Annotated in this window: 53 protein-coding genes and 1 tRNA gene (2 of these 54 running past the window's edge); 32 read left to right on the forward strand and 22 right to left on the reverse strand. The window is 65.8% G+C overall.

Annotated elements, in window-relative coordinates; genetic code table 11:
* On the forward strand, nt 1–1,156 hold the 3' portion of the coding sequence (locus tag ACZ75I_RS00990; RefSeq protein WP_180868138.1) for a patatin-like phospholipase family protein. Its footprint begins 692 nt before the window's first position; 1,156 of the gene's 1,848 nt are visible here — the last part of the coding sequence; the start codon falls outside the window, past its left edge; its stop codon occupies nt 1,154–1,156.
* Nucleotides 1,157–1,199: 43 nt separating this feature from the next.
* Entirely contained in the window at nt 1,200–1,637 is a 438-nt protein-coding gene (locus tag ACZ75I_RS00995; RefSeq protein ID WP_154350063.1) for a hypothetical protein, read from the forward strand.
* Between the two features lie 427 nt (nt 1,638–2,064).
* Here ACZ75I_RS00995 and ACZ75I_RS01000 read toward each other — a convergent pair whose 3' ends face one another.
* Complete coding sequence (locus ACZ75I_RS01000; RefSeq protein WP_472958585.1) at nt 2,065–3,432, reverse strand: helix-turn-helix domain-containing protein; 1,368 nt, start codon at nt 3,430–3,432, stop codon at nt 2,065–2,067.
* 115 nt (nt 3,433–3,547) lie between these two features.
* Between ACZ75I_RS01000 and ACZ75I_RS01005 the strand changes: the two genes are divergently transcribed.
* The 5 genes from ACZ75I_RS01005 to mmsB are packed head-to-tail and all read left to right on the forward strand — an operon-like array spanning nt 3,548 to nt 9,087.
* Nucleotides 3,548–5,053, forward strand: a complete 1,506-nt coding sequence (locus ACZ75I_RS01005; protein WP_472958586.1) for a CoA-acylating methylmalonate-semialdehyde dehydrogenase — start codon at nt 3,548–3,550, stop codon at nt 5,051–5,053.
* Between the two features lie 14 nt (nt 5,054–5,067).
* Entirely contained in the window at nt 5,068–6,234 is a 1,167-nt protein-coding gene (locus ACZ75I_RS01010; protein ID WP_180868132.1) for an acyl-CoA dehydrogenase family protein, read from the forward strand.
* A complete protein-coding gene (locus ACZ75I_RS01015) occupies nt 6,231–7,028 on the forward strand; it encodes an enoyl-CoA hydratase (RefSeq protein WP_107378945.1) in 798 nt (265 codons plus the stop codon). Before ACZ75I_RS01010 ends, ACZ75I_RS01015 begins: the two co-directional genes overlap by 4 nt.
* Nucleotides 7,025–8,200, forward strand: coding sequence for an enoyl-CoA hydratase/isomerase family protein (locus ACZ75I_RS01020; RefSeq protein WP_472958587.1), 1,176 nt, complete (start codon nt 7,025–7,027; stop codon nt 8,198–8,200). Before ACZ75I_RS01015 ends, ACZ75I_RS01020 begins: the two co-directional genes overlap by 4 nt.
* Nucleotides 8,197–9,087 carry a 3-hydroxyisobutyrate dehydrogenase gene (gene mmsB / locus ACZ75I_RS01025; RefSeq protein WP_054170732.1) on the forward strand — a complete coding sequence of 297 codons (891 nt, stop codon included), beginning with the start codon at nt 8,197–8,199 and terminating at the stop codon, nt 9,085–9,087. The genes ACZ75I_RS01020 and mmsB overlap by 4 nt, the downstream gene beginning before the upstream one ends.
* A 228-nt stretch (nt 9,088–9,315) precedes the next feature.
* Here the strand turns inward: mmsB and ACZ75I_RS01030 are convergent, their stop codons facing one another.
* Entirely contained in the window at nt 9,316–9,741 is a 426-nt protein-coding gene (locus ACZ75I_RS01030; protein WP_061478828.1) for an organic hydroperoxide resistance protein, read from the reverse strand.
* A 111-nt stretch (nt 9,742–9,852) separates the two neighbouring features.
* Nucleotides 9,853–10,833 carry a cation diffusion facilitator family transporter gene (locus ACZ75I_RS01035; protein WP_472958588.1) on the reverse strand — a complete coding sequence of 327 codons (981 nt, stop codon included), beginning with the start codon at nt 10,831–10,833 and terminating at the stop codon, nt 9,853–9,855.
* Between the two features lie 208 nt (nt 10,834–11,041).
* Between ACZ75I_RS01035 and ACZ75I_RS01040 the strand changes: the two genes are divergently transcribed.
* The 7 genes from ACZ75I_RS01040 to ACZ75I_RS01070 all read left to right on the forward strand — a co-directional run bounded on the left by ACZ75I_RS01040 (nt 11,042) and on the right by ACZ75I_RS01070 (nt 20,255).
* Nucleotides 11,042–12,496, forward strand: a complete 1,455-nt coding sequence (locus ACZ75I_RS01040) for a SulP family inorganic anion transporter (RefSeq protein ID WP_180868127.1) — start codon at nt 11,042–11,044, stop codon at nt 12,494–12,496.
* Nucleotides 12,497–12,917: 421 nt separating this feature from the next.
* Entirely contained in the window at nt 12,918–13,529 is a 612-nt protein-coding gene (locus ACZ75I_RS01045) for a lysozyme inhibitor LprI family protein (RefSeq protein WP_180868125.1), read from the forward strand.
* A gap of 60 nt (nt 13,530–13,589) precedes the next feature.
* Nucleotides 13,590–16,334, forward strand: a complete 2,745-nt coding sequence (locus ACZ75I_RS01050) for a peptidoglycan-binding protein (protein WP_472958589.1) — start codon at nt 13,590–13,592, stop codon at nt 16,332–16,334.
* A 94-nt stretch (nt 16,335–16,428) separates the two neighbouring features.
* Nucleotides 16,429–17,460, forward strand: a complete 1,032-nt coding sequence (gene dusA / locus ACZ75I_RS01055; protein WP_134969358.1) for a tRNA dihydrouridine(20/20a) synthase DusA — start codon at nt 16,429–16,431, stop codon at nt 17,458–17,460.
* Between the two features lie 213 nt (nt 17,461–17,673).
* A complete protein-coding gene (locus ACZ75I_RS01060) occupies nt 17,674–18,048 on the forward strand; it encodes a hypothetical protein (protein ID WP_005420623.1) in 375 nt (124 codons plus the stop codon).
* Nucleotides 18,049–18,121: 73 nt separating this feature from the next.
* Nucleotides 18,122–18,805, forward strand: a complete 684-nt coding sequence (locus tag ACZ75I_RS01065; RefSeq protein WP_004136763.1) for a response regulator transcription factor — start codon at nt 18,122–18,124, stop codon at nt 18,803–18,805.
* Nucleotides 18,806–18,830: 25 nt separating this feature from the next.
* The gene (locus ACZ75I_RS01070; protein ID WP_053498753.1) at nt 18,831–20,255 is read left to right on the forward strand and encodes an ATP-binding protein; all 1,425 of its coding nucleotides are present in this window, start codon (nt 18,831–18,833) and stop codon (nt 20,253–20,255) included.
* An 85-nt stretch (nt 20,256–20,340) separates the two neighbouring features.
* Here the strand turns inward: ACZ75I_RS01070 and ACZ75I_RS01075 are convergent, their stop codons facing one another.
* Both ACZ75I_RS01075 and ACZ75I_RS01080 read right to left on the reverse strand, forming a co-directional pair.
* Nucleotides 20,341–21,132, reverse strand: coding sequence for a M90 family metallopeptidase (locus ACZ75I_RS01075; RefSeq protein ID WP_472958590.1), 792 nt, complete (start codon nt 21,130–21,132; stop codon nt 20,341–20,343).
* Nucleotides 21,099–21,383 carry a hypothetical protein gene (locus ACZ75I_RS01080; protein WP_049412595.1) on the reverse strand — a complete coding sequence of 95 codons (285 nt, stop codon included), beginning with the start codon at nt 21,381–21,383 and terminating at the stop codon, nt 21,099–21,101. The genes ACZ75I_RS01075 and ACZ75I_RS01080 overlap by 34 nt, the downstream gene beginning before the upstream one ends.
* A 144-nt stretch (nt 21,384–21,527) precedes the next feature.
* Here ACZ75I_RS01080 and birA point away from each other — a divergent pair, with 144 nt between their 5' ends.
* From birA to ACZ75I_RS01100, 4 genes are all read left to right on the forward strand, one after another.
* On the forward strand, nt 21,528–22,496 hold the full coding sequence (birA, locus tag ACZ75I_RS01085; RefSeq protein WP_472958591.1) for a bifunctional biotin--[acetyl-CoA-carboxylase] ligase/biotin operon repressor BirA: 969 nt from the start codon (nt 21,528–21,530) through the stop codon (nt 22,494–22,496).
* Entirely contained in the window at nt 22,493–23,224 is a 732-nt protein-coding gene (locus ACZ75I_RS01090; protein ID WP_061478782.1) for a type III pantothenate kinase, read from the forward strand. Before birA ends, ACZ75I_RS01090 begins: the two co-directional genes overlap by 4 nt.
* 9 nt (nt 23,225–23,233) lie before the next feature.
* Complete coding sequence (locus ACZ75I_RS01095) at nt 23,234–24,082, forward strand: SPOR domain-containing protein (RefSeq protein ID WP_472958592.1); 849 nt, start codon at nt 23,234–23,236, stop codon at nt 24,080–24,082.
* Between the two features lie 40 nt (nt 24,083–24,122).
* Nucleotides 24,123–24,198, forward strand: a tRNA-Thr gene (locus ACZ75I_RS01100).
* A 102-nt stretch (nt 24,199–24,300) separates the two neighbouring features.
* On the opposite strand, the gene ACZ75I_RS01105 is transcribed toward ACZ75I_RS01100, so the two are convergent.
* Nucleotides 24,301–25,443 (reverse strand): site-specific integrase, encoded by a 1,143-nt coding sequence (locus ACZ75I_RS01105; RefSeq protein ID WP_472959036.1) that lies wholly within the window; start codon nt 25,441–25,443, stop codon nt 24,301–24,303.
* A gap of 130 nt (nt 25,444–25,573) precedes the next feature.
* Here ACZ75I_RS01105 and ACZ75I_RS01110 point away from each other — a divergent pair, with 130 nt between their 5' ends.
* The gene (locus tag ACZ75I_RS01110; RefSeq protein ID WP_099495456.1) at nt 25,574–25,831 is read left to right on the forward strand and encodes a Com family DNA-binding transcriptional regulator; all 258 of its coding nucleotides are present in this window, start codon (nt 25,574–25,576) and stop codon (nt 25,829–25,831) included.
* Nucleotides 25,749–26,459 (forward strand): DNA-methyltransferase, encoded by a 711-nt coding sequence (locus ACZ75I_RS01115; protein WP_099495457.1) that lies wholly within the window; start codon nt 25,749–25,751, stop codon nt 26,457–26,459. Before ACZ75I_RS01110 ends, ACZ75I_RS01115 begins: the two co-directional genes overlap by 83 nt.
* Nucleotides 26,460–26,649: 190 nt before the next feature.
* Here ACZ75I_RS01115 and ACZ75I_RS01120 read toward each other — a convergent pair whose 3' ends face one another.
* Nucleotides 26,650–27,417 carry a hypothetical protein gene (locus ACZ75I_RS01120; RefSeq protein WP_143566429.1) on the reverse strand — a complete coding sequence of 256 codons (768 nt, stop codon included), beginning with the start codon at nt 27,415–27,417 and terminating at the stop codon, nt 26,650–26,652.
* A 233-nt stretch (nt 27,418–27,650) separates the two neighbouring features.
* The gene (locus tag ACZ75I_RS01125) at nt 27,651–28,454 is read right to left on the reverse strand and encodes a hypothetical protein (protein ID WP_143566428.1); all 804 of its coding nucleotides are present in this window, start codon (nt 28,452–28,454) and stop codon (nt 27,651–27,653) included.
* Between the two features lie 821 nt (nt 28,455–29,275).
* On the opposite strand from ACZ75I_RS01125, the gene ACZ75I_RS01130 reads away from it, so the two are divergent.
* Nucleotides 29,276–29,509 (forward strand): hypothetical protein, encoded by a 234-nt coding sequence (locus ACZ75I_RS01130; RefSeq protein WP_241896215.1) that lies wholly within the window; start codon nt 29,276–29,278, stop codon nt 29,507–29,509.
* A gap of 242 nt (nt 29,510–29,751) precedes the next feature.
* Here the strand turns inward: ACZ75I_RS01130 and ACZ75I_RS01135 are convergent, their stop codons facing one another.
* The 5 genes from ACZ75I_RS01135 to ACZ75I_RS01155 form a co-directional block, all read right to left on the reverse strand.
* Nucleotides 29,752–30,540 (reverse strand): hypothetical protein, encoded by a 789-nt coding sequence (locus ACZ75I_RS01135; protein WP_143566427.1) that lies wholly within the window; start codon nt 30,538–30,540, stop codon nt 29,752–29,754.
* 57 nt (nt 30,541–30,597) lie between these two features.
* Entirely contained in the window at nt 30,598–31,200 is a 603-nt protein-coding gene (locus ACZ75I_RS01140) for a hypothetical protein (protein ID WP_143566426.1), read from the reverse strand.
* Nucleotides 31,201–31,738: 538 nt separating this feature from the next.
* Nucleotides 31,739–32,863, reverse strand: coding sequence for an XVIPCD domain-containing protein (locus ACZ75I_RS01145; RefSeq protein WP_099495459.1), 1,125 nt, complete (start codon nt 32,861–32,863; stop codon nt 31,739–31,741).
* A gap of 22 nt (nt 32,864–32,885) precedes the next feature.
* Nucleotides 32,886–33,485 (reverse strand): hypothetical protein, encoded by a 600-nt coding sequence (locus tag ACZ75I_RS01150; protein ID WP_143566425.1) that lies wholly within the window; start codon nt 33,483–33,485, stop codon nt 32,886–32,888.
* A 288-nt stretch (nt 33,486–33,773) separates the two neighbouring features.
* Nucleotides 33,774–34,175 (reverse strand): hypothetical protein, encoded by a 402-nt coding sequence (locus ACZ75I_RS01155; RefSeq protein ID WP_447906594.1) that lies wholly within the window; start codon nt 34,173–34,175, stop codon nt 33,774–33,776.
* 599 nt (nt 34,176–34,774) lie between these two features.
* Between ACZ75I_RS01155 and ACZ75I_RS01160 the strand changes: the two genes are divergently transcribed.
* Nucleotides 34,775–35,545 carry a DUF3011 domain-containing protein gene (locus tag ACZ75I_RS01160; protein WP_472958593.1) on the forward strand — a complete coding sequence of 257 codons (771 nt, stop codon included), beginning with the start codon at nt 34,775–34,777 and terminating at the stop codon, nt 35,543–35,545.
* 56 nt (nt 35,546–35,601) lie between these two features.
* Here the strand turns inward: ACZ75I_RS01160 and ACZ75I_RS01165 are convergent, their stop codons facing one another.
* The gene (locus ACZ75I_RS01165) at nt 35,602–36,051 is read right to left on the reverse strand and encodes a hypothetical protein (protein ID WP_099488055.1); all 450 of its coding nucleotides are present in this window, start codon (nt 36,049–36,051) and stop codon (nt 35,602–35,604) included.
* Between the two features lie 272 nt (nt 36,052–36,323).
* Between ACZ75I_RS01165 and rocF the strand changes: the two genes are divergently transcribed.
* The 3 genes from rocF (at nt 36,324) to ACZ75I_RS01180 (ending at nt 37,970) form a co-directional block, all read left to right on the forward strand.
* On the forward strand, nt 36,324–37,244 hold the full coding sequence (gene rocF / locus ACZ75I_RS01170) for an arginase (RefSeq protein WP_005420594.1): 921 nt from the start codon (nt 36,324–36,326) through the stop codon (nt 37,242–37,244).
* 163 nt (nt 37,245–37,407) lie between these two features.
* The gene (locus tag ACZ75I_RS01175; protein WP_005407710.1) at nt 37,408–37,545 is read left to right on the forward strand and encodes an entericidin A/B family lipoprotein; all 138 of its coding nucleotides are present in this window, start codon (nt 37,408–37,410) and stop codon (nt 37,543–37,545) included.
* A 203-nt stretch (nt 37,546–37,748) separates the two neighbouring features.
* Complete coding sequence (locus tag ACZ75I_RS01180; protein ID WP_004153772.1) at nt 37,749–37,970, forward strand: CsbD family protein; 222 nt, start codon at nt 37,749–37,751, stop codon at nt 37,968–37,970.
* 73 nt (nt 37,971–38,043) lie between these two features.
* On the opposite strand, the gene ACZ75I_RS01185 is transcribed toward ACZ75I_RS01180, so the two are convergent.
* A complete protein-coding gene (locus ACZ75I_RS01185; protein WP_472958594.1) occupies nt 38,044–38,844 on the reverse strand; it encodes a hypothetical protein in 801 nt (266 codons plus the stop codon).
* Between the two features lie 108 nt (nt 38,845–38,952).
* Between ACZ75I_RS01185 and ACZ75I_RS01190 the strand changes: the two genes are divergently transcribed.
* The 4 genes from ACZ75I_RS01190 to ACZ75I_RS01205 all read left to right on the forward strand — a co-directional run bounded on the left by ACZ75I_RS01190 (nt 38,953) and on the right by ACZ75I_RS01205 (nt 43,596).
* Entirely contained in the window at nt 38,953–40,248 is a 1,296-nt protein-coding gene (locus ACZ75I_RS01190; protein WP_346476294.1) for a tryptophan--tRNA ligase, read from the forward strand.
* A 205-nt stretch (nt 40,249–40,453) separates the two neighbouring features.
* Nucleotides 40,454–40,750, forward strand: a complete 297-nt coding sequence (locus tag ACZ75I_RS01195; RefSeq protein WP_061478773.1) for a hypothetical protein — start codon at nt 40,454–40,456, stop codon at nt 40,748–40,750.
* Between the two features lie 155 nt (nt 40,751–40,905).
* Nucleotides 40,906–41,838 carry an MBL fold metallo-hydrolase gene (locus ACZ75I_RS01200; RefSeq protein WP_180868098.1) on the forward strand — a complete coding sequence of 311 codons (933 nt, stop codon included), beginning with the start codon at nt 40,906–40,908 and terminating at the stop codon, nt 41,836–41,838.
* Between the two features lie 105 nt (nt 41,839–41,943).
* Nucleotides 41,944–43,596 (forward strand): M28 family metallopeptidase, encoded by a 1,653-nt coding sequence (locus tag ACZ75I_RS01205; RefSeq protein WP_180868174.1) that lies wholly within the window; start codon nt 41,944–41,946, stop codon nt 43,594–43,596.
* 62 nt (nt 43,597–43,658) lie between these two features.
* Here ACZ75I_RS01205 and ACZ75I_RS01210 read toward each other — a convergent pair whose 3' ends face one another.
* Nucleotides 43,659–43,994 (reverse strand): hypothetical protein, encoded by a 336-nt coding sequence (locus ACZ75I_RS01210; protein ID WP_231352479.1) that lies wholly within the window; start codon nt 43,992–43,994, stop codon nt 43,659–43,661.
* 31 nt (nt 43,995–44,025) lie between these two features.
* Nucleotides 44,026–45,360: an MFS transporter gene (locus tag ACZ75I_RS01215; RefSeq protein ID WP_005420583.1), complete on the reverse strand. Its 1,335-nt coding sequence runs from the start codon at nt 45,358–45,360 to the stop codon at nt 44,026–44,028.
* 223 nt (nt 45,361–45,583) lie between these two features.
* On the opposite strand from ACZ75I_RS01215, the gene yedA reads away from it, so the two are divergent.
* Nucleotides 45,584–46,489, forward strand: a complete 906-nt coding sequence (gene yedA / locus ACZ75I_RS01220) for a drug/metabolite exporter YedA (protein WP_061478769.1) — start codon at nt 45,584–45,586, stop codon at nt 46,487–46,489.
* A complete protein-coding gene (rarD, locus tag ACZ75I_RS01225; RefSeq protein ID WP_065178981.1) occupies nt 46,486–47,382 on the forward strand; it encodes an EamA family transporter RarD in 897 nt (298 codons plus the stop codon). The genes yedA and rarD overlap by 4 nt, the downstream gene beginning before the upstream one ends.
* A 120-nt stretch (nt 47,383–47,502) precedes the next feature.
* On the opposite strand, the gene ACZ75I_RS01230 is transcribed toward rarD, so the two are convergent.
* The 5 genes from ACZ75I_RS01230 to ACZ75I_RS01250 form a co-directional block, all read right to left on the reverse strand.
* Nucleotides 47,503–50,328: a TonB-dependent receptor gene (locus ACZ75I_RS01230; RefSeq protein WP_180868095.1), complete on the reverse strand. Its 2,826-nt coding sequence runs from the start codon at nt 50,326–50,328 to the stop codon at nt 47,503–47,505.
* A 410-nt stretch (nt 50,329–50,738) separates the two neighbouring features.
* Nucleotides 50,739–52,055, reverse strand: coding sequence for an ABC transporter permease (locus ACZ75I_RS01235; protein WP_061478766.1), 1,317 nt, complete (start codon nt 52,053–52,055; stop codon nt 50,739–50,741).
* 12 nt (nt 52,056–52,067) lie between these two features.
* The gene (locus tag ACZ75I_RS01240) at nt 52,068–53,225 is read right to left on the reverse strand and encodes an ABC transporter permease (protein ID WP_061478765.1); all 1,158 of its coding nucleotides are present in this window, start codon (nt 53,223–53,225) and stop codon (nt 52,068–52,070) included.
* 14 nt (nt 53,226–53,239) lie between these two features.
* Nucleotides 53,240–53,929: an ABC transporter ATP-binding protein gene (locus ACZ75I_RS01245; protein ID WP_180868093.1), complete on the reverse strand. Its 690-nt coding sequence runs from the start codon at nt 53,927–53,929 to the stop codon at nt 53,240–53,242.
* Between the two features lie 102 nt (nt 53,930–54,031).
* Complete coding sequence (locus ACZ75I_RS01250; RefSeq protein WP_180868091.1) at nt 54,032–55,279, reverse strand: efflux RND transporter periplasmic adaptor subunit; 1,248 nt, start codon at nt 55,277–55,279, stop codon at nt 54,032–54,034.
* A gap of 327 nt (nt 55,280–55,606) precedes the next feature.
* Here ACZ75I_RS01250 and ACZ75I_RS01255 point away from each other — a divergent pair, with 327 nt between their 5' ends.
* Nucleotides 55,607–55,914 carry the 5' end (the start) of a sensor histidine kinase gene (locus ACZ75I_RS01255; protein ID WP_154350080.1) on the forward strand. The gene runs 916 nt beyond the window's last position, so the window shows 308 of its 1,224 coding nt (coding positions 1–308); the start codon lies at nt 55,607–55,609; its stop codon lies off the right edge, out of view.

The raw sequence follows: 55,914 nt of genomic DNA on the forward strand, positions 1-55,914 counted from the left end.
CAGCCTGCAGATGATCACCACCTGCGTGTCGCACAACGAACCACGCACACTGCCGCTGGGCGGCGCGCAGTTCTGGTTCCTGCGCGAGGAGTTCGAGCAGTTGTTCCCCGCCAGCGTGGTGCAGTGGCTGGTGACGCAGGCCGGCCCGCCGCTGGAGGTGGAAGGGCGCCGGTACTACCACCTGCCGCAGGGTTCGAAGCTGCCGGTGCTGGTGGCCACGCGCATGAGCCTGAGCTTCCCGTTGCTGATCAGCGCGGTGCCGCTGCATGAGCCCTCGCGCCGCGAACGCCGCTGCGAACCCACTGCACCTGCCGCCGACGAGGAACACAACGTGGCCGACAGCATGGAAGGGCTGACCAGCGCCGGGCAGACCTGCGGCCCGGTGATCACCGCGTTCCGCATCTGCTGGTTCTCCGATGGCGGCATCAGCAGCAACTTCCCGATCCATCTGTTTGATGCCGCGCTACCGCGCTGGCCGACCTTCGCCATCAACCTGGTCTACCCGCAGCATGCCGAGGACGTGGGCCGCGGCAGTGATGGCCGACAGGCGCTGGAACGTGCCGTCTTCCTGCCCACCGAAAACCGCCACGGATGGCAACGGCATTACCAGTCCATTGCCACGCCGCTCGCCGCAGCCGAGCTGGGGCGCTTCCTGTTCGCAGTCGTGGCGACCATGCAGAACTGGCGTGACCTGCTGCAGGCACGCGCGCCGGGTTACCGCGACCGTATCGTGCACGTCAGCCTGCAGGGCGACGAAGGCGGCATGAACCTGGACATGCCGCAGGAGGTGCTGACCCGCATCGCCGACAAGGGCAGCCTGGCGGGCGCGCGCTTCTGTTCGTTCTCGTTCGAGAACCACTACTGGATCCGCTGGCGCAACCTGGCCTCGGCCTATCAGCGCTACACGTTGGAAGTGGCGCGTACCGACGACCCGGCGCAGCAGGTGCTGGCCTATAGCGCGGCGTACTCGATGGTTGCCCGTGGCGATCCGGCACCGCCGTCGTACAAGCTCGGCTCGGAAGACAAGCGTCGCGGCTCGCAGCAGCTGTGGGCGCAGATGGTCGAGCAGGGCCGCACCTGGGAAGACCTTGGCCCGGACCTGACCGATGGCGCACCGCGCCCGCTGCCGCAGATGAAGGTGACGCCGATCTACTGAGCGCGATCGATACAATCGTGCTTCATGCTGCAAGGAGCTGTGGATGTCTGCCCGCCAGGAACTGCTGGATCTGCTTGAACGCCTCGATACTCGCGACCCGGAACACCTGCCGGTGGTGCCACTGGCTGCGTACTTCGAAGGCAATGATTCCGAAGAATGCATCGCGCCCAACCAATGGGGTTTCGGTCGCCCGCCGATTGCCGAGCTGTACGCGCGCCTGGCCGTGATTGCAGCGAAGCCTGAAGTGGAAGGCGTGTACGTCGGCCTGCACCAGGACTGGGGCAGTGCATTGGAAGACGACAGCGAATGGCCTGCTGCCGAGAACGTGCATGTGCTGACCAGTGCCGACGTCGAGACCGTGGAAGGCTGGCTGCAGGGTCTGGAATGCGACGGTGTGGGCGAAGGCTGGCCGTACGGCCAACACATCGACGCACCCGTGCCCTCGGAAGGCCACCGCGTACTGACCGTGTTCTGGGACTAAAACGCGCCAACGAGGGTTGGCACCTACCAGTAGAGCCACGCCACGCGCGGATGCATTCCAGACTGAGAATTCATCCGGATGGGGGGGGCGGTTGCAGGGGGCGTGAGCCGCATGGGCCCGAGGCGTACCTCGGGCGGGTTGGGCAGGACGCCCAACCCCGGTCTTGCCGTGTGCGCAGGACAGCGCACACGAGCAAGCGGCGACCGAGCCTACATGGGTGAGGGCGCTTTGCTTGCGAAGCACTGCTTCGCAAGCGCCCGAACGCACAGCCGCCAGCGGCTGGGCCGGGCCCCGGAGGGGTACTTGCAGCGTCCCCTGCAACCGGACCCACCCCGCCAACCCACGGAAAGCCCGCTGTTGCTTTTTAGGTTGCCGGCCAGCGGCCGGCACTACCGCAGGTGCAGGGCGCAGCCCTGCCGAACCAACCCTACCGCCCCGGCAACTGCGCGAACGCGCGCTGCATGCAGTCCTCGCGCGGGCACACCCGGCAGCCCGGGCCAATCGACACCGAATTGCCCGGGCTCTGCACATCCAGCCCCAGCGAATACACCAGCCGTTCGGCATGCTGCAGGTCACAGCCCAGCGCTACCGCAAACGTCTTGCGCGGCTGCCCGTGCCCCACCGGGCCACTGCTGACCTGCCGCGCCAGCCAGAAATGACGGCGGCCATCGGGCATGCGCGCGGTCTGGGTAAGGATGCGGCCTGGCTGGTTGAACGCCTCGTAGACGATCCACAGCGGGCACGAGCCACCCACCTGCGAGAAATGGAAGTCGGTGGCCGAATGGCGCTTGGATACGTTGCCCGCGCGGTCCACGCGGATGAAGAAGAACGGCAGGCCGGGCGCACTGCGCCGTGCCAGCGTGCTCAGCCGGTGGCAGACCGCCTCGAAGCCGACGCCGAACTGGTGCGCCAGCAGTTCGATGTCGTAGCTGCTGGCCTCGGCCGCACGCAGGAAGCGCATGTAGGGCATGACCAGCGCGCCGGCGAAGTAGTTCGAAAGACCCACCCGCGCCTGCGCGATGCGCGCGTCATCGGTGAAGCCCGCACGCGCCACCACCGCGTCGATCTGCGGCAGGTAGCCGTGCAGGGCCAGTTCGGCGGCCATCTGGAACGCCTGCTGGCCTGGCTCCAGGTAGTCCGGCAGCCACAACCGGCGCGTGCCGGCATCGTAATGGCGCTTCTCGCGCCCGGCCTGCAGTGCGGCCACTTCCACCAGCACGCCGTGGCGGTCGGCCAGCAGCTGGCGCAAGCGCGGCGCCACATGCCCAGGCGATAGCCCCCACTCGGCGAACAGGCGCTCGGCCAGTTCGTCCAGCTCGGGAATATGGTTGTGCATGCGGTTGAAGAACTCGCGCACCTGGTCGCCGGCCGGCAGGGTGCTGCCGGCGCCGGGCTCGCCCAGCTGGAACTCCAGCGCGGCGGCATGCTCGCGCAGTGCCAGGTGGCGGCGGTGCAGGTCCAGCAGCGCACGGCTGACCTGCGGCAGGTTGCCCGCCAAGGCGCGCAGTTCGGCGGCACTGACTTCGGCCAGGCCCAGGTCGCGCAGGGTCTCGCCCAGCGCTTCCTGCAGCGCGGCGGGCTCATCTTCGTCGAACAGCGCCGAAACATCCCCGAGTACCTGGCCCAGCTTCTTCTGCACGGCCGGGGTCAGTGGACGCTTGTTGCGCTCAATCTGGTTCAGGTAGCTGGCCGACAACCCCAGTGCCCGCGCCAGGTCAACCTGGCTGTAGCCGCGCTGTTCGCGCAGCCGCAGCAGGCGCAGGCCGAGTTGCCGCTGGGGAGCTGAGGGATTCACAGAATTAACAGGAATCGTGGGGCGTGTTGGCCAGATTAAGCGGATTCAGCCCGGAAATCGATGTGCATGCTGTGAATAATGCCAAGCATCTTTCGCACCCTGTGGGATTGTCGTCATGACTGTTGCAGCGCCCCGTATCCGCATGCTGATCGATGGCCAGTTCGTTGAATCGGTCACCTCCCACTGGCAGGACGTGATCAATCCGGCCACCCAGGACGTGCTGGCCAAGGTGCCCTTCGCCACCACCGGCGAAGTGGACGCCGCCGTCGCCGCCGCCAAGGAAGCCTTCAAGACCTGGCGCAAGACCCCGATCGGCACCCGCGCGCGCATCTTCCTGAAGTACCAGCAGCTGATCCGCGAGAACATGAGCGAGCTGGCCCACATCCTCACCGCCGAACAGGGCAAGACTCTGCCCGACGCCGAAGGCGATGTGTTCCGCGGCCTGGAAGTGGTCGAGCACGCCGCCGCCATCGGCAACCTGCAGCTGGGCGAGCTGGCCAACAACGTGGCCAATGGCGTGGACACCTACACGATCATGCAGCCGCTGGGCGTGTGCGCCGGCATCACACCGTTCAACTTCCCGGCGATGATCCCCCTGTGGATGTTCCCGATGGCGATTGCAACGGGCAACACCTTCATCCTCAAGCCGTCCGAGCAGGACCCGATGGTGACCATGCGCCTGGTCGAGCTTGCCCTGGAAGCCGGCATTCCGAAGGGCGTGCTGAACGTCGTCCACGGTGGCGAAGAAGTGGTCAACGCGATCTGCGACCACCCGGACATCAAGGCCGTGTCGTTCGTCGGTTCCACCCGCGTCGGCACCCACGTGTACAACCGTGCCTCGCTGGCCGGCAAGCGCGTGCAGTGCATGATGGGCGCCAAGAACCACGCCGTGGTGCTGCCCGACGCCAACAAGGAACAGACCCTCAACGCGATGGTCGGTGCGGCCTTCGGCGCTGCGGGCCAGCGTTGCATGGCCGCCTCCACCCTGGTGCTGGTCGGTGAAGCGCGCAACTGGGTGCAGGATCTGGTCGAAAAGGCCAAGACCCTGAAGGTGAGCGCCGGCACCGTGTCCGGCACCGACGTCGGCCCGGTCATTTCCTGCAGCGCCCGCGAGCGCGTGGAAGGCCTGATCGCCTCGGGCGTGGAGCAGGGCGCCAAGCTGGTGCTCGATGGCCGCAGGCCGCAGGTGGATGGCTTCGAGAAGGGCAACTTCGTCGGTCCGACCATCTTTGCCGGTGTCACCACCGACATGCGCATCTACCAGGAAGAAATCTTCGGGCCGGTGCTGGTCATCCTCGAAGCGGAGACGCTGGAAGACGCCATCGCGATGGTCAACAGCAACCCGAACGGCAACGGCACCGCACTGTTCACCCAGTCCGGCGCGGCCGCGCGCAAGTTCCAGGAAGACATCGACGTCGGCCAGGTCGGCATCAACGTGCCGATCCCGGTGCCGGTGCCGCTGTTCTCGTTCACCGGTTCGCGCGCCTCCAAGCTGGGCGACCTGGGCCCGTACGGCAAGCAGGTGGTGCTGTTCTACACCCAGACCAAGACGGTCACCGCGCGCTGGTTCGATGACGAAACGCTGAGCCACGGCGTCAACACCACGATCAGCCTGAAGTAACGGCAGGAGCAGCCATGAGCCACTCGATGACGACGGAACTGGAAGAAGCGCAGCAGGCGTACCGCGAGGCAGCGCGCGACTTCGCACTGGCCGAACTGGCGCCGTACGCCGCGCGATGGGATGCGGAGGGCATCTTTCCGCGCGAGGCGATCGCCAAGGCCGGTGAACTGGGCTTCTGCGGTCTGTACATGGACCCGGAAGTGGGCGGCAGCGGCCTGAGCCGGCTGGACGCCGCCGTCGTCATCGAGGAGCTCGCCAACATCGATCCGTCGACTGCGGCCTACATCAGCATCCACAACATGGCCTCGTGGATGGTGTCCACGTGGGGCCAGCCAGCACTGCGCGATGCGTGGGGCACTGACCTGTCCTCGGGCAACAAGCTGGCCTCGTACTGCCTGACCGAACCGGGAGCCGGTTCCGATGCGGCCTCGCTGAAGACCACCGCCGTGCGCGACGGTGACTTCTATGTGCTGAACGGCTCCAAGGCCTTCATCTCCGGCGCCGGTGCCACCGAACTGCTGGTGGTGATGGCACGTACCGGCGGTGCCGGCGCCGGCGGCGTCAGCGCCATTGCAGTGCCATCGGACCTGCCGGGCATCAGCTTCGGCCGCAAGGAAGAGAAGATGGGCTGGAACAGCCAGCCCACCCGTGGCATCACCTTCGAAAACGTCCGCGTGCCGGTCAGCCACCTTCTGGGAGAGGAAGGCGGCGGCTTCAAGCTGGCGATGAAGGGGCTGGATGGTGGCCGCATCAACATTGCTGCCTGCTCGCTGGGTGCCGCCCAGGGCGCGCTGGATGCCGCGCGCCGCTACATGGGCGAGCGCCGCCAGTTCGGCAAGGCGCTGGCCGAGTTCCAGGCGCTGCAGTTCAAGCTGGCCGACATGGTCACCCAGCTGGTGGCCGCGCGGCAGATGGTGCACACCGCCGCACGCAAGCTCGATGCCGGTGCCAGCGATGCCAATGTCTGGTGCGCGATGGCCAAGCGTTTCGCCACCGATGCCGGTTTCAACGTCTGCAACGAAGCGCTGCAGATCCACGGGGGCTACGGCTACATCCGCGAGTACCCGATCGAGCGCCTGCTGCGTGACTGCCGCGTGCACCAGATCCTGGAAGGCACCAACGAGATCATGCGGGTGATCGTTGCCCGTCACCTGCTCAACACCGAAGAGGAACTGCGATGAAGGATTGGCGTACCCAAGAGCACGTGGGCCTGAAGGTCGAGGCCGACGGCCATACCGCCGTGGTCACCCTGAACAACCCACCGGCGCATACCTGGACCGTGCACAGCCTGTCGGCGCTGCGCGACCTGGTCGGCGCGCTCAACGCAGACCGCGACATCTACGCGCTGGTGATCACCGGTGACGGCGAGAAGTTCTTCTCCGCCGGTGCCGACCTCAACCAGTTCGCTTCCGGCGACAAGGCCGCAGCGCGCGAAGCCGCGCGCCGTTTCGGCGAAGCCTTCGAGGCGCTGTCCGGTTTCCGTGGCGTGTCGATCGCCGCGATCAACGGCTACGCGATGGGCGGAGGCCTGGAATGCGCGCTGGCCTGCGACCTGCGCATCATCGAAGACCACGCCCAGGTGGCGCTGCCGGAGGCCACCGTCGGCCTGCTGCCGTGCGCCGGTGGCACCCAGAACCTGCCGCGCCTGGTCGGCGAGGGCTGGGCCAAGCGCATGATCCTGCTGGGCGAGCGCATCAATGCCGAGACCGCGCTGCGCATCGGCCTGGCCGAAGAAAAGGTCGGCAAGGGCGAAGCCAAGGCACTGGCGCTGGAATGGGCGAAAAAGGCCGGCAAGCAGAGCCCGACCAGCATCGCCGCCTGCAAGACGCTGGTACAGGCCACCCGCACCGGCACCCACGCCTCGGCGCTGGTGGCCGAGCGCGAAGCCTTCGTCGACCTGTTCGACACCGCCGACCAGGTCGAGGGCGTGACTGCCTTCCTGGAAAAGCGCGCCGCGCAGTGGAAGAACGCATGAGCACCGACACCGCTGCCGACCACGCACCGGTGCTGTTCGAGGAGCGCGTGGCCGGTAACGGCATGCGCATCGGCATCGCCACGCTCAACGCGCCGCGCACGCTCAATGGCTTCTCGCTGCCGATGACACACCTGCTGCTGGAGCAGTTGAACGCCTGGGCCGACGACGACGGCATCGCCATGGTGGTGCTGCAGGGTGCTGGCGAGAAGGCGTTCTGCGCTGGCGGCGACCTGCACAGCCTGTACAAGGCCATGGTCGCCTTCCGTGAGGCCGGCCGCAGCGATATCCGCGAGAACGACTACGCCGCCGAGTTCTTCGACGTCGAGTACCGCGTCGATTACCTCATCCACACCTATACCAAGCCGATCCTGTGCTGGGGCCACGGCATCGTGATGGGCGGCGGTATCGGCCTGATGTCCGGCGCCAGCCATCGTGTGGTCAGCGAGCGCTCCAAGCTGGCCTTCCCGGAAATCACCGTTGGCCTGTTCCCTGATGTCGGTGGCAGCTGGCTGCTGCCGCGCGTGCCGGGCAAGGGCGGGCTGTTCCTGGCCCTGACCGGCGCGCTGCTCAATCCGGGTGATGCCATCTACGCTGGCCTGGCCGATGTACATGTGCCCGAAGAGCGCCGCAGTGCGGTGTTCGATGCGCTGCTGCAGGTGGCCTGGTCCAGTGACCCCGCACACAACCACGAACGCCTGACCCATCTGCTGCAGTCGCATGCCAGCGATGCCGCCACCGGTCCGCTGCTGGCCAATGCGGCGCAGGTCGATGCGTTGTGCGAAGGCGATGATCTTGAAGCCATTGTCGCGCGCATTGCCGGCCTGCAGACCGATGATGCGTGGTTGCAGGCGGCACAGAAAACGCTCGCCGCCGGGGCACCTGGGTCAGCACGGTTGTCGTACGAGCTGCAGCGCCGCAGTGCCGGCCAGGATCTGGCCGCAATCTACCGCCTGGAGTACATCGTCGCCCTGCATTGCGCCGCCCATGGTGATTTCGCCGAAGGCATCCGCGCGCTGCTGATCGACAAGGACCGCAATCCGCAGTGGAACCCGGCCACCCTGGCCGAGGCCACCGGTGCGTGGGCCGACACCTTCTTTGCTTCCCCCTGGGCCGCTGCCGCGCATCCGCTGGCCGACCTGGGCACTCCCCTTGTTGAAAGGAGCCTTGCATGAGCCGCATTGCATTCATCGGGTTGGGCAACATGGGTGGCCCGATGGCCGCCAATCTGGTCAAGAACGGCCACACCGTGCGCGTGTTCGATCTGGTCCCGGCCGCGGTGCAGGCCGCCGTCGATGCCGGTGCCAGCGCGGCGTCGTCGGCACGCGATACCCTGGCCGATGCGGAGGTCGTGATCTCGATGCTGCCGGCCAGCCGCCACGTTGAAGGTGTGTACCTGGGCGATGACGGCATCCTCGCCGCGATCCCGGCCGGTGCACTGGTCATCGACTGCAGCACGATCGCACCGGCCAGTGCCCGCAAGGTTTCCGAAGCGGCCGCCGCGCGTGGCCTGCAGATGATCGACGCACCGGTGTCCGGTGGTACCGCAGGGGCACAGGCGGGCACCCTGACCTTCATCGTCGGTGGCGAGGAGGACGCGCTGGAGCGCGCCCGCCCGGTGCTGCAGGCGATGGGCAAGAACATCTTCCACGTTGGCGCCAGCGGTGCCGGCCAGGTCGCCAAGCTGTGCAACAACATGGCGCTGGGCGTGATCATGGCGGTGACCGGTGAAGCCATCGCACTGGGCGTGGCGCACGGGCTGGACCCGAAGGTGCTGTCGCAGATGATGGCGGTCAGCACCGGCCGCAGCTGGGCCACCGAAGTGTGCAACCCGTGGCCGGGCGTGCTGGAAAATGCGCCGGCCTCGCGCGGCTACAGCGGCGGTTTCGGCAGCGATCTGATGCTGAAGGACATGGGCCTGGCGGTGGAAGCGGCGATGAGTGTCGGCGCCTCGATCCCGCTGGGCGAAGTGGCCCGCAACCTGTACTCGATGAACCACCAGGCCGGCCGCGGCAAGCTGGATTTCTCCAGCGTCGTGCAGCTCATCACCAGCGAAAAATAAGGTTTGGATGTGTAGAGCCGAGCCCATGCTCGGCTGCTTTTCCGCCGGATGTTCCAGCGCCGGACGGATCAGCCGAGCATGGGCTCGGCTCTACAGAAGCAGATGCGTCCCCGGCCGCGTGCCGGGGACCACCCGAGGTGGGATGGGCGGATGTTCGGTTTCGACCGGCATCCGCCCATTTTTTGCACCGCGCGCGGGTAGTGCCGGCCGTTGGCCGGCAGCACCGCATCAGGCAACGATCAGCGTTACATCAATATTGCCGCGGGTGGCGTTGGAGTACGGGCACACGACGTGTGCCTTCTGCACCAGTTCTTCCACCTGCTCGCGCGGCACGCCCGGCACGTTGATGGTCAGCTCGGCCTCGATGCCGAAGCCGGTCGGGATCTGGCCGATGCCGACCTTGCCGGTGACCGTGGTGTCGGCCGGCAGCGCGACCTTGGCCTGGCCGGCCACGAACTTCAGCGCACCCAGGAAGCAGGCCGAGTAGCCAGCGGCGAACAGCTGTTCCGGGTTGGTGCCTGGGCCGCCGGCGCCGCCCAGCTCGCGCGGGGTCGACAGCTGGATGTCCAGCACGTTGTCGGAGGAGACGGAACGGCCTTCGCGGCCGCCGGTGGACGTGGCCTGGGCGGTGTACAGAACCTTTTCGATGGACATCGGGATGCTCCTGGTCAGTGGGTGGGTGTTGCGTTGGAGCCTACTTTGCCCGCTTTCCGCGTACGTTGGGTTGCAACGCGTACGAAAAACTTGATCGATCGTCCTGTCGGCCTAGATCGTCCACTCGCGGTCGGTGGTGAACATGATGGTCAGCCAGCGGTCCGGCGAAGCCTCGCCCAGCGCGTCGCCGATCTCGTCGCGCAGCCGGTCCCATTCCACCAAGGGCCGCGGCGGGTCGTCTTCCGGCACCACGAAGAACAGCTCGATCTGCTCACCTCGCCCCACCTGCGCCACGTAGCTGCGGTGCTCGACGAAGCCGTGCCTGGCCACGATCCCGCGTGCCACCGCATCCACATGCGCCTGCAGTTCCGGCGGAGTGACCAGCAGGATGCCGGCCAGCGCCCGGCGCACGGTGCCGAGCGGGGCGATCATCACCAGCACGCAGACAAAGGCAAGGATGGCTGGGTCGATGTACGGCCCGACCCAGGCCAGCGAGGTGCCCTGCACCAGCACGCCGCCGAGGAAGGCCAGCAGATAGCAGGCCGACATGCTGGCGGCGATCACCCAGTTCTTCGCGTCCAGTGCGATGAACTCCGAACCGATGCGGCGGTTGGCGCGCAGGATGAACCCGGCCAGCGCACCTTCGCCAACGATCGACAACCCGGCGAAGGCGATGGCCGGACCGAGCGCGATGTGGCGGCCGCCGGACATCAGCGCATCCACCGCATTGACCAGCGCATACAGCGCCGCGCCGATCATCAGCGTGCCGCTCACCCCCAGCACGATCGGCTCCAGGTGCCAGAAGCCCATGGTGAAGCGCTGGTTGAGCCGCGACTGCAGCGCGTCGGTGCTGGTTGAAAGCGCGATCAGCCGCGCGACCAGCAGCGACAGCCAGGTCATCACCACGTCGATCAGGCCGTAGATGCCGTCGAAGATGATCAGCGAGGAATTGGCCAGCAGGCCGAACACTACCGCTGCCGCGGCCAGCAGCAGTGAGCCTGCGATGGACAGGCGCAGCACGCCTTGTTCGGTGGCGGGATCGAAGAACTGTGCGTGGTCGGTGGCCATGGCGCGATTGTAGAGCGGAGCCATGCTCCGCTGCCGTTGCGGACTGTCGACGCTGTCCCTTGGCAGCCCTGTGCCGTAGACTGCGTCCCTCCCACGTACCGATTCCCGCCTGCAGTGATCACGCCACCCTGACCCTTGCCGCATCTCGGCAGCCGGCCCGCCCGGCTCAGGAACCCGCGTCTTTCCACTGCAGCGCCATGCGGCCACGCCCGCGTGCGCGCGGAGTTTTTCCATGCAAACGTCCTATCCCCTGCGCCAGCAATGGCTCGGCAACATCCGTGGTGATCTGCTGTCCGGCATGGTCGTCGCCCTGGCCCTGATTCCCGAGGCCATCGCCTTCTCGCTCATCGCCGGCGTCGACCCCAAGGTCGGCCTGTACGCCGCGTTTTCCATCGCGGTGGTCACCGCCATCGCTGGCGGCCGGCCGGGCATGATCTCCGCCGCCACCGGTGCAATGGCGCTGGTGATGGTCGACCTGGTCAAGGACCATGGCCTGCAGTACCTGTTCGCCGCGAGCATCCTGGCCGGCCTGCTGCAGGTGCTGGCCGGTGTGTTCAAGCTTGGGTCGCTGATGCGATTCGTCTCGCGCTCGGTCATCACCGGCTTCGTCAACGCGCTGGCGATCCTGATCTTCCTGGCGCAGATGCCGGAACTGATCGGCCGCGGTCCCACCGTCTACGTGCTGTGTGCCGCCGCACTGGCGATCATCTACCTGCTGCCGCGCCTCACCCGCGCTGTGCCTTCGCCGCTGGTGGCAATCGTCGTGCTCACCGCCGTAGTGATCAGCTTTGGCGTGGACGTGCGCAGTGTTGGTGACATGGGCCAGCTGCCGGACAGCCTGCCGCAGTTCCTCATCCCCGATGTACCGCTCAGCTGGGAAACGCTGCGCATCCTGCTGCCGGTGTCGGCCACGCTGGCCGTGGTCGGCTTGCTCGAATCGATGATGACCCTGCAGATCGTCGAGGACATCACCGAGACGCCCAGCGAGCGCAACCGCGAATGCGTCGGCCAGGGCGTAGCCAACACGGTCACCGGGTTCCTCGGCGGCATGGCCGGCTGCGCGATGATCGGCCAGTCGGTCATCAACGTGACGTCTGGTGGCCGCGGCCGCCTGTCCTGCCTGGTGGCCGGCGTGCTGCTGCTGGTGCTGGTGGTGTACGGCAGCGACCTGGTGCGGCAGATCCCGATGGCTGCGCTGGTGGCGGTGATGATCATGGTCAGCATCGGCACTTTCAGCTGGCGCTCGCTGCGCGACCTGCGCACGCATCCGCGCAGTTCCTCGGCCGTGATGTTGCTGACCGTGGTGGTCACCGTGGCCACCCACGACCTGGCCAAGGGCGTGCTCAGTGGCGTGCTGCTGTCGGCGCTGTTCTTCGCCCGCAAGGTCGGCCGCATGCTGGAGGTGCAGCGCGAGGATGCCGGAGACACGCAGGTCTACCGCGTACGCGGGCAGGTGTTCTTTGCGTCTGCCGGCCAGCTGGGCGCGGCGTTTGACTACCAGCACGTCGCGCCGAAGGTGCAGATCGACCTGCGTGACGCCCACCTGTGGGACCTGACCGCAGTGGCCGCGCTGGAACGTGCGCAGGAAAAGCTGGCCGCGCATGGGGCGGAGGTGGTGGTGGTGGGCCTCAATGTGGCTAGCCAGACGCTGATCGAACAGGTGGGCGGGCGCGCGGGCGGGCATTGAGGCTTACGCATCCTGCTTCTGCGACGAGGTGCACGCATTCTGAATCCGGTCAGGCATCTGAAACCGGCGCTGTCGTAGCATTGCCCGCGTGATGGGGGTCGATGGACGGCCCCTCCCTGCCGGCACCCGCTGGCGACACGCAAGGGAGAAACAGGCAATGCAGGCAATGGACGCGCTTGGGCGCAACGAACGGGTCGGCGTCGGCCGTGGGTGTTGGAAGGTGTTGGCCCTGTGCCTGGCGCTCACCGCATGCCAGGCGCCTTCTTCCCAGGCATCGACCGAAACGGCGGCCCCCGCGTCGATTGCTGCGGCATCGCCGACAGCCCCTTCCGGCCCGGCATCGGCAGAATCCCCCCACTACCCGGATGCGTCCTATACCGAGGGTCGCCTGCGCCCAGCCTATGGCTGGTGTGTGGATGGGGTGGAAGATGCAGGCAAGCTCCAGGCCTGCGGCAAGGACGAACTTGCCTACCAGGAAGCGCGTCTCGAAGCGGCGGCCAGCAAGGCGCTGGCCGGGCTCGACGCCGCTGCCCAGACGGCGTTCCGGGCCAGCCAGGCGAGCTGGCGCAGCGATACAGACCGTTATTGCCGCGATGTTCCCAACGGCAGCGTGCAGCAGCTGCAGGGCGCGCAGGAATGCCGCCTGTACCGTGTTGCCAACCGTGCCGACCAGCTGCTGGCGCAGAGCGCGCCGCCGGATACCTCGTATACCCAGGCAACGCTGCGTCCGGAATACACCCGTTGCGTGCAGGACGCCCGCGGCATGGACGACCAGCTGGAAGCCTGCGATACGGCCGAGCTCGCCCACCACAAGGCGCTGCTGGAAGCACAGGTCGCGCGACTGATGGACGGCCCCGACGGCCCGGGCAAGGACCGCTGGATGGACGAGCAGGCCAACTGGGCTGCAGATACCGAAAAGCGCTGTGCACCTTCCAGCGACCATGTGGGGCCGATGCTGGATGCTCAGTCGTGCCGCATCAACCGGTATGCCAACCGCGCTGTCGAGCTGCACACGCGGGTGCTGACGCCCTGATCCACGGTCGCCAGCAGGCAACTGCAACCGGTCAATCCTCCACGGACAAGGAAGTAAGACATGCCAAACAATATTGACACCCGCAACCTGGACGCCACTGCCGGCGCGGTGTTCTTTGCTGTCGGACGCGGCACCGAAGGTGGTGGATCGTCGTACCACCTCAGCATTGCTGGCATCACCAAGCACCTGAACGAGCCGCAATGGGGCACGGTCAGTGCGGTAAGGGACAACAGCGGCTATTCACTGGGCACCATTCAGGTGGATTTCGGCCAACGTGGCGAGTGGCCGCTGGGCGCGACGCAGGAGCGCAAACTGAAGCCGGGCGAGACGACGTATGTCGATGGGGTCATCGACCAGGCCAGCGCCTACGCCAAGGCACACAACCTGCCCTTCACGCATGATCGCACTGACCTGCGTGCGGATCTGCTCAGCCACGGCAATGGCGAGGGAAAGCGCTCATCCATCCGCTTCATCGATGCACCAACGCGTGACAGCATCAATGCTTGGGCCGGCTCGGCGGAAGGCAAGCAGTGGATTCACACCCACATCGATTACCCGCAGGTGCGCAATGCCACGAATATCGCCATGACCATGCTGGACAAGCATGGCAGCGGCATTGCCGAAGACAAGCGCTTCGAGGCCATCGCATTGATTGCCAAGACCGCCAACCAGCTGCCGGGTCGGCTGGATGACCTGGAAGCGGTGCTCAAGCGCGGTGGTGACTACCAGGAACTGCGCGACCAGGCCGCTGCCATCCGCCAGCGCACCCCTTCCTATGCCGGGTTGGCTGCCGCCGATGTCGCTGCCAGGTATGAAGATGCCTATGCGCAGCATTCCGCCGAAATGGATCGCGCGCACCTGAAGGTGGGGCGCCGGGATTTCGCGCCCGCCACCGAAGGCAGCGACCCGGATATCCAGGTGGCGCTGCAACAGGCGCGAGCGCACGGGCACGGTGGCGGTGGTCCGCAGGTACTGAAGGAGGGCTCAAGCGGCCGCGCGGTGGAAAAGCTGGAACACAACCTGCACACACTGGGCTATGGCGGCGCAGGCGCGCAGGCCATCCATCCCGACCGACAGTTCGATGCCACTACCCGGAAGGCCGTCGAAGCCTTCCAGCGCGATCATGGTCTGGCCCCGGTGGATGGCAAGGCCGGTCCGGCAACGCTGGGTGCGATCGATCGCGAGGCGCGCGCGCTGCAGGCTGACATGGTGGCGTTGGGGCTGACCGATGCACAGGGCAAAGTGATTACCGCCGATGGTTACCTGGGGACAGGTAGCCAGCACGCCATCAACACGTTCCAGCAACAGCACCATCTGCCGGTCACTGGCATGGCCGACGCAGGCACACGCAGTGCGATCCAGGCCGAAGCGGCACAGCACCGCCCTGCAACGCCGACACCGTCCGCACCCGCTGCGCCTGCTGCACCGGCCGCGGCACCTGCACCCGAACGCCACAGCGGGCCAGCTGCAGCTGCTGCACCCGGCGGCGAGCGCATCTCGGTGGTAGAGCCGTTCGGCAATGGCGGCAGTAACCGCATCCTGCGCCACGGTATCAGTGGCGAAGAAGCGTTCCGCGAACTGAAGATCCACCACCCCAACACCAACGCGGCTGCCGTTCGCGCGGGCGATGCCAGCCGGGTCGACCGTAGCGCGGAGATGGTCGAGGGCGAGCTGGAGGCCGTGCGCCGGCGTGGCGACGTCAACAACATTCCGCTGGTGCAGAAGGACCTGATCCTGACCGACCGGTCAGGCGGGCGCAATCTGATGGTTCCCAGTCCGGTCGCCGGCTACGTCCAGCTCAACAACGACGGTACCAACTCCATCAGCATCTACAGCCATCCGGTCGGCGACGCGCGCCGCGAACTGGTGGGCCAGGTGCTGCACGGCGCGCGCGGGTCCATTCCATATAAGACCGGGGATTTCGTCGAATACGGTGCGCCGCTGGTGCGGCAGTCGGACGTGGGCTCGCCGGGTGCAGTGCACGCGCACATCGAAGTCGAGCCCGACCAGTACCGTCGCTATCTGGGCGACATCCTCAATGACCGCATCACCCTGGGCGGCAAGGTCCACGCGCAGGGCCCCGAGGCCGCGCAGGCCGCACGCAGTGCACAGCAGGCGCCGATGGCCGATGGCGTGCTGAAGCAGGGCGAGCGCGGCGATGAGGTCAAGGCCTTGCAGGGCAAGCTGGCGGCGCTGGGCTATGCCGGGGCCGATGGCAAGCCGCTGCACGCCGATGGTGTGTATGGCAAGGACACCTTTGCGGCGGTCAAGCAGTTCCAGGCCAACAACGGCCTGGACGACGATGGCAAGGCCGGCCGCAAGACCCTGGCGCAGGTCGATGCCCCCAACGCGGTCAAGGCCGGTACCCCGCCGGCGGCACCGGCCCGGGCCGAGCCCGCAGAGCCGGCCAGCATGCGCGACCCCGGGCACGCCGACAACGCGCGCTTCGGCCAGGCGCTGGGCAAGCTGCAGGCGCTGGAGCAGCAGCGTGCCCAGGCCGGCCTGAAGCCACTGTTCGCCAACCCGCAGGAGGTTGAGCGGGCGGCCGGCCAGCTGGCGTACGAAAGCAAGGTGTCCGGGATGCGCCAGATCGACCACGTCGTGGCCCGCCCCGACGGCACCGGTCTGTTTGCGGTGCAGGGCGAGCTGGGCGACCCGGCGGCGCAGCGGACCTTCGTCGACCGCCAGCAGGCGGTATCGCACTCGGTCGAGGCCAGCAGCCGGCAAAGCGAAGCGCTGGACAGCCAGTTCAACCAGCGTGCGCAGGAGCAGCAGCAGGAACAGGTGCGCAACCGCGGGTTGTAAGCCACGCGGCGACCCCGGGGCCGGTCGAGCGGCCAGTCCCGGCGCCACCCGCCGCCGTTCAGCCGTCCGGTGTAAACTATTGATCTCACTGGCAATGCCAGTCTCCCCGATCAACACCCCGATGACGTCCGCCACCGCCCGTTACGCCGATTCCCTGCGCCTGTCCGTGGCCCCCATGATGGATTGGACCGACCGCCATTGCCGCGTATTCCACCGCGTGTTGGCGCCCGGCGTGCGCCTGTACACGGAAATGGTGCACGCCAATGCGGTCATCCACGGCGATCGCGAGCGCCTGCTCGGCTTCGACCGCAGCGAGCAGCCGCTGGCGCTGCAGTTGGGGGGCAGCGACCCGGCGCTGCTGGCGCAGGCCGCGCGCATCGCCGCGGAGTGGGGCTACGACGAGGTCAACCTCAACTGCGGCTGCCCATCCGACCGTGTGCAGGCCGGGCGTTTTGGCGCCTGCCTGATGCGCGAGCCGGCGCTGGTGGCCGACTGCGTGGCGGCGATGGTTGACGCGATCGAGATCCCGGTGACGGTGAAGTGCCGCCTGGGCGTGGACGAGGACAACGACTATGACGTGTTCGCCGCCTTCGTCGACCGCCAGGTCGCCGCCGGTGCGGCGATGGTGGTGGTGCATGCGCGCAATGCCTGGCTGAAGGGCCTGTCGCCGAAGGAGAACCGCGAGGTTCCGCCGCTGAAGTACGATTGGGCCTACCGCCTGAAGCAGGAGCGCCCGGCGCTGCCGGTGGTGCTCAATGGCGGCCTGGCCACCATCGAGGCGGTGCAGGCGCAGGCCGCGCACGTCGATGGCGTGATGCTGGGCCGCGCGGCCTACCACGACCCCTACCTGCTGCATCAGCTGGAGGCGCTGCAGACCGGCGCCCCGCTTCAGGCCCGCGGCGACCTGCTGCGCACGCTGCGTCCCTACGTGGAAGCGCGCCTGGGCGAAGGCCTGGCGCTGAAGCACATCACCCGCCATCTGCTCGGCCTGTTCCACGGCCAGCCCGGTGGCCGCGCGTTCCGCCAGGTGCTGAGCGAGGGCGCACACCGCCCGGGCGCCGACTGGAGCCTGGTCGAGCAGGCGCTGTCGGTCACCGAGCGCGAAGCCGATCGCGCTGCAGCGTGACCGCAGTCACATTCCTGACTTGACAAGGGACGGCGATTCGTCCCGAATGTTCACCTAGCTGAACATCGTGGGGCTGCGACCGGAAAAGTTCAGACCGGATTCACTGCCCCAAACCAAGAATTTGCAAAGGATTTGTAAAGCGCCGGGTCCCGAACCCGGCATCCGGATTTACGACTTTTGAACGAATCGCCGTGCTCGGCTAGGATCGCATCGATGTCTTCCGCTCCCTTCCATTGCCGCATTGCCCTGGCCACCTGCGTGGTGCTGTCGGCTGCGCCGCTGTCTTCGGCGCTGGCGCAACAGCCGCCGCGTGGCGAGCAGGCACGGGCGGAAATGATGGATCGGGGAGAGCGCGGCAACCGTGGCGACGAGCGTTCGCTGTCCGATGCCGTGCGCCGCGTGCAGCGCAGCACCGGCGGCCACATCCTCGGCGCCGAGCGCGTGCCGTTCGATGGTCGTGATATCAACCGGGTGAAGTACATGGACGACCGGGGCCGGGTCCGCTACATGGACGACCCTGCCCCGTCGCGTTCACAGCCGCGCACGCCGCGGTCGGATATGTCATCACTACGCGGCGATAACCCCTGAACAGGGATAGTCGTCGCTATCAACCCGTACCCCACAGGCCTCCGGGCCACACCCAGGACACTAGGGAGAGTTCATGCGTATCCTTCTGGTCGAAGACGAAGCCCCGCTGCGTGAGACCCTGGCAGCCCGGCTCAAGCGCGAAGGCTTTGCCGTCGATGCTGCGCAGGACGGCGAGGAAGGCCTCTACATGGGGCGCGAAGTTCCGTTCGATGTCGGCATCATCGACCTCGGCCTGCCCAAGATGTCGGGCATGGAGCTGATCAAGGCCCTGCGTGACGAAGGCAAGAAGTTCCCGGTACTGATCCTGACCGCGCGTTCGAGCTGGCAGGACAAGGTCGAGGGCCTGAAGCAGGGCGCCGACGATTACTTGGTCAAGCCGTTCCACGTCGAAGAGCTGCTGGCCCGCGTCAACGCGCTGCTGCGCCGCGCCGCCGGCTGGAGCAAGCCGACCCTGGAATGCGGCCCGGTCGCTCTGGACCTTGCTGCCCAGACGGTCAGCGTGGCCGGCAGCAATGTCGACCTGACCAGCTACGAGTACAAGGTGCTGGAGTACCTGATGATGCATGCCGGTGAACTGGTCTCCAAGGCCGACCTCACCGAACACATCTACCAGCAGGACTTCGACCGCGACTCCAACGTGCTGGAGGTCTTCATCGGCCGCCTGCGCAAGAAGCTGGACCCGGATGGCGAACTGAAGCCGATCGAGACCGTGCGCGGTCGCGGCTACCGTTTCGCGATCCCGCGCAACGAGGGCTGAGCCGGCTCACCCTGGCGATAACACGATGTCCGGCCGTCTGTGGTTCTTCCGACGCTGGCGGCCGCGCTCACTGCAGGCGCGCCAGATGCTCGCCGCGTCCGTGGGCCTGGTCGCGTTCCTGGCGCTGGCCGGTTACGCGCTCGACGCCGCCTTCGCCGATACGGCGAAGGCGAACCTGCGTGAGCGCCTGAAGAACTACGCCACCTCCTACGCGGCCGGCATCGACTTCACCCGCGACCGCTCGCTGTACATCCGCGAGCAGCCGCCGGATTCGCGCTTCGACGTACCTGGCAGTGGCCTGTACCTGCAGGTGGTGATGCCGCACGGCAAGGGCAATTCGATGTCCGCCGAAGGCCCGATGCTGCCCACCGTCGGTGGCGGCCTGCTGGCGCCGCGCCAGGAGGTGTTCGAAGGCCCGCTGCCGATGATCCAGATCGATGGCAGCCAGGGCTCGGTGTACCGCTATGGCCTGGGCCTGGTGTGGGGCGCCGACGCCGACCCCGCCACTGAATTCCCCTACACCATCTATGTGATGGAAGACTCGCGCGCGCTGGGTGCGCAGCTGCGCGTGTTCCGTGGCCGCGTCTGGTTCTACCTGGGCGGCATCGGCCTGATCCTGCTGCTGCTGCAGACCGTCATCCTGCAGTGGAGCCTGCGCCCGCTGCGCCGCGTGATCACCGAGCTGACCAAGGTGCAGCGCGGCGAGACCGAGCGCATGAGCGAGCGCCACCCGCGCGAGCTGGAACCGCTGACCGACAGCATCAACGCCTTCATCGAAAGCGAGCGCGAGAACCTCGAGCGCCAGCGCAACACCCTTGCCGATCTGGCGCACAGCCTGAAAACGCCAATCGCGGTACTGCGCACGCAGATGGACAGCGGCGCCGGCGACGGTGCGCTGCGCGAAGAACTGGACGTGCAGCTGCAGCGCATGAACAACCTGGTTTCGTACCAGCTGGCACGCGCGGCCTCGTCGGGCCACAAGCTGTTCTCCGCGCCGCTGCCGATCGAGTCCAACGCCGAGGAAATCGTGCGTGGCCTGGAAAAGGTCTACGCCGCCAAGGGCGTGCTGTGCGAATTCGATATCGACCCGGCCGCGCGCTTCCACGGCGAACCGGGTGACCTGCAGGAACTGCTCGGCAACCTGCTGGAGAACGCCTTCAAGTGGGCCAACCGCCGCGTGCTGCTGACCGCGCAGCCGCTGCCGGCGCCGAACGCGCGCCGCGCCGGCCTGCTGCTGGCGGTGGACGACGATGGCCCGGGCATCGCCCCGGATGACATCGGCAAGGTGCTGCAGCGTGGCGTGCGTGGCGACGAGCGCGTGCAGGGCCACGGCATCGGCCTGTCGATCGTGCAGGACCTGATCAAGGACTACCGCGGCGAACTGACCGTGGGCCGTTCGGCCGAACTGGGTGGCGCCCGCTTCGAAGTGCGCTTGCCGCCGGGGCCGTAAACCTCGTTGATCGGTAGTGCCGGCCGCTGGCCGGCAACCAAGCAATGCCATCGAAGATCATGAGGTTGCCGGCCAGCGGCCGGCACTACCGCATTTCGATCTTCGGCGGCTCGCCATAGAACCGCCGCAGCTGCGCGGCGACCTCGGGCAACGCCTGCTGCAGCAGATCCGGTGCCGAGAAGTGGTACTCGCTGGCCACCGCGAAGAACTCCTCCGGCGCCTCGGCCGCATACGGATCGATCAGCGTCTCTTCGCCTGCGTCCACCTGCGCACAGAAGGCATCGTAGGCGCGCTGGAACGTGGCCGCCCACTCGCGCTGCCATTGCCGCGGCAGCGGCGGTGTGCCGTCCATTGCACCATCCAGCGCATCGAGCTTGTGCACCATCTCATGCACCGCCACGCAGTAGCCGTCGTGCGGCGCGGCCAGGTCGGCCTGCACATCGGCCCAGGACAGGATCAACGGACCACTGTCCCACGACTCGCCGATCAGCTCGTCATCCCACTCGTGCAACACGCCGGCCGCATCCATGTGGCTGCGGTGCACGCGGAACGCATCCGGGTAGAGGATCAGCTGCGACCAGCCTTCCAGCCCCACGTCGCCGAATTCCAGCAGCGGCAGGCAGCACAGTGCGGCCAGCAGCACGCCATCGCCAGCCTGCAGTTGCAGTTCACCGACAGGGGTAATGGTCTTCTCATGCAGGAAGCGCGTGGCCAGCACGCGCAGTCGCGCGCGGCGTTCGTCGTCCAGGCCGCGCAACCAGGCCGCACGGCGGCAGGCGTCTTCCCAAAGCGCATCGTCGATCGGCCGCGGCGAGGGCCGCAGCCACTGCAGCAACGACTTGATCAGCGGAACATTCCCGGCAGGTAGCTGTGCCACTTCGGCGCACGGATGCGCTGCAGCACGTCGTCGTCGCTGCCGCCGCCCCCGGTGCTGGTGGCACTGCCGGCCGCAGGGCGTACCGGTGCCGGCTTGGTGGTCGCAGCCGAGGCGGTCGCGGTCGGCGCGCGCTGCGAGGCGGCATCACCGTTGGAGGACACGCAGGCGCCCCGGCTGTCGTCCAGCGCTGCCGTTGCAGACGCCGCGAAGGGCATCATCAGCAGGATCAGGCAATGGGCATAACGGCGCATTGACGACATCCACGTTAAGGGAGGGTGAGTTCCCGATTCTAGCCCGAACCCGGCGCCCCGTTGGAAGCCCCGGCGGAACCCAGCGTGGCAGGCGTCGCTGGCGGCTTTCCCGCATAATTCCTTCCTGACTTCGTGGAAGCTGCCGTGGACGATCGCCAATTGCTGGCCAAACTCGCTGCCGGTCGCCTGTCCGGCGACGCCCTGGCCCGAGAGCTGGGCCAGACCCGGGCGGCTGTTTGGAAGCGTATTCAAGGGCTTAGGGCCGCAGGTGTGGACATCGAGGGCCGTGCTGGCGAGGGCTATGGCCTGACCCGCCCGGCCGACCTGCTGGACCCGGTGGCGATCCGCGCCGGCCTGCCCGCCGATGCCCAGGCCCTGCTGCACGACCTGCAGGTGGCCTGGACGGTGGACTCCACCAACGCTGAATTGCTGCGGTGCAGCGCGCCCCAGCGCGGGGTCAGCGTGCTGCTGGCCGAACGCCAGACCGGTGGCCGCGGCCGTCGTGGCCGCACCTGGGCCTCGCCGTTGGCCGCGCATATCTACCTGTCGGTGATGCGCCTGTACTCCGGCGGCCTGGGCCGCCTGGCCGGGTTGAGCCTGGTGGCCGGCATCGCCGTGGCCGAAGCGCTGCACGATCTGGGCTACACCCAGGCGCAGTTGAAGTGGCCGAACGACCTGATCGTCGATGGCAAGCGCAAGCTGGTCGGCCTGCTTGCCGAGGGCGGTGGCGAATACGCCGGCCCGGCGCGCGCGGTGATCGGCATCGGCATCAACACCCACATGCCGCCGTCGTTCGGCGAGCAGATCACCCAGCCGTGGGTGGACCTGGACACGTTGGCCGGCAAGCCGGTGGACCGCAATGGGGTGGTTGCTGCCGTGCTGGCGCGTCTGCTGCCGGCGCTGGAAGAATTCGATCGCGAAGGCCTCGCTCCGTTCCTGCCGCGCTACGCTGCGTTCGACATGCTGGCCGGCCGCGAAGTGCGCGTGGAACTGGACGGGCAGTGGCAGCACGGTACTGCGCTTGGCTTGGCCGATGACGGTGCATTGCGCGTGCGCATCGATGGCCAGGAACGCCTGCTGCACGCCGGCGAAGTCAGCGTGAGGGCGGCATGAGCGATTGGTTGTTCGACCTCGGCAACTCGCGCTTCAAGTTCGCGCCGTTGCAGGGTGACCGTGCCGGTGACGTGCAGGCCTGGGCGCATGGCGCCGAAGGCATGGCCGGGCAGCCGCCGCACAGCCTGCCCAGCGGCCGCACCGCGTTCGTGGCCAGCGTGGCGGCACCGTCGCTTACCAGCGCGATGCTGGACCAGCTGCAGCGCCGCTTCGAGCATGTGCATGTAGTGCGCACCAGCGCCGAATGCGCCGGCGTGCGCATTGCCTATGCCAGGCCGGAAAAGTTCGGCGTCGACCGCTTCCTGGCCCTGCTGGCCGCGGCCAAGGCGCAGCGCCCGGTGCTGGTGGTCGGCGTGGGCACCGCACTGACGATTGATCTGCTCGATGCCGACGGCCAGCACCACGGTGGCCGCATCTCCGCATCGCCCACCACCATGCGCGAAGCACTGCATGCCCGTGCCGTGCAGCTGCCCGCGACCGGTGGCGGCTACAGCGAGTTCGCCAACGACACCGCCGACGCGCTGGCCTCCGGCTGCGATGGCGCTGCGGTGGCGCTGATTGAACGCAGCGCACAGCACGCGCACACGCTGCTGGGCGTGGCACCGTCGCTGCTGGTGCACGGTGGCGGCGCACCGGCGCTGATGCCGTTGCTGCCCGCTGCCGATTACCACCCCTCGCTGGTGCTGGATGGCATCGCCCGCTGGGCGGTGCACCAGCCCGCGCGCTAGTATCCGCGCATGCTGACCCGTGCCCTGATCGTCGTACTGGCCATTCTCAATCTCGGCGTCGCCTGCTGGTGGCTGCTGCGCGATGCACCACAGAAGCCTGCGCCGCCATCGCAACCCGCTGGCGTGGCCGAGCTGCGCTGGGTGCCCGGTGGCGTGGATGCCAATGCCGCAGCCGAGGCCACTGCCACCGCCCCGACCGCACCGTTGATGGAGCGCGAACCGGCGGCGAAGACCGCGGTGGCTGCGACGCCCGCGCCCGTTGCGCCGGCAAAGCCGGAGATCGCCAGGCCGCAGACGGCTGACGCTGCGCCGGTTGCTGACGCTGCCAAGCCGGGAACACCGCCTGTACCCGTTCCGGCACCGGAAAAGCCCGTCACCCCGCCCGCGGCCGCCGAGCCGCCGCGGTGCGTCGCGCTGGGCCCGTTCGCCGACCGCGCCGCCGCCAGCACCGCGCAGGGCAAGGCCGGCACGCTGCTCAGCCAGGTGCGCCTGCGCGAACAGCCCGCTGCCAGCGGCAGTGCCCGTTACCGGGTGATGCTGCCGGCCGCCGCCAACCGCGACGAAGCGCAGGCCACCGTGAAGCGCATCGTCGCCGCCGGCCTGAGCGACTACTACATCATCAGCCAAGGGGAGGAGGCCAACGCCGTGGCGCTGGGCCAGTACCGCAACCGCGAAGGCGCCGAGCGCCGCATGGCAGCGGTGCAGGCTGCCGGCTTCCAGCCGCGCCTGGTCGCCAGCGGCGACGCCGGCCAGTGGTGGCTGGAAGGGCAGCTGGCGGCAGGCACGCAACCGACCCAGGCCCAGCAGCGCAGCGGTGCAGCACAGAGCCGGTCGCTGGAATGCGCAAGGTTGCGCTAGAATCCCCGGACCGCGGCACTGCCGCCGGTGCACCAGCCATGCCGCTTTAGCTCAGTTGGTAGAGCAACTGTCTTGTAAACAGTAGGTCATCCGTTCGATTCGGATAAGCGGCACCACTCGGGAAGCGCCGAAACGCCTTTTAAAACAGGGGTTTCAACGAAAAAGGCCAGCGCGGTGCGCTGGCCTTTTGGCTTCCGCCGGTAAAATTGCCGGTAAAATTAGCCCTTCTTTTTTGGTTTCACGGCCGCTTTCACCACCGGTACGGAATGGTCGTACAGCTGACGCATGGCCTCGGTCACGTGGCCGCCAGCGCTCTTGTCCTCGCTGTCGGTGATTCCCCGGTGTTTCAGGCCATGGAGCGCGAACCGCTGCTCCTCCTCGATCACGTCCTCCGCAATCGCGCGGCGGACCAGGCGTTGCCAGGCGCTGTCGAGGGCTGATTTCGTGAGCGGGGTGCCGGACTCCGAAACAAGAAGGCGTCGCTGCTCAGGTTTGATCGGTACCGGCCGCCCATGCGCCTGCATCCGTTCGTCCCGGTAGGACTGTAGCCACTTCACGGCCGCGCGCAGATCCTTGGTCCACAGCGTCACGTTGTCGCGCGACCCCTTTCGGCGATTGCTGCGAATGCCATCAGTCTGCAGGTTGGCGTCGGTGAGAGTGTTCACCTCAATGCCGCGTAGGCGGACCGCATAGGCCAGCACCATAACTGCAGGGAGATAGGGCGGACAGCTGCCAGCGGTATGCGCCTGGCGGCTCGCGCACGTGCGTGCGAATCGCAGCACCGCGTCGAAAGAATCGTGGTCAGGCATGCGCGCATCGCGCTTCTCACGCACCTTGCGTATGCCGTCGGCAGGGTTCGACGTGCAGTGGCCATGCCGGATTCCCCAAGCGAACAGACGCCGCAGATAGCTGGCCACGCGGTTCGCCGCCGCCGGTGTTGCCGCGATCAGGGGCAGCTTACCTATGGCAGGCCGGCCGGTGGCCATGGTTTCCACCACTCGCTGGAGGACCGGCACCGAAAGATGCTCGATGCGCTGTTGGCCCAGTGGGCGACCATCGCGCAGGAGGTAGCCGCTCGCCTTTGCTGCGCAGTAGTCGTAGCCCTCCTTCGACTTCTTCGACAGGTCGATGTACTCGCTGGACCGCTTGAACACCTCGACCAGGTAGTCGAGGGTTCCACGAATGTTGCCGCCGGCTCGCGCCTCCATGATCGCGTGCAGATCCGAAAGGCGGGCGCGCCGCGAGGCCACCGTTTCCTTCTTCTGTCCGATGCCCTCGGGGTGTGGGTCGAGCACGTACCAACGGCCCTCGCCCCAATACACGCCGCGTGGAAGCGATCCCTGGTCAATGTGACCAGGGATCTCCGGGTTGAGCGGCGGTGTGGGCGGCGATGGAGCTTGCCCCGCTGCAGACGCGAATGACTGCGATCAACGAATGGCTGGGCCAAGAGGTGATCCGCTTCGACGCCTTCGAGCTGGGAGCGGCAGCTGCATGAATCAAGCACGACAGAACCTGCGCTGCGGCGCCTGTGCGCGCCTGCTGGCCAGAGCGGCTGGCGACTACGACCTACAGATGAAGTGCCCCCGGTGTGGGGACATGAACCACATGAAGGCCCAGAGCCTCTCCACGGATCGCCGCGAGCGACACCACGAAGAAGGCTCTACCCATGAAGAACGAACTGATCCACGGCGATGCGCTGACCGTCCTGCCGACCCTGCCGGCCAACAGCTTCGACGCCCTCATCACTGATCCGCCATACGCCAGCGGCGGCACGCACGCCTCCGCCCGTCAGCGCAGTCCGAACGAGAAGTACATGCAGAGTGGTGGCCCGCACCTGCATGCCGACTTCCCGAGCGACGAACGCGACCAGCGTTCGCACCTGGCGTGGATGCACCTGTGGCTGGCGCAGTGCCACCGCGTCCTGCGCGATGGAGCCCCCGTGTTGCTCTTCACTGACTGGCGGCAGCTGCCTCTGACCACCGACGCGCTGCAATGCGCCGGCTTTACCTGGCGCGGTGTCGCGGTATGGGACAAGACAGGCGGCGTCCGGCCGCAGCGTGGCCGATTCTCCAACCAAGCCGAATACGTCGTGTGGGGTAGCAAGGGCGGGATGCCGCTGGACCGGGCGGCGCCCACGCTTCCGGGCGTGTTCCGCGAGGCGGTACGCAAAGCCGACAAGCATCACCTGACCGGCAAGCCGACCGACCTAATGCGGCAACTGGTACGCATCTGCGAGGAGGGTGGCCGCATCCTCGATCCCTTCGCTGGTTCGGGTACCACCCTGGTAGCCGCGGATGCTGAGGGCTATGCATGGACCGGCATTGAGATGACCCAACACTACTACGATGTTGCTAGCAGTAGATTGGGCGGTCACTGACCTCATGCCTTCAGGAAGGAAGGCCGCTTATCTGCGGCCTTCCCCTGTGCGTTCTAGATGCAGTGCTGGATGCATCTATCTGGTGAGAACCAAGATGGAGAAACTACAGCTTCGCGTCGTCGAAAGTGTCTCGCTGGTAACGGACCACTTGTGTTGGCAACCTCGTACTTCCGACCTGTGCTGAGCGATCCTACTCCGCCGATGTTAGCGGGCTGACTTCTGCCGGAAGCTTAATGAATCCATGGACAACTGAACCAAAGGCAGTGGGAAGCATCGTGGCGAAATTGTCTCCAGACATGATTTTGTAGAAGCCTGGCCGTACGGAAATTAGTCCTGCAGATTCAAGCTCACGGCAGGCCCTCTCTACAATGTAGAAGGGCAGGTCATGTCTGAAACAAGCCCGTAACGGTGTCTCAAAGTCAGATGGGGTGATTGCCCTATTATCCTTCCCCAGTCTTTCTACAACATCTGGCCGTCTCGCTGCATAAAACTGAAGCACTTTGATATGGATGCTGGTCATGTCCCTTAAGGCCGCAATTCGCATCTGATTGAAAGCCTCATCATCGCTGGCATTAAGGGCAACGTTGAGCATTGCAGCTCTCAGTGCATCAATTTTTTCCGGCTCTTTTGTCAGTAGTGCAATATGGGTCGTGCTGATAAGAGCTGAGGAGTAAGCCCCTGATTCAAAGAGTTCATCAGGCAGGCTTGACAGCTTGCCCTCGACAGCTCTCAGGTCATTGTGAACGTGATTGAAGAACTCCGACGCCCGCTTCTGGCTCGGTGACTGAAAGGCAATTTTTAGCATCCCGCTCGCGGCCGGTCCCACAACAGGGACCGCCTGAATGGCGGCATGCGCCGCTTCTACGACGATGTCGCTCGCCGTGAGTTTATTCATTAGGTTCGGATCACGATCAGGGCCCGAAACCGTGAGCGTTATGGTTTTTTCTTCCTTGGGCATAGCAATCTCCTTAGTAGTATTGCAAAAGCAAGAAGTCGTTCAGCAGTCCGGCGCTTTCATCCCTACACAAGGGTTAGCAGAGGGAGTGCAACCGCTCAGCGGCAACATCTGCGGTGTGGTCGGCCCTCGGAGCTAAAAGCTGAAAGGGATCTAGATAGCAGAGTATCGGTTCGCTTGGCTAGGCCGTACCCTTCCTAGGGTGATTTTTTCCCTGCCAGCCCACCGGAACCCATCTACGGGCGGCTTTCGTCATTCTTAGCCTCGCCGACTTCGCTAGGTGGTGGCCACCTCGCCTGGAATGCTCGGATCTTTTCGAGCAGCCGGCTCCCAATGTGATCCACTTCATGGCGTCTGCCCTCATCCGCCGTGAGGTTCAAACCGACGATGCCGCTCAGGAACGCTAGGACGGCAACGCGCCTAACCTTAAACGCCATGTCGTCCGGCCCGACCTGCGACTGCAGTGTGTCGCCGCCATCGTACAGATCGACTACCACGTTCCCACCGTGTACGAGGCTGTGCCAGTCCGGGACCTCGTCTGCAAGGTCGTTCAGCATGTCTGGCTCATCCGGGCAGATCCTGGGGCCGACGAGCCTAGCGATAAGTCGAGGGGTGATCTGCGTCGGGCTTCCAGGGTTGCTAGGCCAGGGGCGATGAGGAAGTAGGCCTTCATTGTGGAAGGTAGCCACCTCATCGTCGCTCGCCTCCAACGCAAAGAACGCTGCGCGCAGCCAGATTTCCAATAAAGGTCGCCATAAGGTGAGCACCACGATATGTGTGCGCATTGGCTCTGTGCGCAGAAGGTGGCAAATCGACCATGCGATGTCTAACGCGTAAACCAGCAGTCCGCCGACGACGACCCGTCGCTCGGTCCTTGGGCCGCCGGCACCGGCCGCCATTGCTGATCGAGTGTCTTCAACGAATTGCTGGGCATCGGTGGCGAGAGCCATCAACGATTCGCGTGGTGGGAGGCGACGCGAATGGTTGGGGGCCGGGGTCTGGGCGAGCGCTCGGCGTATCGCGTCCTGCAGTTCGTTCACGTGCAGCGTTCCTCAACCAGGGGTAGCAGCATAGCGCTCGGGGGCGCCGGCCCGTGCGCGCCTCTGAGCCTGCCGTGCGCACTCGTCTCCCCGCCACGCCTGCGCACTTCATAGGGTGCTTTTTCTGCACTCCCTGCAGCAAAGCCCAGCCCCGGCCCTGTATGGCGTTCTCCGGGGTTTCCAGCCAACGCCCGGCCCTGCGGTTCCCTGCGCGAGAGGGGCGCCTGCGAGGCCCTCTGCGGGCGTCCCCTGGCCCTTCTCGACAGGCCCGATTTTTCAGGTGACCACGGGAAAGAGGTAACCAGGTAACACGCGGCCTCGAACAGGTGCTAAGCCTCTGATTGCAAAATCATAAAGGTGGTTACCTTTTGAGGTGATAGGAGGTAATTTTCTGCGGCCTACAAAGTAATGTCATTGATTCCTAAGGAATTTTTACTCTGCCGATGTTACCTCCCCAAAAGGTAATCGGGTTACTCCAAGGTTACCCTATTGTTACCTTCATAAGGATAATATAAGAAGTTGATTTTAAAGGTTAATTTGCCTAACTCGATGGGCTGATTACCTTTGTTACCTCTTTCCCGTGGTCACCTCAAAAATTGCACTCTAGCGCGCGTAAGGGGGCCATCAGCTTCCCTGCCGCCGCACGCGCTCACGCCTGCAGCCCGCGCCCTTGTCGCAGCGTTTGCGACGCCCAGCCGTATCCTGCCGGCCATGCCGCTGCCCCCGACTTCTACTGGACGACGCGTTCTGCCAGCCTCCCGGACGATGCCCCCACGGTCATCGCTTGCAGCGGCGTGTGGGTAGTCGTACTGATGCAACGGGTGAACGACGGGATCTGGATCGCCAGTCTCGGCCGGCACCGGCATGGTCCCGGCGGGCCGTTCCGCTGGTGTACCAGCTACGAGCAGGGGCGGGCCGGCGCCGAGATGTGGGTGACCAGGCACGAGACCCGCCTGCGCGAGGATGTGGCCAAGATCGAGGCCTATCGAGAGGCGGTGCGGGCGAACAGGTTGAAGAAGCTGCACATCAAGCCACCCTTCGGCTGGCAGGCATGAAGCGCGCCTGCGCGAGGACGTGGCCAAGATCACGGCGCACCGGGAGGCCAGACGCGCGAACAGGTCGGCCAAGCTGCACATCCCGCCGCAGTTTGGCTGGATGGGATAAGCGGCATCACTCGGGACTGCCCCAACGCCCTGAAAGCAGGTGCAGCGAGAGAGGTCAGCGCGGTACGCCGGCTCATTCGCGACGATCGGGGAAACGACCTTGAGCTCAGGTTCTGGGAGAGGAGCCAATGAGGCTACCGAAGCCGATTCATCTCGCGTCTGATCTGCTGACACCGTTGCAGCATCAACTCGCCGGATCGAGCTCCAAGCCGGATGCCTCCGTCCGCTAGCAACGGATAGGTTTCCAGCCGCACGCGATAGGCTTCCTGCGAGGAGTAGCGTACTGCCCGATCACCGGACGCGAGAGGGGCCCCCGGCAAGCCTTCTTCCGTGATGAAGCCGTTGATCTGAAGTTGCGCGCATAGGCCCGCGTAGTAAGCGCTTCTTTCGTCCAGCGCTCGGGGATGCTTTGTAGCGTGGCCCAATGCATGAAGGCTCTCGTGCGCAACCAGGTCAACGAGATTCGCGAAGGTCTGATGTTGATCGCCGTAGACCGGTGACACAAGTGCGAGCGTCCTGCCCGTGGCAAAGCGGCCAAGCGATCTTGCCCGCGCTGCCGCAGAAGTGCCTTCCTGTACAAGAAGGATCCGATAGCTGTTCGATGCTGCCGGTATCCATGACTCGGATGAGGCAGCCGCCGCATCGACACGTGCGCAGGCATCTTCGGCGTTAATCGCAAGCCCATCCGCGATCTGTAGGTTGATCGTCCGCTTGGTGTGCGCGCAGCGGACGAGATAAGTAGTGCCTACGGCGTTCTGGCCAGGAAGCATGGAAGCCGTGTAGAAGTAGCGAAGAGGGCCTAGAGGGACGGAAACAACTTCAGTATATCCAGCTGAGGCAACGCCTTTCGGAGGTACGGTAGTCGCGCAGCCTGAAAGAACAATGGCGCAGACGCCGACCAGGAAGATTGCGATTTTGTGCATCTTGTCCCCACATGAGAGCGGGGGCTGATGCCCCCCGCTCCAGTCAATTAACAGGTACTACATTTCCATGCACAAATGCGGCGATGGATGATTGACACAGTCGCGTCCCTCAAATTCAAGATAATAACTAGCCTTAGTGATGCCCTCCTGTTTGGCTTGGCCGGCTATCACCTGAAGTCCGTTCCCATACGCTGAATGGAATGGAGCGAGATCGTACGACAACGAATCTCCACTGCCGACGTTGGAATAGATCCATGCATTCACGGCGGCAGGATCAGCGACCCGGATCACTGTCCCCGTTCGAATCCATGCGAAGGTTTGAGAGGCGCTGATTGCGCCGGTCGATGAATTCTTAACGCGAAGCACCACGCTGCCATTTGATGGATAGGGGATGGTGGAGCCTGACGTATCCAGTTCAAAGCTTGCCGCGTCTGGAAGTACGTCTAGCGTGGAGAGAAGGGAGTTGTATATTGATTTTTTCCCGCCACCATCACCCTCCCAAATCACCTCCATGCCAATCTTGCATTCGCCACCGCCCGTTTGCTTTCCACTGCATTCACCATAGGCCTTCATGGTTTTCATGGCACAGCCACTCAATATAAATGCCGTGCCTAGTGCGATAGCGGAAAGGGCTAAAGCCTTCGAGACTTTCACAGTCATACTAGATCTCTCCTTGGTCTAGGATTCGTGCAGCTTTCATCACGGCACATGGGATGCCGCAGCCAGTGATTATCACAAATATTAATGGATAATTGTGACGTTCATCACGCATTGGCGATTATTGCAATTTTTGCGTGAGGGCCGAATGAGGCCGGCATCCTGCTTGGCTAATCGCTAGGTAATCCAGTGAGCGCAGTCTGGCCTTCGCCTCCCGTTCTCGGTCCCAGGCGCCCCAAGCGCGTAGATGCAGGTGAACGCAGCGCAATGTCTGCGGTGGGGCAGCCGAAAGCTACAAGCGCTAGGCCTGGGAAAATTCTGTAGCGGAACCAACAGTGTCAGGTGTTCCACGACAACCAGTTAGGAAAAATAGAGGCCCTAAGTCATTGATTATATGAATTATTCTAACTGTCTTGTAAACAGTAGGTCATCCGTTCGATTCGGATAAGCGGCACCATCCCCATGAGTCAGCGCCTCTTTGCGCTGCTCCAGGTACTCGCCCAGTGGTTCGAAAGGCGGTGCACCCGGTGCCTCGGCAGTCTTACCTTGAGAATGATGGTCCGTCCTGCGCATGGACCTGCTGCGCTGACTGCTGTTCAAGATTTGCTGCCAATGAATCAGCGCGATGAAGTGACTCCGCTTCAGGCGCGCGAAGCGCGTCCATCGTATTCATGGTTCCACGGCGTTGGGCAGGATCGTCCATCGCTCCCTCGACGATGAATACTCTCTCGCCACGTGCAAGGGACTCTGTCGGGTTGTTCACTACGACGTGGTCAACTCTTGAAAGCCCTTGCTCCTTCGCGAGCACCAGCAAACTCGCGGACATGCGTTGGCTCGACTCATCCCACTGCTTCCCGCTCTCGGCATCCAGGCGTTCCACACCCGCTCTTATCTGCTTATAGAGAGAACGGTCAGCATCGCAGAGTTCAGCTACTGAGAAAGCCGCTCGTTGCAGCGAAAGTGAGTCGTCGGCGACCACGGCGACTCTTTCCGCAGCCGAAGTGCGCTCGGCGTCAAGTTCTGGCTCGGGCCTACGTCGACGCTGCGTGGGTGCTATGTGCTGATCATAGTGCGCGCCATAGTAAAGCTCGTATGTCGCATGAGGACCAACAGAAGGAGCCTCTGTTTTGAACACTTCAGCGATCTGCCCAAGCGCTTGGTTTCGATTGATCCGCCCGGCCTGGAGTTCAACGGCAATAGCTCCATACTGTTGTGGACGATTACCCGTGCCGGACACACCAATGTCCGGCCCACCAGCTGCAATGAGTTCACGCTGGACCTGGACATTACTGAGCGTCGCAGCTGCTTCTCCGCGTAGCAGGGTGTTTACATAGGATTGCTTGGACGTCGGATCGGGACGTTCAGTGAAGAGATGGTGCCCCACTTCATGGGAAAGAGAGCGCGCGATTCTGGGGCCTTGCCCAACCGCGTTCTCGTCAATAACGATCTTCTCACCCGGAACAAGATAGGTGCCCCTACCGGCTTGTCCCCAGACAACATCCAGATCGTCGCGCTCGGCCTGTGCGAGACCCGCTCGAAGTGTTGGGGATTTCGCCAGAAGCGGCGCCAACGAAGGGTCAGCCAACGGGGACTCCGGCCGACGTACGGGTCCTGGGCGAGGCCCGTCCTGCGGCTGCGGCAGTTCAGAGTCTTCAGTACGTTCCATGTTCGAGCTCCTGCCCAGGGGGTCAACGCTGACTGATCAATACGTGGGTCAATGTCGCATTGTCAGGGGCCAGAGTGAGTACAACCTCAGCACCGTTGACTGGCGCGGTCCAGTAGGGGAGGGAGTCAGGGGCATCAGGCCGAGGTGGATACTGCGCCGTTCCCTCCCAGATGACTTCTTTGAGCGCGACGCTCGGTGGCGCGACATCGAAGGTCAGCTTCGCCTGCGCAGGATTATCGACAGCACTTCTCAGTGTGATGTTCCGAACTTCAAGGCCGCCCAACATTCCACGTTCTGCGGTTCGCTCGTCTCTCAGGCCCTGCCGAGCCGGTTTTCCAAGATGCGTGTGAAGCTGTTCGTTCAATGCATCGATATCGCCAAAACGCACATTGGACAATCGCTCGATGCTGTTCTTGAATCGCTCCATACCAGCTTCACTCCCTGATTTGATGGCCTGTCTTTGATTCACATGATCTGATGGGGGCGACGTCGCGGCGCTCGAACATGCTGTCAGCACAAGCGCCGGAATAACGATCGCGAGGCGACGACGCGCTGCGATCCAGATGCGGCGCCGACGTCCGCGTTTTGATGAAGAATCGCATTTCTCGACCCACGCATCCATGAAAGCATCTCTCGCGCCAATGTCACGCTCTTGAATCTAGCACAGCATCTTTTGACTGCGGATTGGGTCCGTGATCCGTGCCTTGGGTGTGCGCCTGCATGTCCGAGCGGCATAGGCACATGCGCCGAGCATGATGTCGGCGCGGCGCCGGTCGCAAAGGCGGGGGGAACGAAAATGAAGAATCCGCCTTTCGCCGGTTTTCTCGCCCCAACCCGGTGAGTCAGCTCAATGTATGACGTGGGCAGATCCTTCGATCAACGCCGCACACACACTGCGACCACCGCAGCCTCAGCTACGCACCTGCAACGCCACATACTCCGCCAGGCCCCGGCAGGCCAGCATCAGTCCTTCGCGCGTGCCGTCACCGATGTCGTCTTTCTCTTCCCCGTCCACGCGCACGCGCTCGGCGGCGTGGTACAGCTCCAACAGCGACACCAAACCCACCGCAGCGCGGTCCCGGCGTGCGGCGGCCACGGCCTGGCCGGGTGTGCTGGCGGGCCCCGTCCACCGCTGTCCATCGGCGGCATCACCGGCGCGGATGCGCTGCAGGCAGCTGGGCAGGTTGATGGACGCAGGCGCTTCGTTCGCAGCGGCAAAAGCAGCTTCCAACGGCTGCGCCAGTTCGGGCGGCAGGCGCAGGGCGGCCTCGCCCAGGGTGGCGGTCAGGTACGGGTGGCAGGTTCTGGACATGCGGGCATCCTCGGCAGCAACAGAGATGCCACCGGAGAAGGGTGGCGGGCGATACGTGGTTTCCAATCCCGGGACTGAATGAGCCGGTGGGCACGAAGCCCCCACGCACCGCCCGCCGTCGATCGGCGAACGGATTGCCAGCCGGCGCCGCACCTGGGAAGGACGACGCCGGCTGGCAAGCGTATACAGCTTTCAGTCTTCGGGTTGGAAATCCCGGCCACCTCGCTGAAGGTGGCGATTCATCATGCGCAGGCGAAATCCCCGCCTGCCAGTCGTTTGTTTCGATGGCATCGGGCGATCTGAAAGGAAAAATGAATTATCGCGTTTGGCCTGTTTCGAGCAGTGCAAAGCCAGAAACGACAGTTCGTGCGGTGCCGCAGCCCACGACACATCCGGCTGTGACACCGCTGTCGCACCGCCCATCGCGGCCTACGACGTAAAGCTGGCTTAACCGCCCCGGCAGGGCTCCAAGAGCACCCTAGCAGACCTGAATCCCCCACGCGTGTCACCGGGTTCTTGCTATCCCTCACGGAAAGTCCGCCACGGCCCATCGCATACTGCCGCCACAGGCCCACCCCGGGCCCCTTCGGGATCCGATCATGCGTCGCCACGCCCTGCCGCTCGCCGCCGTACTGTTGTCCGCTGCGTTCGTGGCCCCGGCCATGGCCGCCGTGCCGTTCTTCAACGCCAGCTGCCTGGGCGGCATCGATGTGCACGCTGACGAAGGCGGGCCGGTCTACGTGCAGGGCCGCGAGGCCACGCTGAAACGCTTCAACGACCGCTATTTCGAAGCACGCGATGCCAACAGTGGTATCACGTTGTCGATCAGCCGCAGCGATGACGGCACGCCGCAGATCAGCTACACCGGCCGTGGCGGCGCCAATGGCATCTGCCAGGTCAGTGCCAGCGGAACGCCCGCGCCCGCCGCAAATGGCGCACACCCCCGCGAGGTTGCTACCGGCGACGCCGCGCTACCGCGCGAAGTCACCTGCGAATCCACTGATGAGCAGCAGGTGTCGTGCGATCTGAATACCCGCGGAAATGTGGAAATCGTGCGCCAGCTCAGCCGCACCCGCTGCGAGGAAGGCAAGAACTGGGGCCTGTCGCGGCACTCGGTGTGGGTCAATGGCGGCTGCCGCGCGGTGTTCCGCAATGTGTCTTCGGTGACCACCCCGGCGCCGGCAGGCGATACCGCGCTGGGTTCCTGCAACATGCGCAAGGGCGCGCAGGGCACGCTGGTGACTCAGATGCCGGTGGGTAGCGATTACCAGGAACTGATCATCGATTACCCCGATGGCCGCTTCCTGTGCATGATGCGCAACAACGGCCAGGTGCAGAGCCTGACGCCGGTTCGCCGCCGCGGCGGTTGAGGCGCTGCGGCGGCGTGTCCGAAGGGGGCAGCGCGGTGCGCGTTGCCCCAGTCCGGCTATTGCTGGTTCACCGGGTCATTTCCCTTCTTGTAGGAGTACCCGGTGACATCCCAGCCGCCGCCATGGCCGGATGAGGGTTCTACCCAGGTGAATTCCCACGTCTGGATGGAGCCGTCGGGAAGCAGGTTTTCCACCCGGTAGATCTCACCGGGAATGCCCTGGTCTGGCAGCTTTCCAGGAATCGATTCATCCGAGCGTGCAGACGCACGTCCTACGGAGACTGCCTGTCGTTCCACTTGTATGCTGCCGTAGCCCTGCGGGGCGAACGACGGCTTCACCCGCTGCGCCACCCAGTCGAGTACCTGGCGTGCGCCTGCCGTCTGCATGGGGTACGCGTCGGTGGTCACCGTATGCGTGATGCGTTGCGAGGGTGCACTGGCAGCGGCGGGAAACAGTCCGCCCAGGGCAATTGCCAGTACCGCAAGTCCATTGAGTGCATGTTTCATGCGCGTGGTGCTCCATGAGTGAGGAAGTGATGCGGCACCTTCAGGGTGCCGACGCAGCCTGGACACAACAGCAGCCTTGCGTAAGAGGCGAAACCGACCGGGATGTGAAGCGGGTCGCGGAAGGTTGAATGTCTGACGATCCAGCGCTGGAAAGCCTGACCGGTAAGGGCCACCCGTTCCTGGCGATCTTACCCTCGGCCTGCTGCACCGCCGCGAGTGGTGTCACACAGCTCTGGCTAGACTGTGCTTCTTTTTTCGCGCAGGAGGCACCCATGGCCCATCCCATTTCCGTATCCCTGATCGGCGTTCCCACCGATGTCGGTGCGGGCCATCGCGGTGCACGGCTGGGGCCGGAAGCGCTGCGCGTGGCGGGCCTGCCGGAGGCGCTGGAGGCGCGCGGCGTGGACGTGCGCGACGTGGGCAACCTGGATGGCCCGCGCAACCCCTGGACCGCGCCGGTGGAGGGCTACCGCCACCTGGATGAGGTGGTGGCCTGGAACCGCGCACTGATGGAAGCCAGCTACGCCGAGCTGCAGGCCGGGCGCATGCCGATCATGCTCGGTGGCGACCATTGCCTGGGCATCGGTTCGATCACCGCCGTCGCGCGGTGGTGCCGCGAGCAGGGGAAGAATCTGCGCGTGCTGTGGCTGGACGCGCATTCGGACTTCAACACCAGCGATGTCACGCCGTCGGGCAACATCCACGGCATGCCGGTGGCCTGCCTGTGTGGCCTCGGCCCGGACGCACTGACCCGCCTGGGTGGCAGCGCACCGGCGATCACCCCGGCGCAGATGCACCAGATCGGCATCCGCTCGGTGGACCCGGAAGAGAAGCGCCTGATCAAGACCCACAAGGTGGATGTCTATGACATGCGCTACATCGACGAGAACGGCATGAAACGCGCGGTGGAAGCGGCGCTGGCCGGCATCGATGAGAACACCCACCTGCATGTCAGCTTCGATGTCGACTTCCTCGACCCCAGCATCGCGCCGGGCGTCGGCACCACGGTGCCGGGCGGGGTGAACTACCGCGAGGCGCAGCTGGTGATGGAAATGATCGCCGATACCGGGCGCATGGGTTCGCTGGACATCGTCGAGCTCAACCCCTTGCTGGACAAGCAGAATGCCACCGCCGAACTGGCCGTGGACCTGGTCGAGAGCCTGTTCGGCAAGTCCACCCTGATGCGCGACTGACCGCCCCCCGCTGAACGGATCGCCGAACCGTTCACGCCCGCTCCACGCCCCTGCCGCCAGATTGCACTTCACGCGGCGGCAGTGGGCATTGGTGCCCTCCCGCCGAGCGAAAGAATCCCATCCGCGAATGAAGCGGTATAGCGGCGAACCCAAGGAGAAGCCCATGAAGCGCGTAGTTGCCCTGATGCTGTTGTCGATGTTCTCGGTGGCCCTGCTGGCCGGTTGCAACACCGTGGCCGGTGCCGGCAAGGACGTGCAGAAGGCCGGTGAAAAGGTTGAGGATGCCGCCAAGGGCCGTTGAGCCTGAAGTGGAACGGAAAGCCAAAAGGCCGGGGATATCCCGGCCTTTTTTTATGCGCGTCTTCCACACCGTTGGCGTGCAGGGGTAGTGAACCATTCAAGCAGGTGAGCGTGCATTTCATTGCCGGTTGACCGGTACTCAACAGCGACTGCGCGAAGCTGGAGCCACGGTAAGAACGCCGTTGCAACCAAGGACTCCCAGCAATGAACAAAGACATCATTTCCGGCAAGTGGTCGCAGCTGAAGGGCAAGGCCCAGGCCAAGTGGGGCGATCTGACCAACGACGATTTCGATGTGGCCGAAGGCAATGCCGAATACCTGGCCGGCCGCCTGCAGGAACGTTATGGCTGGGCCAAGGACCGCGCGGAGAAGGAAGTGCGTGAGTTCCAGGACGCGGTGAGCAAGGACTACCCGGACTACAAGTAAGCGCTTCGGTTTCCCCCACAACACGACGCCCGCACCGTGAGGTAGCGGGCGTCGTGTTGTCTGCGCGGGACGATCAGCGGGCCGGCGGGTCCGGCACGTAGCGGTTGGGGAAGGCCTGCGGTTCGCGCGGCAGGCGCGAGGGCGCATCGACCAGGATGCCGCGCGCACGCAGGTTGCGGGCGCTGTCGTAGCGCAGCTGCAGAACCTGCGCCGGGCTGCGGCTGGCCCGTTCGAAGTCGGTATCGCGCACCGAAGAGTGTTCACGTGCGCCGTGGCCGGTGCCCAGCGCTGGCGCCTGTGACTTGCTGGCATAGCCCTCGATGCGGCTGGCACTGGCGTCGGCGGCAGCCTCGGCTTGCGCGGTCGGTGCCGGCAGCGGCACGCCACGTCGCAGGATCGGCTGCGGGTACCAGCGACGCGCCTCCTCGAACACCGCCACCCCGACCACGCCGATGTTGCCCGGGCGGCCGGTGCGGCTGGCATAGCTGCCGCTGGGGCTGCTGAACACGAACTGCGCCACTTCGTCCTGGCTCTTGCGCCAGCCGGTGATGTCGGCGCGCTGGCCGGGATTGAGCACGTAGCCGGTCTGCGAGGGATCGGCATCCTCGCCGGAGATGGCGTTGACGCCGTCCACCGACAGCACCACCAGCACCCGGCGCGGGCTGTCGTTGTACAGGCGCACGGCGTAGCGGTGGCCGCGCTCGCCGGCCACCCAGCGCTGGCCCTCGGCGGAGTAGCTGCGCAGTTCGGTACCGCGGTCGCGGTCGACCAGGGCCATGCGTACGCGGCCGCCGTCGTACACCGGTGGCGGCATGGGCGCCGGGCGGAAGCCGGCCAGGGGCAGGATCAGCAGCAGGGGCAGCAGGCGTTTCATCGGGCGTCTCCAGCGGGGTTGGGTGAATGAACGCGCCGCGGGCCCTGACGGGGTTGGTGGCGTGCAAGGTAAACTGGCCCCGTTCATCGAAGGTTACCCCACGCAGTCATGACGACCCGAGTCCTTACCGGCATCACCCCCTCCGGCACGCCCCACCTGGGCAACTACGTTGGCGCCATCCGTCCGGCCATCGCGGCCAGCCGCGCGCCGGGGATCGAGAGCTTCTTCTTCCTGGCCGACCTGCACAGCCTGATCAAGTCGCAGGACCCGCAGCGCACCCAGCGCGCGACCCTGGAGATCGCGGCCAGCTGGCTGGCCTGTGGCCTGGACCCGGAACACGTGTGGTTCTACCGCCAGAGCGACATCCGCGAGACCACCGAGCTGATGTGGTTCCTGACCGCCATCGCCAGCAAGGGCATCCTCAACCGCGCGCACGCCTACAAGGCGGCGGTGGACAAGAACCGCGAGGAAGGCGTGGACGAGGATGCAGGCGTCAGCGCCGGCCTGTTCATGTACCCGGTGCTGATGGCCGCCGACATCCTGATCTTCAAGGCCAACCAGGTACCGGTGGGCCGTGACCAGATCCAGCACATCGAGATGGCGCGCGATTTCGCCCAGCGCTTCAACCACGTGTACGGCAGGGAGTATTTCCCGCTGCCGGACGTGGTGATCGACGAGCAGGTGGCGACGCTGGCGGGCCTGGATGGCCGCAAGATGAGCAAGAGCTACCACAACACCATCCCGCTGTTCGTGCCGCGCGAGGAGCTGAAGAAGCTGGTGTTCTCGATCCTGACTGACTCGCGCGCGCCGGGCGAGCCGAAGGACACCGAGGGCTCGGCGCTGTTCCAGATGTACCAGGCCTTCGCGACCCCGGAGCAGACCGCGGAATTCGCCAGGGCCTTTGCCGCCGGCATCAGCTGGGGCGACGCCAAGCAGCAGCTGTTCGAGCGCATCGACAGCGAGCTGTCGCCGCTGCGCGAGCGCTACAACGCGCTGATGGCCGAGCCGGAGAAGATCGAAGCGCTGCTCAAGCGCCGTGGCCAGCAGCTGCGCGAGCAGTTGGCGGCACCGCTGCTGGACGAGCTGCGCTATGCGGTGGGCCTGCGTGACCTGTCCAGTGCCGGTGACATCGCCAGCGAAGATGCCGGCGTGGCCCGCGTGGCGCCGCCGCAGTTCAAGCAGTACCGGGAAAAGGATGGCCGGTTCTACTTCAAGCTGACCGCTGGTGACGGCACGCTGCTGATCCAGAGCGAAGGCTTCGATTCGCCACGTGATGCGGGCCAGCTGATCGCGGTGATCAAGCAGGCCGAGCAGGGCGACCAGCTGCAGAGCGAGCTGTTCAAGCTGGACGCCGAGGTGGACGCGGTACTGGCCGCCCTGGCCGCGCTGCGCGAAGCGGCCTGATCGCCGGGCCTGCCCCTGCCCTTTGTAGAGTCGAGCCATGCTCGACTCGGCTCCGCTTCTGTAGAGCCGAGCCCATGCTCGGCTGGGTAGCAAAGCAGCCGAGCATAGGCTCGGCTCTACAGGGAAGCCCCCGCCGGCACGACCGTGGCACAGCACCCATGGCATGATGTCCGCGCGCCTCTGGCGCGATGACATGGAGTCTGCGATGGCCTGGTTGTCGCTGCTGCTGTTCCTGCCCTGGTTCCTGCTGCTGGGCAGCCTGTACTGGCTGTTTCCGCGCCAGCCGCGCAGCGCGCGGCGGCGCCTGTTCGATGGCACCACCCTGTTCGTGGCGTTCGCGCTGAGCATCGTGTCGATGCTGTGGGGCTACCGCATTGGCGTGGTGCAGCCCGGCGCCGGCCCGATCTGGCCGCAGGTGCTGGCGGTGCTGTATGCCTATGGCGCGTTCCTGGCGGTGCTGGTGCTGGCGTTGCTGCTGCGGCCGCGATGGCTGGACCGGTAGAGCCGAGCCTATGCTCGGCTGATGCCTGACAGAATGGCAGCCGAGCGTGGGCTCGGCTCTACAGAAGAGCGCCCTCCGACCAAAGCCGCATCGAACCCGGGCCGCATGCGCGCCTACCATGGGCGTCTGTTTCCGAGACTGCCAGGTGCGTGCCGATGACCGCCGACCCCAGCATCCACACCATCGATACCGGTTTCCAGCGCCCGGACTTCGACGCGGCCTACCTGATCGTTGAAAACGGCCGCGCGGCCTTCGTCGACTGCGGCACCGGCCTGTCGGTGCCGGCGATGCTGCAGGCGCTGGCGGACGCTGGCCTGGGCGTGGACGCGGTGGACTGGCTGCTGCTCACGCACGTGCACCTGGACCACGCCGGTGGTGCAGGCCTGCTGATGCAGCAGTTGCCGAATGCGAAGGCGGTGCTGCATCCGCGCGGTGCGCCGCACATGATCGACCCGACCCGGCTGATTGCGGGTGCGACGGCCGTGTACGGCGCCGAAGAGATCGCGCGCAGCTACGGCCGCATCGAGCCGATTCCCGAACACCGCGTGGTGGTGGCCGAAGACGGCCACCGCATCGATCTCGCTGGCCGCGAGCTGGTGCTGCTGCACACGCCGGGCCACGCACTGCACCATTATTGCGTGTGGGATGCGCGCAGCCGCAGCTGGTTCACTGGCGATACGTTCGGCATCTCCTACCGCGAGCTGGACAGCGCGCAGGGCGCTTTCATCTTCCCGACTTCCTCGCCGGTGCAGTTCGACCCGGAGGCAATGAAGGCCTCGATCCAGCGCATGCTGGGCTATGGCCCGCAGGCGATGTACCTGACCCACTACGGCCGCGTGGAGCAGGTGCAGAAACTGGCCAACGACCTGTTCGAGCAGATCGATGCGATGGCCGCGATCGGCCGCCAGTGCGATGGCCGGCCGGACCGTCACCGCTGCCTGCTGGCCGCACTGCAGGCGCTGTACCTGGAACGTGCACAGCTGCATGGTTGTGCGCTGGACGATGCGGCAGTGACCGCCGTGCTGGCGATGGACATCGAACTCAACGCGCAGGGCCTGGCCTGCTGGCTGGACCGCATCAGCAGGTAGACCCACGCCCTGCGTGGATGACGTGGGCCCAGGCTGCGCCGTGATGTCACGACCACGTTACACTCTGGTGACTTCCAAGCTAGCCGTGGTACTGCCGTGAATCCGATGCGCGTGTTGCTGCTGTCGTCCTGCCTGTTCGTCGGGGGCCTGGCCCATGCGGCCAACGACCTGCCGGGTGGCGGCATCGATCCGCAGGCACTGTCGCGGCATGTGCGCGTGCTGGCGTCGGATGAGTTCGAGGGCCGCGCACCGGCCACCGAGGGCGAAGAGCGCACGGTGCAGTACCTGATCGAGCAGTTCCGCAGCTATGGCCTGCAGCCGGGCGGCGTAGACGGCAGCTGGGTGCAGCCGGTGCCGCTGGTGCGCGCGCAGCTGGAGGGTGAGGCCAAGGCCAGCCTGTCGCTGAAGCAGGGCAAGCGTGCGCTGGCCAATGGCGCGGACGTGACCCTGCAGAGCCTGCAGCCGCGCAAGCGCGTGCAGATCAAGGATGCACCGTTGGTGTTCGTCGGCTACGGCATCGACGCACCGGAACGCCACTGGAACGACTATAAGGACGTGGACCTGCACGGCAAGATCGCCGTGGTGCTGATCAACGACGCCGACTTCGAGGCCGATGCACCGGGCGCGTTCGATGGCAAGGCGGTGACCTACTACGGCCGCTGGACGTACAAGTTCGAGGAAGCCGCACGCCGTGGCGCCGAGGGCGTGCTGATCGTGCACGAGACCGCGCCGGCCGCGTATGGCTGGGCCACGGTGAAGAGCTCGGGCACTTCGCCGCTGTTCGACATCGAACGCAGCCAGGCCGAGGCGATGGCGCAGCACACGCCGCTGCGCGGCTGGATGCAGCGCGAGCTGGCCGAGGCGATCTTCGCCGACGCGGGCCTCGACTTCGATGCGGAGAAGCGCAAGGCGATGCGTGCCGACTTCCGCCCGGTGGCGCTGGACAACGCCAAGCTGAGCGTGGACTTCGCGCTCAAGCGCGAACAGGTGGTGACCCGCAACGTGGTGGCCAAGCTGCCCGGTGGCGAGCATGCCGACGAGGCGGTGATCTTCTCCGCGCACTGGGATGCGTTCGGTATCGGCCAGCCCGACGCCAAGGGCGACCGCATCCGCCGTGGTGCGATCGACAACGCCACCGGCGTGGCCACGGTGCTGGAACTGGGCCGTGTGTTCGCCGCTGGCCCGCAGCCACAGCGCACGCTGTACTTCGTGGCACTGACCGCCGAAGAGAAAGGGTTGCTGGGCGCCAGCTACTACGCCGCGCATCCGCTGGCGCCGCTGGACAAGACCGCTGCGGTGCTGAACATCGAGATGTTCAGCCCGGATGGCCCGACCCGCGACATTGCCTCGTGGGGCAAGGGCCGGGTGTCGCTGGAAGGCGATCTGGAGCGCGTGGCCAAGGCCCGTGGCCGCAGCTACAGCCCGGACCCGAACCTGGAAGCCGGCTTCTTCTACCGCGCCGACCACTTCGCCTTTGCCCGCCTGGGCGTGCCGGCGATCACCATCGGCCCGGGCCTGGACAAGCTGGATGGTGGCGTTGAAGCCGGCCGCGCGCTGCGCGAAAAGTACTTCGCCGACTGCTATCACCAGGCCTGCGATGCCTGGACGCCGAGCTGGGACCCGAGCGGCCACGCTGCCGACACCCTGCTGGTCTACGACCTGGGCGCCGAGCTGGCCAACAGCCGCCGCTGGCCGACGTGGGAAAAGGAATCGGAGTTCCGCGGCGCGCGCGACAAGAGCGAAGCGGCCCGCCGTTGAGTAATGCCGGCCAGCGGCCGGCACTACCGAAAGAAGGTGGCTTTGCCGGCCAGCGGCCGGCACTACCCGCGCCGTCGCAGCAGCTTCCACGCGCCCCAGCCGCCGGCGGCGAGCGCGGCCAGATAGCACGCCGCCATCGTGCGCAGGCCGACCAGCGGCCCCGCGTTGACGCCGCGATGCAGCCGCAGGTGCAGCGAGCTGTGGCCGCTGCCCAGGTCCATCGCCAGCTGCAGCGCCAGCGCGGCGCAGAACACCAGCAGGGCGACCCCGAACCCCGTGCGCGGCCACGTGGCCTGCGCGTTGGGGCGGCGCAGCACCCAGGCCAATGCCGTGACTGCGGCCAGCGTCACCGCGATCCACATCAGCGCGGTGGCGGGAGACGTAGCGGCCACCGGCATTGCACCAGTGGCCGCGATCAGGGCAACGCGCTTACTTGCGGGTGCCGTCGAGCCAGTTCGGGCCCTTGTTGGTAAGGAAGAACACATAGACCACCAACGATACCGCGATCGTGGCGGTCACGTAGATGGCGAACCAGTCGACATGGCCGGTCTTCAGCGCGCCCTGGTACAGCAGCGGGGCGGTGCCGCCGAACAGCGAGTTGGCCAGCGCATAGCCCAGGCCCACGCCCAGTGCACGCACGTGGGTGGGGAACAGCTCGGCCTTCACCACCGCGTTGATCGAGGTGTAGCCGGTGAGGATGACGAAGGCCAGCGCCAGGGTCAGGAAGGCCAGGGTGGCGTCATGCTGGTGCGGCAGCTGGGTGATCAGGTACCAGCTGTACAGCACGCCGCCGACGCCGAAGAACACCAGCAGGGTCTTGCGGCCGATGATGTCCGACAGCCAGCCGCCGACCGGTTGCAGCACCATCAGGAAGGCCAGCACGCCCAGGTTGATCAGGGTGCCGGTCATCGGGTCGTTGCCGGCGAAGGCGCTCTGGATCATCTTCGGGCCGTTCACCGAGTAGGTGTAGAAGGCCACGGTGCCGCCAGCGGTGATCAGGAAGCACAGCAGCAGCGGCCGCCACTGGTGCACGAACAACTCGTACATCGAACCGGACTTCTTTGCCTTGCCCTCGCGCGCGGCTTCGATGGACGACTCCGACAGCGATTCGTCCATGCCCCGGCGCAGCCAGAACACCACCACCGCGGCGATGCCACCGATACCGAAGGCGATGCGCCAGCCCCACTCGGAGATCTCCGGCTTGCCCCAGAAGGTCAGCATCAGCAGCAGGGTCAGCTGGGCCAGCACGTGGCCGCCGACCAGGGTGACGTAGTGGAACGAGGACAGGAAGCCGCGACGGCCCGGAATGGCGGCCTCGGACATGTAAGTGGCGCTGGCACCATACTCGCCGCCAGTGGCGAAGCCCTGCAGCAGGCGCGCGAACAACAGGATCACGGCGGCCCAGATGCCGATGCTGGCGGCGGTGGGGGTGATGGCGATGAGGAACGAGCACAGCGCCATCAACGTGACCGAGACGGTCAGCGCCAGGCGGCGGCCGTGGCGGTCGGCGAAGCGGCCGAAGAACCAGGCGCCGATCGGGCGCATCAGGAAGGTCGCCGCGAAGATCGCCCACACGTACAGGGTGGAGTTCTTGTCGTCCGGCGAGAAGAACTGCGATTCGAAGTACACGGCGAACACCGAGTACACGTAGACGTCATACCACTCCACCAGGTTGCCGGCGGAGCCTTTGAGGGTGTTGGAGATCGACCGCCGCAAGGCGGCACGGTCGTTCGCGGGGACAACAGGTTGGGACGTGGTGCTCATCTGGGTGGAAATCCTCGATGCGGCGCGTCCGTGCGCAGGGAAAACGGCGTCCGGTCTTGGGGCGGCGCGGCCGGGCAGCCTTCTTGGTACTGCATCGGCCGTCAACACGGGGTAGCAGACCAGAGCAGGGTGCATGGATGGATGACAGCGTGCCACCGTATGGGGTCCCGGACCATACTCAAAACGTCCTAGAATCCGCCTTCCCCCGGCTCCCTGGTGTGTCATGTCGGCTCCCCCCTCTTCGTCTGCGGCTGCCCCCCGGGGTGGCCTTGTCGCGCTGGCACTGCTGCTGGTCTACGTGGTCTGGGGCTCGACCTATCTGGGCATCGCCAAGGCCCTGCACGGCGGCGCACTGCCGCTGACGATGGTCTCCGGCAGCCGCTTCATCATTGCCGGCGGCCTGATGTTCCTAGCCTTGCGCCTGTTCTGGAAGCTGCCGAACCCGACGCTGCGGCAGTGGCGCAACCTGGTCATCATGGGCGTGACCATGCTGGTGCTGGGCAACGGCATGGTGGTGCTGGCCGAGCGCGAAGTGTCCTCGGGCCTGGCCGCCACGGCGGTGGCCTCGGTGCCGCTGTGGATGGCGCTGTTCTCGGCGCTGCGCGGGCAACATGCCAGCCGTGGTGAGTGGCTGGGCATCGCCATCGGCTTCCTCGGCGTGGTCTGGCTCAACGCCGGCAGCAGCCTGACCGGCTCGCCGACCGGGCTGGTGCTGCTGCTGATCGCGCCGATCGGCTGGGCGTTCGGTTCTGTGTGGGCACGCGGCCTGGACCTGCCGGGTCCGTTCATGACCGCGGCCGGGCAGATGATCTGCGGTGGCGTGCTGCTGGTGCTGATCGGCCTGGCGGTGGGCGAGCGCCCGACCACGCTGCCCGATACCGGTGGCCTGCTGGCGATGGCCTATCTGTGCGTGTTCGGCTCCATCGTCGCGTTCACTGCCTACGTGTGGCTGCTGCAGAACGTGCGCCCGGCGCTCGCGGGCAGCTACGCGTATGTCAATCCGGTGATCGCGGTGCTGCTGGGCGCGCTGCTCAACGGTGAGCGCTTCGGTTGGCGCGACCTGCTGGCCATGGCGGTGATTCTTCTGGGTGTGGTGGTGCTGACAATGGCAAGGACGAGAAGGAAGTGAGCATGGACGAGAAGGAACAACGCCGGGGCCTGCTGGTCACCGCATCCACCTTCGTGATCTGGGGCCTGGTGCCGGTCTACTGGCACCTGCTCAACGAGGTGCCCTCGTTCCAGATCATCGCCCACCGCATCATCTGGAGCACCGTGCTGGTGCTGGGCTGGCTGTTGATCAGCGCACGCCTGGGCTGGTGGCGGAAGATCGCCGCGCAGCCGCGCGCGCTGCCGATCCTGCTGGTGTCGAGCCTGACCATCGCGTTCAACTGGGGCCTGTACATCTGGGCGGTCAACGCCGGTCATGTCATCGAGACCAGCCTGGGCTACTTCATCAACCCGCTGGTGAACGTGCTGCTGGGCGTGCTGGTGCTGAAGGAACGGCTGCGCCGGCTGCAGTGGGTAGCGGTGGCAATGGCGGCGGTGGGCGTGGCCTGGCTGACCATCGATGCAGGTACGCCACCGTGGATCGCGCTGGGCCTGGCCTGTTCGTTCGGCCTGTATGGCCTGCTGCGCAAGCTGGTCTCGGTCGACCCGGTGGCCGGCCTCGGCGTGGAGAGCATGTACCTGTTCCTGCCGGCGCTGGCGTTTGCGATCTGGGCCGAGAACGGCCACGGCGGTGCGTTCTTCCATGGTTGGGGCTGGCGCAACGACCTGCTGCTGATCTTCGGCGGCGCGGTCACCGCCGTACCGCTGATCGGCTTCGCCTATGGCGTGAAGCGCATTCCGCTGTCGCTGGTCGGCATCCTGCAGTACATCGCGCCAAGCCTGCAGCTGCTGCTGGGTGTGTTCTTCTTCCATGAGGCATTCGACACTGCCAAGGCGATCGGGTTTGCAGCGATCTGGGCTGGCCTGGTGCTGTTCGTCGGCGACAACATCCGCACGATGCGCGCCAAGCGCTAGCGCCGGCGGGGATCCGACCCCGCTTCCACGCAAAAAAGAACGGCGCCCCGAGGGGCGCCGTTCTGCTTCCATCCACGGCCAGGAGAGAGGGATGGCCGTGGCGGGAACGCGGTTGCAGGCTTAGAAGCGCTGCTGGTACTTCATGTACATGAAGCGGCCGATGTCGAAGCCACCGTAGTAGGTGAAGCTGCTGTTCGGCTGGCTGTACATGATCGGACCCTGGTGGTTGAACACGTTGTTCACGCCCAGCGACACGGTGCCATCCCACGGCAGGCTGTAGCGCACCTGCAGGTCGTGGAAGGTGTTGGAGCCCACCTTGTTGGTTGGCGAGGCGCTGGTGTACGACGAGTTGAAGCCCGGCATGTTGCATTCGTCCATGTACGAGCACTTCTCCTTCATGCTGGAGTAGTAGCGCGCGGTCCAGCCGATGCCGAGGTCGCCGTACTGCCAATCCAGGTTGAAGGTGGAACGCACGCGGAAGTCGCCGGCCCAACCGGTACGCTGTTCCACCGGGGTGGTGGCGGCGCTGTCGTTGCGCTGCTCCAGGTAATCGGTATAGGTGGTGTTCCAGTTGACGGCGAACTTGCCGAACGCGGTTTCCGGCAGGCGGTAACGCACGTTGATGTCATAGCCGGCGGTTTCGCGGTAGCCCGCGTTGACCAGCGAGCGGTCCAGCGAGTTGACTTGGCCGTTGCTGCCACGAGTGAAGCGGCCACAGGCAGCATCCGAAGCCTGCACGTAGCACTGTTCCAGGATGTTGGTGGCCGACTCACCGACGATGGCGTTGTCGATGCGGATCTTCCACCAGTCCAGGCTGACGTCCAGGCCCTGCACGAAGTCCGGGCTGTAGACCAGGCCCACGGTCCAGGTCTTGGCGGTTTCCGGCTTCAGGTCCGGGTTGGAACCCGAGCTGAAATCGGTGGTGGCCTGCTGGCCGGGCTTGGTGGCCACGCTGCCATCGCTGTTGAGCTGGCGGAAGTTGGCCGGCACCTTCAGCGCCTGGCAACGGGCAGCGACGGCCGGGCTGGTGGCGGCGGTGCCGAAGGAGGTATCGCACGGGTCGGTGAACGAGTCGCGGCTGCTGACGGTGCCGCCGTACAGGTCATCCACGGTCGGCGCACGGAAGCCGGTGCCGTAGGTGGCGCGCACCAGCAGGCTGTCGATCGGCTTCCACTTCAGGCCGAACTTGCTGTTGGTGGTGGAACCGAAGTTGTTGTAGTCCGAGTAACGACCGGCCACGTCCAGCGACAGTTCGCGGGCGAACGGCAGGTCGGCCAGCAGCGGCACCTGCAGTTCCAGGTAGACCTCGTTGAGCGAGTAGTTGCCGCGGGTCGGCTGGCCGCTGGTGCCGGCGATCTCGCCCTTCTGCACCTTCATGTCCGGCGTGTAGCTGGCCTCCTCGCTGCGGTGCTCGAAGCCCATCGCGGCCAGGATGTCGCCGGCCGGCAGGGTGAACAGCGAACCGGAGATGTTGCCGCTGGCGACCTTGGTGGTGCTCTGCATCTTGTCGACGAAGCGGGTGAACAGGTAGTCCTTCACGTCCTGGTTGCTCAGCGAGCCCGGGCCGGTGTAACCCATCGGGGCGGCCGGGTTCCACGGCACGCAGCCGGTGATCACCGCGCCCGGCGCACCGCAACGGGCCACGTTTCCGTCCATGAAGGACGGGCCGACGGCCAGGTTGACGTGCGGCTGGTACATGCTGCCGGTACCGATGCGCTCGCCTTCGTTGCGGTTGTACATGTAGTTGATGTTCCAGTCCCAGTACCGCGAACCGGTTTCGAAGCTGCCTTCCAGGCCGATGCTGGCGCGCTTGGTTTCCAGGTTGTTCTCGGTGCCGCGCGGCAGTTCCTCTGTGCGGTGCGCGAACAGCGCATCCTGGCCCCACAGGTTGAACGCGCTGTCCTTGGACAGGGCGGCACGGCTGCCATTGCGGGCCTGCGCGGCGCTGACCGAGTACGGGTAGCCGGCCAGGTGCTTGGTCGACTCGCGCTTGCTGTACAGCGCGTCGGCGACGATGCGCAGGTTGTCAGTGATCGAGAAGCCACCGTTGGCGAACACCGAGGTGCGCTCCAGGCCGGTCAGCAGGCTCATGTTCGACTTGGTGTTGGCACCATCGGCCGGGTCCGGCGCATGGAAGTTGCCGGCCTTGCTCGGGTCGCCGCCCGGACCCACGGTCAGGTTCTTGCCACCGACGGTGACGTAGCCCCACGGCGTGTTGCCGTTGAGGCCATCGTTCGGGTGGCGCGGGCCGTTGGTGTAACGGCTGAACTCGCGGTCCTTGCCCAGCACCTCGTCTTCCTTGGTGCGCTCGGCGCCCACGCTGAACCAGCCGCGTTCGAAGGTCTTGCCGAAAGTCGCGCTGTAGGCGCGCTTCTGGCCGTCACCCTGGCCGTACTGGCCGACATAGACGCTGGCTTCGCCACCATCGAAATTCTTGCGGGTGATGATGTTGACCACACCGGCGATGGCATCGGAGCCGTACAGCGCGGAGGCGCCGTCGGTCAGCACTTCCACGCGCTCGACGATGGACGACGGGATCGAGGCCAGGTCGGAGTAGCCGCCGGCGCTGACGCCCATGCGGCGGCCGTCGATCAGCACCAGGCTGCGTTCCGGGCCGAGGTTGCGCAGGCTGACGTACATGCCGCCGAAATCGCGCGAAGAAGTCAGCGACGAGGCGCGGCTCATGCTCGGCGCACCGGCGGCAGGAATGTCCTGCAGGATGTCGGCGACGTTGACGTAACCCTTCTTCTCGATCTCGGCGCGGTTGAGCGCGACCACCGGCTGTGCGGTTTCGACACTGGCCTGGCGGATGCGCGAGCCGGTGATTTCGATGCGGTCGAGGTTGGTCGGGGTATCGCCGGCGCTCTGTGCGAAGGCGGGGGCGGTGCAGCTGGCGGCCAGCGCGATGACGATCGCGTTGCGCAGCGGATTGGTTTTCAGGGACATCCGTGAAATCTCGTGTTTCAGTAAAAACATGCGCCCGTTCTATGGGCGCGTGGGGTGCTGCAAACCAACGTGGGGGGCGCGATTCTAGAATGTTTCCATTCGTAACTGTTTGTCTCGACGCCGCTGGAAGTGCGCGAAGATGAATCGCAACCAACAATCCACAGATGCACTGTGCGCAGCGTCACGCGCGCTGCGTTTGCGATGAGCAGAGGCATCGATAGCGGCGGGTTTCCTGCAATCTGTAGCAGTGCATGTGCGCAGGCATCCATCCACGCATGGCGTGGATCTACTGCATCGAGATCGGGGTCAGATCCCTTCGCGTAGCGAAGGGATCTGACCCCGCCAACGAAAAAGGGACGGAGCCTTCGCTCCGTCCCCTGCGTGATGCGCAGTCCACCGCTGCATGATGCTCAGGTTTCGCGCAGCGCCGTGGTGATCGGCAAACGCGCCGCGCGCAGCGCCGGGAAAAGGCCGCCGACCAGGCCGATGCCCAGTGCCCATTTCAGGCCGGTCCACAGCAGTTCCGGTGATACGTGGAACTTGAACACCACCGCGCTGAAGTTGCTGCCGATGGTGGACACGCTGTAGCCATTGAACAGCAGCCATGCAACCGCACAGCCGAGCAGGCCACCGAGCAGCGCCAACAGCATCGTTTCCAGCATCACCGCCGTCACTACCGGCAGGCCGCGGAAGCCGATCGCACGCATGGTGGCGATTTCGCGGGCGCGCGTGGCCACGGCCGCATACATGGTGTTGAGCGCGCCGAACACCGCACCGACCGCCATGATCGTGCCGATCACCTTGCCCAGGATGTCGATCAGCTTGGTCAGCCCGCCGCCCTGCTTGCTGTAGTAGACGCGGGTGGTTTCCACGTCCAGCTTCAGGCGTGGGTCGGCAGCGACGGCCGCCTTGAACTGATCGAAGCCGGCCTTGCCATCGGTACGCACGCTGATCGACTGCCAGGCACTGCGCTGGTAGGTGGTGGCCAGCGTATCGGCGTCGGTCCACAGTTCCGAATCATGCGCATCGCCAGTGGCGAACACACCTACCACGGTCCAGGTCTGGTTGCCCAGCGTCAGCGTCCTGCCGACCTCCATGTCGCGGAACTGGCCCTTGGCGCCCTGGCCGACCACGATCTCGCGCAGCCCGGTGGCGAACTTGCGGCCCTCAACGATCTTGACCTTGTCATGCACCGCCCACGCCTGCGGGCCGACGCCGCGGAACTGGGCGTTGACGTCGGTGCCATCGGACTTGGACACCAGGTTGACCACCTGCGACAGTTCCGGTGACAACAACGGCCGTCCCTGCGCATCGCGGCTGATGCCGGGCAGGGTGGACAGCATGGGTACCTGCTCGCGGGTGATCACCGAGTTGGTCTCGGCCTGCGAGCCACCGCGCAGCACGATGGCAGTGGTGTCATCGCCGGTGTTGTTGAGCGTGGCCTGGAAGCCTTCGCCCATCGCCAGCATCGCCACCAGCACGCCGACCACGCCGGCAATGCCGACCACGATCACCGAGGACGCGCCCCAGCGTTGCGGCAGGCTGGCCACGCCGATGCGGGTGGCGGCCAACGCCAGCCGTCCACCGCGGGTCAGCAGCAGCCACAGCGTTACCAGCACGGCCACGGCCAGCACGCCAAACCACGGCAGCCCGATCCACAACACCAGGCCGATCGCAAGCAGCAGCACGGTTACGCCGTTGCCCAGCCACTTCTTGAGCTTGTTCATCTGCAATCCTCCTCAGCGGCCGGCCAGTGCATCGACGATCTTCAGGCGCTTGGCACGCAGCGCGGGCAGCAGCCCGACGATGATGCCGATCACTACGATCAGGCCCAACCCCATCAGCCAGGTCGGCGTTGGTACGTGTGGCGGCAGCATGCCCATGCTCTTCGGGCCGATCGCCGGCAGGATCAGGGCGGCCAGGCCCATGCCGATCAGGCCACCGAGGCCGATCAGCAGCACCGATTCCACCATCACCAGGGTCAGCACGGTGCTGTCCTTGAAGCCCAGCGTTTTCAGCGTGGCCAGCTCCGGCACGCGCTCGCGCACGGCCTGCGCCATGGTGTTGCCGGTCAACAGCAGCAGGGTGAAGAACACCGCGCCCATGATCGAGGTGACGATCATGCCGATATCCGCGAACTGCTTGACGAAGGCCTGCTGGAACGCCGATTCGGTCTGGGTCTTGGTCTCGTGGTCGGAGTTCGCCGAGATCGCATCGATCGCCTGTGCCACCCGCGAAGAGTGGTCCGGGTTGTCCAGCGTCACCGTGTACCAGCTCACCTGGTTCTTGATGTAGTCGTTGGATTCGTCGAAGTACTTCCAGTTCATCATCAGTTGGCGTTCTTCATTGGCGGCCAGCGCGCGGTCCTTGGAGCGGTAGACGCCCTTGAGCACCAGTGGCCAGTCATTGCTGCCGCCACGCGGGAAGATCGTCGCCTGCAGCGGGATGGTATCGCCGATCTTCCAGCCGAACTGCTTGGCCAGGGTTTCGCCGACGATGGCGCCGGTGCGGGTCTGCTTCCAGTCCTCCAGTTGTGCCGGATCGATCTGCAGCTCGCGGTAGACATCGAAGTAGTTGGGTGACACCGAGAAGTTCGGGAAGAAGTTCTTCGGGTCCTGGTAGATGCCACCAAACCACATGCCATAAGCCACGTCACGGACACCGGCTACCTGGCGCACCTGTGCTTCCAGCCGGATCGGCAGCGACTGGGTGATCGACAGCCGCGAGGCCACGATCAGCCGGTTGGCACCTTCCACGCTGCCACCCGACGAGAACGCCACCCGCACCGAATCGAGCATGCCGAACAGCAGGAACGCGGCCACCACCGACAGCAGGGTCAGCAGGGTGCGGGTACGGCTGCGGAATAGCTGTGCCCACACCAACGAGAAGTATTTCATCGCTGTGGCCTCCGTCAGTGGGCCAGCGGCGCGTCGGCCAGCTCGCCCTTGTCCAGGTGCACCGTGTGCGTGGCGTACTCGGCGGCCTTCGGGTCATGGGTGACCATGATGATGGTCTTGCCGTGCTCGCGGTTGAGCTGCTGCAGCAGGCCGAGGATCTCCTCGGCCGATTGGCGGTCGAGGTCGCCGGTCGGTTCGTCGCAGATCAGGAAGGTCGGGTCGGAGACGATCGCGCGGGCGATCGCCACGCGCTGCTGCTGGCCGCCGGACAGTTCATTCGGGCGATGGCTGCGGCGATCGGCCAGGCCCACCAGGGTCAGCGCGATCTCGGCATTGCGGCGGCGCTGCGCCGCGCTGAGGTGGGTCAGCAGCAGTGGCAGTTCCACGTTCTTCTGCGCGGTCAGCATCGGCATCAGGTTGTAGAACTGGAACACGAAGCCAACGTGGTGGCTGCGCCAGGTCGACAGCTGGCTACCGCTCATCTGGTCGATGCGCTCGCCTTCGATGCTGATTTCGCCGCCACTGGGGTTGTCCAGCCCACCGATCAGGTTGAGCAGGGTGGTCTTGCCCGAGCCGGACGGGCCCATCAGCGCGACGAAGTCGCCGCTGGCGATGTCCAGGTCGATGCCGTGCAGCACCTGCACTTTCTCGGGGCCACGCTGGTAGGTCTTGGTGATGTTGCGCAGTGAAACCAGGGTCGACATGGGTGGTTCTCCACGGAAGGCGGGAAACGGGGAAGCGCACCTGCGGTGGCTGCGGGCGTGCGTCGAGCGGTGTTGCCGGCGGCGCCCATGGGCGCCAGGCCGTTACTGCGCTTGTTTCTGTTGCACCTTGGCGCCATCGCGCAGGGCGTCCGGCGGGTTCACCACCACCGATTCACCTGCACTCACGCCCTTGAGGATCTGGCGGTCCTTGCCCATCGCCTGGCCGGCCTCGACCTTGCGCTGCTGCACGCGGTTCCCGTCCCCCAGCACGAAGGCCACCGAGGCACCGTCGCGCTGCACCACGGCGCCGCCCGGCACGCGCACGCCCTGCGGCTTGGCCGCGGCCTGCGGCTGGGCCTGTTCCAGGAAGCTGACCCGCACGCCCATCTCCGGCACGATGCGTGGGTCCTTCACTTTCAACGCCACGCGCACCTTCACCGTGGCCTTGCCGCGGTCGGCGGTGGGGATGATGGCGATCACCTCGCCGGGAATCTTCCATTCCGGGTAGGCGTTGAGCGTGGCTTCCACCGGCATCTTCGGCTGCACGCGGCCGATGAAGGCCTCGCCGACCTCCACTTCGATCTCCAGCGAGTCCATGTCCACGATGGTGCCGATGCCGGTACGGGTGAAGCCACCACCCGCCGACAGCGGCGAAACGATCTCACCAGGCTGCGCCGCCTTGGCGGTGACCACGCCGGAGAACGGCGCGCGCACGATGTTGTTGTCCACGCCCAGATCGGCGATGGCCAGCTGGTCGTTGGCAACCTTGACGTTGCGCTGCGCGGTATCCAGCTGCGCACGCAGGCTGTCGCGCTGGGCCACGGCCTGGTCGTACTGCGAGCGCGAGACCAGCTGCTGGCCAACCAGCGCCTGCAGGCGGCTGGCTTCGGCGGCGGCCTGCCTCTGCTGCGCCTCCAGCCCGGCGACCTGGCTGCGTGCGGCCTGCAGCTGCGAGGCGTACAGGCTGCGCTGCGCGTCGGCATCGATCGGGTCGAGCGTGGCCATCACCTGGCCAGCCTCGACCCGCATGCCTTCTTCGATCATCACCTCGCGCACCTTGCCGGTGATCTTGGCCGATACCGTGGCCATGCGCCGGGCGACCACGTAGCCACTGGCGTCGAGCACCGAGCTGCTGGCGCTGCCCTGCTGGATGGCCACGGCGGGAGCGGTTTCCACCTCTACGGCCGGTGCGCGACCGAACAGGTAGGCCACGGCCGCGGCGACCAGCAGCACGACCACGATGATCGCGATCCACAACCCGCGGCGACCACCGCCATTGCCTCGGGAGGCCGGCGGCGGCGACTTGCGGTCGATACGGAGTTCCTTCAACAGCTCGGCAGAAGCGTTCATTCGTTCCATCACATGCGTTCGGGCGGGTGTGGCCGGAAGCGCGGACGACGGCGGTTCCGGCGGTGGAGCGTGCGGCACAGCATGAAGGCAGGTACAGCGATGACGGCAGTGACAGCTGTCATCCGATGACACTGACGGCGGCAACTGCGAAATGTGACCACGGCGGCACAGGATGGCAACGTTCCCGCTACCGGTACCGCTCGTGGATCCGATCGCCCCATTGCCGGCCCGCCGCAGCGGCACCACCAAGCGTACCGTGATCTGCGCTCGGTTGCGCCGGTGCCAACTGGCCGGCGGCGGCGCCTGCGCGCAGCCGGCCGAACTGGCATGATCGGCGGCGATCATCCCCGCCTGGAACCGCCTGTGCCGTCCACCTGGCTTGCCTCCCTGCTGCGCCCCGCGCCGGACTCGGCGGTGGCCGAGACGCTGCGCCGGGGAAAATCACCCTGGAGCGAGGCGATCCACCTGCTGTGGTCGGTGTGGATCTTCCTGACGCCCTTGCTCGGCCATGGCTTTACCCTGCGCTGGCTGCTGCTGACGCTGGCCAGCTATCCGGTGTTCCTGCTGCTGTACGCCAAGGTGATGGTGGCGCCGCGCCATCACGCCCCGCGCTATGCCCTGGGCCTGATCGCGAT

This window comes from Stenotrophomonas sp. X (assembly GCF_055721025.1).

What these genes read in the sequence shown, in the direction of transcription:
- ACZ75I_RS01090 (WP_061478782.1), top strand. Translation starts at nt 22,493, where the DNA reads ATGAGCGATTGGTTGTTCGACCTCGGCAACTCGCGCTTCAAGTTCGCG.
- ACZ75I_RS01005 (WP_472958586.1), top strand. Translation starts at nt 3,548, where the DNA reads ATGACTGTTGCAGCGCCCCGTATCCGCATGCTGATCGATGGCCAGTTC.
- ACZ75I_RS01195 (WP_061478773.1), top strand. Translation starts at nt 40,454, where the DNA reads ATGGCCTGGTTGTCGCTGCTGCTGTTCCTGCCCTGGTTCCTGCTGCTG.
- ACZ75I_RS01110 (WP_099495456.1), top strand. Translation starts at nt 25,574, where the DNA reads ATGAATCAAGCACGACAGAACCTGCGCTGCGGCGCCTGTGCGCGCCTG.
- yedA (WP_061478769.1), top strand. Translation starts at nt 45,584, where the DNA reads ATGTCGGCTCCCCCCTCTTCGTCTGCGGCTGCCCCCCGGGGTGGCCTT.
- ACZ75I_RS01235 (WP_061478766.1), bottom strand. Translation starts at nt 52,055, where the DNA reads ATGAACAAGCTCAAGAAGTGGCTGGGCAACGGCGTAACCGTGCTGCTG.
- ACZ75I_RS01230 (WP_180868095.1), bottom strand. Translation starts at nt 50,328, where the DNA reads ATGTCCCTGAAAACCAATCCGCTGCGCAACGCGATCGTCATCGCGCTG.
- ACZ75I_RS01120 (WP_143566429.1), bottom strand. Translation starts at nt 27,417, where the DNA reads ATGCCCAAGGAAGAAAAAACCATAACGCTCACGGTTTCGGGCCCTGAT.
- mmsB (WP_054170732.1), top strand. Translation starts at nt 8,197, where the DNA reads ATGAGCCGCATTGCATTCATCGGGTTGGGCAACATGGGTGGCCCGATG.
- ACZ75I_RS01175 (WP_005407710.1), top strand. Translation starts at nt 37,408, where the DNA reads ATGAAGCGCGTAGTTGCCCTGATGCTGTTGTCGATGTTCTCGGTGGCC.
- ACZ75I_RS01080 (WP_049412595.1), bottom strand. Translation starts at nt 21,383, where the DNA reads ATGCGCCGTTATGCCCATTGCCTGATCCTGCTGATGATGCCCTTCGCG.
- ACZ75I_RS01140 (WP_143566426.1), bottom strand. Translation starts at nt 31,200, where the DNA reads ATGACTGTGAAAGTCTCGAAGGCTTTAGCCCTTTCCGCTATCGCACTA.
- ACZ75I_RS01150 (WP_143566425.1), bottom strand. Translation starts at nt 33,485, where the DNA reads ATGGATGCGTGGGTCGAGAAATGCGATTCTTCATCAAAACGCGGACGT.
- ACZ75I_RS01060 (WP_005420623.1), top strand. Translation starts at nt 17,674, where the DNA reads ATGTCTTCCGCTCCCTTCCATTGCCGCATTGCCCTGGCCACCTGCGTG.
- ACZ75I_RS01190 (WP_346476294.1), top strand. Translation starts at nt 38,953, where the DNA reads ATGACGACCCGAGTCCTTACCGGCATCACCCCCTCCGGCACGCCCCAC.
- ACZ75I_RS01145 (WP_099495459.1), bottom strand. Translation starts at nt 32,863, where the DNA reads ATGGAACGTACTGAAGACTCTGAACTGCCGCAGCCGCAGGACGGGCCT.
- ACZ75I_RS01200 (WP_180868098.1), top strand. Translation starts at nt 40,906, where the DNA reads ATGACCGCCGACCCCAGCATCCACACCATCGATACCGGTTTCCAGCGC.
- ACZ75I_RS01065 (WP_004136763.1), top strand. Translation starts at nt 18,122, where the DNA reads ATGCGTATCCTTCTGGTCGAAGACGAAGCCCCGCTGCGTGAGACCCTG.
- ACZ75I_RS01160 (WP_472958593.1), top strand. Translation starts at nt 34,775, where the DNA reads ATGCGTCGCCACGCCCTGCCGCTCGCCGCCGTACTGTTGTCCGCTGCG.
- ACZ75I_RS01165 (WP_099488055.1), bottom strand. Translation starts at nt 36,051, where the DNA reads ATGAAACATGCACTCAATGGACTTGCGGTACTGGCAATTGCCCTGGGC.
- ACZ75I_RS01135 (WP_143566427.1), bottom strand. Translation starts at nt 30,540, where the DNA reads ATGCACAAAATCGCAATCTTCCTGGTCGGCGTCTGCGCCATTGTTCTT.
- ACZ75I_RS01035 (WP_472958588.1), bottom strand. Translation starts at nt 10,833, where the DNA reads ATGGCTCCGCTCTACAATCGCGCCATGGCCACCGACCACGCACAGTTC.
- ACZ75I_RS01115 (WP_099495457.1), top strand. Translation starts at nt 25,749, where the DNA reads ATGAAGAACGAACTGATCCACGGCGATGCGCTGACCGTCCTGCCGACC.
- ACZ75I_RS01210 (WP_231352479.1), bottom strand. Translation starts at nt 43,994, where the DNA reads ATGCCGGTGGCCGCTACGTCTCCCGCCACCGCGCTGATGTGGATCGCG.
- ACZ75I_RS01020 (WP_472958587.1), top strand. Translation starts at nt 7,025, where the DNA reads ATGAGCACCGACACCGCTGCCGACCACGCACCGGTGCTGTTCGAGGAG.
- ACZ75I_RS01185 (WP_472958594.1), bottom strand. Translation starts at nt 38,844, where the DNA reads ATGAAACGCCTGCTGCCCCTGCTGCTGATCCTGCCCCTGGCCGGCTTC.
- ACZ75I_RS00995 (WP_154350063.1), top strand. Translation starts at nt 1,200, where the DNA reads ATGTCTGCCCGCCAGGAACTGCTGGATCTGCTTGAACGCCTCGATACT.
- ACZ75I_RS01030 (WP_061478828.1), bottom strand. Translation starts at nt 9,741, where the DNA reads ATGTCCATCGAAAAGGTTCTGTACACCGCCCAGGCCACGTCCACCGGC.
- ACZ75I_RS01205 (WP_180868174.1), top strand. Translation starts at nt 41,944, where the DNA reads ATGCGCGTGTTGCTGCTGTCGTCCTGCCTGTTCGTCGGGGGCCTGGCC.
- ACZ75I_RS01015 (WP_107378945.1), top strand. Translation starts at nt 6,231, where the DNA reads ATGAAGGATTGGCGTACCCAAGAGCACGTGGGCCTGAAGGTCGAGGCC.
- ACZ75I_RS01050 (WP_472958589.1), top strand. Translation starts at nt 13,590, where the DNA reads ATGCCAAACAATATTGACACCCGCAACCTGGACGCCACTGCCGGCGCG.
- ACZ75I_RS01095 (WP_472958592.1), top strand. Translation starts at nt 23,234, where the DNA reads ATGCTGACCCGTGCCCTGATCGTCGTACTGGCCATTCTCAATCTCGGC.
- dusA (WP_134969358.1), top strand. Translation starts at nt 16,429, where the DNA reads ATGCCAGTCTCCCCGATCAACACCCCGATGACGTCCGCCACCGCCCGT.
- ACZ75I_RS01215 (WP_005420583.1), bottom strand. Translation starts at nt 45,360, where the DNA reads ATGAGCACCACGTCCCAACCTGTTGTCCCCGCGAACGACCGTGCCGCC.
- rocF (WP_005420594.1), top strand. Translation starts at nt 36,324, where the DNA reads ATGGCCCATCCCATTTCCGTATCCCTGATCGGCGTTCCCACCGATGTC.
- ACZ75I_RS01010 (WP_180868132.1), top strand. Translation starts at nt 5,068, where the DNA reads ATGAGCCACTCGATGACGACGGAACTGGAAGAAGCGCAGCAGGCGTAC.
- ACZ75I_RS01155 (WP_447906594.1), bottom strand. Translation starts at nt 34,175, where the DNA reads ATGTCCAGAACCTGCCACCCGTACCTGACCGCCACCCTGGGCGAGGCC.
- ACZ75I_RS01245 (WP_180868093.1), bottom strand. Translation starts at nt 53,929, where the DNA reads ATGTCGACCCTGGTTTCACTGCGCAACATCACCAAGACCTACCAGCGT.
- ACZ75I_RS01240 (WP_061478765.1), bottom strand. Translation starts at nt 53,225, where the DNA reads ATGAAATACTTCTCGTTGGTGTGGGCACAGCTATTCCGCAGCCGTACC.
- ACZ75I_RS01040 (WP_180868127.1), top strand. Translation starts at nt 11,042, where the DNA reads ATGCAAACGTCCTATCCCCTGCGCCAGCAATGGCTCGGCAACATCCGT.
- ACZ75I_RS01070 (WP_053498753.1), top strand. Translation starts at nt 18,831, where the DNA reads ATGTCCGGCCGTCTGTGGTTCTTCCGACGCTGGCGGCCGCGCTCACTG.
- ACZ75I_RS01180 (WP_004153772.1), top strand. Translation starts at nt 37,749, where the DNA reads ATGAACAAAGACATCATTTCCGGCAAGTGGTCGCAGCTGAAGGGCAAG.
- ACZ75I_RS01250 (WP_180868091.1), bottom strand. Translation starts at nt 55,279, where the DNA reads ATGAACGCTTCTGCCGAGCTGTTGAAGGAACTCCGTATCGACCGCAAG.